Genomic DNA, 57,671 nt, shown 5'->3' with positions numbered 1-57,671 from the left:
AAAAGGTCTTGTTGGCCTGCTTTTAGCATGGCCACATAGCTTGCACTATCGTAAAGCTGAATCTTGGCCTTGATGCCAACTTCCGCAAGTTGAGCCTGAAGGACCTCTGCGAGCCTTTTTGACGTAGAGTCATTTTCAGCAGAAAGAGTAGTTTCAAAGCCCTTAGGAAATCCCGCCTCGGCAAGCAAGGCCTTCGCCCTCGCCGGATCGTACTTGTAGCCCAACTCCTCGCTTTCCTCCAGATATTCATCTTTCAGCGCCGGGGGAAGATAGCCGTACGCCGGGGTAGCGTAACCACTAAAGATGTATTTCACTATCGTTTCCCTATCGACGGCATGGTTAATTGCCCGCCTGACAAGTACGTCATCAAATGGTTTTTTATCGCAAGCATATGCAAGGTACCCCAGCCTCGTCGACTGATCGATAAACAAATTAATGTCAGGGTTTTCTTTTAGTTTGTCGGCTTGCAAAGGAGGCACATCGCGAAGCACGTGAACCCCGCCGGTGATAAGCTCCATGATGCGCGAACTTTCCTCGGGTATCGTTCGAATAACCAGCTCATCGAAAAGGGCCGGCCCCCGATTGGACATCCATTCCGGACCCCAATTGTAATCAGGGTTTTTGACGAGCACAATCCTGTCTCCACGTACCCATTGCTTAAACATGAACGGGCCCGTTCCCATCACCGTCTTAATTCCATAATATTCTCCATATTCTTCATAACAACCAGCCTTTTGTATTCCTGAGGCTGTGTTAGATAGATTAAAGAGTAAATTAGGAAAAGGATATTTTAGCTCCATTTGTACTGTGTGGTCGTCAATAATTTTGACTTCATCGATTGCCTTCAGATCACCAGCGTAAGGAGACGCGGTTTTCGGATCTTTTATGGTGTCGATGGTCCATTTTACGTCCTTCGCCGTAAAGGGAGTCCCGTCATGGAAAGTAACGCCTTTTCGCAGGTGCAAGACCCATATCAATCCATCTTCCGATACATCCCAACCTGTGGCAAGGCCAGGGCGATATCTAAAATCATAATCCCTCGATATCAGACGATCGTGCAAATAAATCAAAGCGTCGGAATACCATGCAGCTTTCATGGCGTCTAAAATATCGGGATCTCTATCCATGGCTTGGACGATCACCTTTTTTTCAGCGGCTATTAAAGGCGACTCCATAAACAACACGCCGAGAATCCCCAAAAAAACGCATAGCGCGATCATAATGTAGGCTCCAAAAACTCGTACTTTTGAAAACCCTTTAACTTCCTTCATACTCCCTGCCTCCTTCTCTTTCTAGTCAAGCATAATGACACGCCACGAAATGATTTGCCCCTTTTTTTATTAGAGCCGGCTCGTCAATTGCACATTTTTCTTTGGCCCTGAAGCACCGAGGATGAAATCTACATCCGCTCGGAGGAGATAAAGGACTTGGCACATCCCCTTCAAGGAGTTTGCGCCTTCCCTTCTTGTCCGATGATACATCCGGTATTGCCTCCAACAACGCTTCTGTATATGGGTGAAGGGAGTTTTCAAATAACACATCGGTCTCCGCAATTTCAACTATTTTCCCCAAATACATTACGGCAACCCGAGTGCTTATGTGCCTTACCACGCTCATATCGTGAGAGATGAACAAATAGGTCAAATTAAACCTTTTTTGAAGCTCCTCAAACAGGTTGATTATTTGAGCTCTAATGGATACGTCCAAGGCCGAAACGGGCTCGTCGCAAATCAAGAACTCGGGGTTAATGGCTAACGCCCTTGCAATGACCACCCGCTGTCTTTCCCCTCCGCTTAATTCGTGTGGATATCGAGTTTGATAACGCCTCGTCAAACCGACTGCATCCATCAGCCTTTCTACTTTGTCCCTTCTTTCTGATTTCGTTGCCTCCTCGTGAACAATGAGCACTTCTTCAATCGCATCCCCCACCGAAAGCCTTGGATTAAGCGAACCAAAGGGGTCCTGAAAGATCATTTGAACCTTTTTCCTATATTCTTTAAGTTGATTTTTATCAAGCGTTAGCACGTTAACTCCACGATAATAAACCTTGCTATTCTTTTGAGCATCCGCAAGCCTGACAATGACTCTGCCGAGAGTAGACTTGCCGCATCCGCTCTCTCCCACAAGGCCAAGGACCTCGCCCGCCCTCACATCAAAATCGATGCCATCGACAGCTCTTATATGTTGTTTTTTGCCAAAAAAACTACTGGGCACGGAGAAGTTAACGCTTAATTCCCGTACCTTGAGCAAATGATCGGGCATATGATCATTCCTTCCTCGTCTTATGAGACGTTATGACATCGCACAAGCCGACCATCCAGCCTCGTGATGACCGGCTCGATATGCTTGCAGTGAGCTTTTGTGCAATCACAACGAGGCGCAAACCTGCACCCCGTGGGAATATCATGTGGCGATGGCACAGTGCCTTTGATAGGTTTCAGTGGTTTTTTGGGTCCATTTATGGACGGCAAAGATGCCAAAAGCCCTTTTGTATAGGGATGAAGCGGGGCCCTGAGCACATCCTTCGTCAGGCCATATTCTACGATGCGTCCGCAGTACATTACTGCTACGCGATCGGCCACTTCGCTAATGACCCCGAGGTCGTGAGTGATAAACAACACAGCAGTGCCCGTTTTTTCTTGAAGTTCCAGTATTAGCTCAAGGATTTGAGCTTGCACCGTCACATCCAGCGCAGTTGTAGGTTCATCGGCTATCAGAAGGCTCGGATTACAGGCTAAGGCCATGGCAATCATAGCGCGCTGCCTCATGCCACCACTTAGCTCGTGTGGGTACTGACGTAAACGTTTTCTTGGAAGGGAAACCTTACAAAGGTGTAATAGGTGCTCGCTCTTTTTTAAAGCTTCCTTTTTAGACGCTCCTTGATGGAGCATTATTGCCTCAGAAATCTGAGTGCCAATGGTGAGAACCGGGTTCAATGAGGTCATTGGTTCTTGAAAAACCATGGAAATCTCATTTCCGCGAACTCGCCTCATCTCATCCTCGCCCTTGAGCAAAAGATCTTCGCCTTTAAATAATACTTTGCCGCCGACAATCTTCGCAGGAGGAGAAGGAATTAAACGCATAATCGAAAGTGCTGTCAGGCTCTTGCCGGAACCTGACTCTCCGACTATTCCCAATGTTTCACCCGCTTGAAGGACAAAGCTCACGGAATCTACCGCCGGGACGGCTGTACCTTCAGTATAGAAGTAAGTTCTCAGATCTTTAACTTCTAACAGCGGTATTCCCGCAAGTGGGCACTCTCCCGATTGTGGGTATGCATATATATCCATTGTTTTAAATGATATATTTGAATATTCCTAATGTCAATATGCAAGTGAATTAGCACCTGCCTGTAGTTTTATCCGAGAAAAGACAAAAATAGATTTCAAGAATCTAAAGAGACAGTCGTCATAAAGCCCGAGAAAGCAATAGCATCAACTAACCATTGCCACGGCTGTGTTTCTCGATTTAAACATGCTGTGACTAAATATTTTTTATTATTTTTCTGCTTCTCCTATGTTGACAAACCACAATAAGTTATATATCATTATCTTTAATTATAAAAATCTGCGGAAAGAAGGGGGCGCTAAGTGGTGATAGGTGAACGCGTTATGGCTACATCCGGACAATGCGTTAGTATTATCAGCACGTTGTGCGCCTCCATATCCGGCGGTTATTATTTTAGCGACGGCCAGTGGCGTTATTATTACGCTTCTGGCCAATTTTCTTATGGAGACCGGCCGCCGGGCGGGAGCATTTACTGTAACACCATAAAGTAAAGTATCATAGTAGCAAGTTAAATCCGGGGTTCGGTCTCAAGCCGAACCCCGGATTTTTTTTATTTTAAAAGGAGGAAAGAAAAATGCAAGCTACAAGAGCGATCATAAAGACAAAGAAAGACGAATCGGCAGGGAAGCTGCTCATGAAACTGGACCAGATGGGAGTAACGGCTCGCATCACAAAAAACGAGCCTGAGGCGATCGTGCTGGCAGAAGGACAAATCGATGAAGGCGAGATAAAAAGCATGCCCGAAGTCGCCCAACTGACCAAAGTAAAGGCACCTTTTCCCTTGGTCAGCAGGGAGTGGAGCAAAAAAGACAGCATAGTCGAGATAGCTCCCGGCATCGCAGTAGGAGGAGGAAACGTTCTTATCATAGCGGGCCCTTGCGCAGTCGAAGGGGAAGAACAGATCGTAAAGACGGCGCAGTCAATAAAAGATTCAGGTGCCACTGCCCTTCGTGGAGGTGCCTATAAGCCGAGGACCAGTCCCTACTCCTTCCAAGGCCTTGGTGCCGAAGGGCTGGCCCTGCTATCGGGGGCAAAAAAGGCCACAGGCCTTCCAATAGTGACAGAGGTAATGACGCCTGAAGACATCGACTTCATGCTGCCTCATGCAGACATCCTGCAGGTCGGTTCCCGCAACATGCAAAACTTCTCGCTTCTCAAGGCTTTAGGCAAGGTGGACAAACCCGTCTTGCTCAAACGGGGCATGATGGCCACCATAGACGAGTGGCTGCAAGCCGCCGAATACATCATGGCAGGCGGCAACTTCAACGTCATACTTTGCGAGCGTGGAATAAGGAGCTTCGAAAAAAGGACCCGCAACACCTTGGATCTAAACGCCGTACCCCTGGTCAAAAGTTTAAGCCACCTTCCCATAATCGTAGACCCCAGCCACGGGACGGGAAAGAGCGAGCTCGTCCCCAGCATGAGCCTTGCGGCTTTGGCAGCCGGTGCCGACGGCTTAATCGTCGAGGTGCATCCAAATCCCAAAGAAGCAGTAAGCGACGGAGATCAATCGCTTGATTTCGAACAATTTGGCGATCTCATGAAATCCGTAAAGAGGCTGCTTTCCATAATGCCCGGCAAATTCCTGGAGGGATCAAAGTGCAGTGTAGCAGCATAGGCATCATAGGACTGGGGCTCATAGGAGGCTCCATAGGCAAGGGCCTGCTAAAAAACGAGGCGTCTCGCAACGTGCTCGGCTGGGACGTAAATGAAGACGCGATAGACGTCGCTCTCTCTTCAGGCGCCGTCACGCATGCCTGCGAACCCGAAAAGATGGCAGGCAAAGCGGAACTGCTCATATTGGCGGTGCCCCCAAGCCAAATGAAGCTGCTAAGCGAAAAAGTAGCGCCCTTTGCCGGTAAAGGGTTAAAAGCCGTAACGGATACGGCGAGCACCAAATCTGCAATAGTAAAGCAGTTATCGGCAATCTGGAAGGAAAAGTACGTGGGGCTTCATCCGATGGCCGGCAAAGAAAAGGCAGGCATCGATAACTCTTCGGCAGATTTATTTGAGGGCGCCGCATGGGCCGTCGTCCCGAGCGCGCTTTCGAGCAAAGAAGCCGTCGAAATGGCGACAGATCTGGTTTGCGCACTGCACTCGATCCCGATCACCCTAACCCCCGAAGAACACGACGCCATCGTGGCCGTGACAAGCCATCTTCCCATGTTTTTGGCCACGGCGCTGGTGACGTTGGCCGCACAAAGAGCTTCGAGAAATCCAAAACTTTCCAAGTTCGTTGCCGGAGGCTTTAGGGATACGACCAGAGTGGCTTCGTGCCAACCCTGGCTGATATCCGAAGTATGGGAAACAAACGAAGGCTTTATAAAAGAGGTATTAAAAGACTTCATAGATATTTTATCCGAAATGTCCTCAAAGGACTCAAAAAGCCTCGCAGAGATGGCAACCGAGGCCAAAAGGGCCAGGGAATCTCTGCTTGCAGGGCGAGGTGAAGGCAAATGATTGAAATAAGACCGGTAGAGGGAATAAGGGGCGAGATAAACGTTCCAGGCGACAAATCGATATCACACAGGGCAGCAATTTTAGGTGCTCTCTCAAAAGAGGGGATAACTGTCGGCAACTTCTCGACCGGAGAAGATTGCAAGACTACGTTGACATGCCTTAAAGCATTGGGCTGTGAGATAACAAAGTCAGATTACAAATCCGGGGAGAAAGATTTAACGGATCTCGATCATCTCAGATCCGACGCGGTAGGTTTTGAAAACAAAGTAACGATAAAGGCACCCAAGGGCTTAAGGGAACCAAAAAACATACTGGATGCAGGAAATTCGGGGACCACGGCCAGGCTTTTGCTGGGACTAATATCGGGGATCCCGAATTTATTCGCCGTCATCGACGGTGATGAAAGCCTGAAGGGACGGCCCATGGGAAGGGTCACGGGGCCGTTAATTTCCATGGGAGCAAAAATAGACGGCAGAGACTTCGGAAATAGACTTCCGCTAAGTGTAAGGGGCAAAAAACTAAACGGTGGTACCCACGTGCTTCAAGTGGCGAGCGCCCAAGTAAAAACCGCGATTCTTTTAGCGGGCCTCAATGGACAAGGTCCAACCACAGCAATAGAACCTAATACTACCAGGGACCACACTGAAATAATGCTTGAACACCTTGGCGTCCCCATTTCAAAGTGTGGCCTCAAGACGACGGTCTATCCGACTTCTCTCATAAACGGTGGAAGTTGGAACATACCTGGTGATTTTTCCTCGGCTGCATTCTGGATAGTGGCGGCGGCCATAACGAGAGAAAGCGAGCTGCAAATTAAAAACGTAAACGTAAATCCCACGAGGACCGGATTGCTCAACGTGCTAAAAAGAATGGGATTAATTTACTCCATCGAGAATGAAACCCTGAGCGGCGGCGAAAAAACGGCAACGATCGTGGTCAAGTCCTCGTCACTTGAAGGAACAAAGGTGATGCCCGAAGAGATACCTTCACTGATCGACGAGCTTCCACTTTTAGCGGTGGCCGCCACTCAGGCAGAAGGGATCACCGAAGTCACGGGAGCTGAAGAATTAAGGGTCAAAGAAAGCGATAGGATTCACGCGATGGCTGTGGGCTTAAAAAAACTTGGCGCCCAAATAAAAGAAACAAAGGACGGGTGGATCATCAGAGGCAAGACCGCTCTCGCAGGCGGAAAAACAAGAAGCTGCGGAGATCACCGCGTAGCCATGGCTCTGGCCGTGGCGAGCCTTGTCGCGACAAGCCCCCTATATTTGGAGGGAGAAAGCTGCGTCCGCATATCCTACCCTGGTTTTTTCGAAACCTTGAGAAAACTGACCCAAAATACCAAAGCCAAGGAGAGGATCCAATCATGAGTATACGCCTTTTATCCAGCGGCGAATCCCATGGGAAGGGTTTCTTGATCATCATCGAGGGCATGCCTTCGGGGCTTGCGATCTCAAAAAGCGACATAGAAAGGCAATTGGCGCGGAGAAGACGCGGCTACGGCCGGGGCGACCGCATGAAGCTTGAAAAAGACGAATTTGAGTTTTACAGCGGCCTCAGAGGAGGCGTCACCACAGGAAACCCCATCGGGGTCGTCCTTCATAACAGCGAATGGGGTAAGTGGAAAGACATCATGGACGCCTTCGACTTAAATGAAGAACGTGTCGGGCAAAAGTCCATCACGCGGCCCAGGCCGGGGCACGCCGACGCATCGGGCATGGCAAAGTTTGGTTTTGAAGACGCAAGAAACGTCTTGGAAAGGGCCAGCGCCAGGTGCACTGCCGCCTGGACCATAGCCGGGACGCTTTGTCAGATGCTCTTAAATGAGCTCGGAATTACCGTAAAAAGCGCCGTCACGTCCATAGGAAAAGAAAAAGTCAATCTGCCCGAAAGCGACGAAGAATGGGCAAGGGCATGCTCTTCGGACATGGGAATCCCAAGAAAAGAAGACGAACCGCGCCTGCAAAGGGCAATAGACAGGGCAAAAGAAGAAGGCGACTCCCTTGGCGGCACCTTTGCAGTTGCCGTAAAAGGCATGCCACCCGGCATAGGATCTTACAGCGAATGGGACAGGCGATTGGACGGCCGATTAGCACAAGCTTTGATGTCCATACCCTCGGCCAAAGGCGTCGAGATAGGCGGAGGTTTTTCGCTTTCTGAAATGTGCGGGAGCGAGGTGCACGACGAATTCATCCTTTCCTCCGACCGGTGGGGGCGAAGGACAAACAATGCCGGCGGAATCGAAGGCGGCGTCACCAACGGCGAAGACATATTTGTTCATGTGGCCTTAAAGCCCATCCCAACCTTAAAGAAACCCCTTCACACCTTCGACATCGGGACAAAAAAGGAAGCGCTCGCCCATGTGGAAAGAAGCGACGTTTGTGTCGTCCCAGCTGCCTGCATCGTTGGTGAAGCCATGACGTCGCTTGTATTGGCCCAAGTCATATGCGAGCAGTTCGGCGGCGACAGAGTAGAAGACTTAAAGTGCCGCTTTGAAGAACACGTAAACAGGACGAGGAGGATGTTTCATGTCTAGTACCGTACAAACAATAAAAGAGACGAAAGAAGGAAAACTTGACACAAAGGGGCCATCTCTGAGGTTGTACCTGGGAGGTTTCATGGCGGCCGGCAAAACCTCCGTCGGAAGCAAGCTGTCCGAAATGACGGGGCTGCCCTTTCTCGACACCGATGACCTTGTGGAAGCCATGGCCGGGATGAGCGTTGCCGAAATATTCGCAAATTACGGCGAACCCCATTTTCGGCAGCTGGAGAAACGTGCCCTCGATGAAACCTTTAAACTAAAAAACGTCATAGTTGGCCTGGGCGGCGGCGTCCTGGTAAATCCCGAGCACAAGGCAAAAATTTTTGCCAACGGAACGCTGATAATGTTAGACGCGGCCGTAAAGACCATAATAGAGCGCGCATCCCGCCAACCGGGGAAAAGGCCGCTTCTTAAAGAAGACAACGTTGCAGAGCTGCTAGATAAACGACGCGAGGCTTACAAGGACGCCCACCTGCGCGTTTCGACCGACGAAATCTTCATTGATCAGGTCGCTTCAATCATCATCGATAATCTGGGCAAAGACATAATACAGCCCGAAAGGACATCTCGCGGAAACTACGAAATAGTGCGGGCCAAGACAAAGAAGGGCATCAGCTATCCCATAGTGATAGGCAGAGGCATATTAACCTCCTGCGATGATATTAACGATATCCTGGATACCATCGCAGATAAGCACAGCGGAGCACCCTTCGTGATAAGCGATCCGCTGTCATTCACTCTATTTTCGAGGCAAATCAAAAAAATATCGGGCACACACCTGCTTCCACGAGGCGAGGAAGGAAAGACCTTAGATCAAGTTTCGCTCATCTACGAAAAATTTGCCCGGCACAACATCGACAGAAAGGGGTTAATCCTGGCCATAGGCGGAGGATGCGTGGGAGATGCGGCGGGCTTTGCGGCCTCCACTTGGATGCGAGGCATAGACATCGTACAAATACCTACAACTCTGATAGCGCAAGTTGACAGCTCCATCGGCGGGAAGACAGCCGTAGACTTGCCTCAAGGTAAAAACCTGGTCGGGGCCTTTCACCAGCCCTGCTGTGTGATCGTGGACGTAAACTGTCTTCTAAGCTTGCCCGACGATGAATTCAGGCAGGGAATGGCAGAAGTCATCAAATACGGCCTGGGCGAAGACCGCGAATTTTTCCGCTGGCTTTCGGAGAACAGAAAATCGGTCCTTGAAAGAGAACCTGAAGCCCTGCTCAAAATGGTAAAACGCTGTATCGAGCTTAAGGTCTCAGTTGTGGGAGAAGATGAAAGGGAAACTTCGGGCGCGAGGACCCGCCTAAACCTAGGACACACCGTAGCTCACGGCCTGGAAGCCTGCTCTAATTACAGCGAGATAAAACACGGAGACGCCGTTGCCATCGGATTGGTCGTGGCGGCTAACCTCGCAGTCATGCTTGGAACCTGCCAGCGGGATATCTTGGCCGAGCTTAAAGATCTGCTCGAATACTTTGGCCTGCCCACCAGACCATATAAAGTCTTTGACGAGGCACTCCCCTTCATGCAAAGAGATAAAAAGTTCATAAGCGGAAAGCCCACAATGGTGCTTCCAAGGGAAGGCAAAAAGTGCGAAATGAAAGAAATCTCGATAGAGCTGCTCAAAAATGCTTACCAAGCGGCAGTGCGCTAAAGGGGCCCAAAGGCATTATCGCGACTCGGACGGGTTTGCAGGCCCTTATTTTATAAACTTTATCTGAGGGTAGGAACCCAAGACGCGCAGGCGCTCGACCCTGGATCTCATCGCCGCAAGCGCCTCCTTTACCTTTTCTTCCCCAACGTCGCCCTCGAAATCCACGAAAAAGAAATACTCGAAGGGATTTCCGGGAAGGGGGCGCGATTGGATCAAGGTAAGATTGAGCCCTGCTTTGTATAATGGCTCCAAAGCTTGAAACAAAGTCCCCGGCTTATGGGCTACGTTAAACAATATCGAGGTCTTGCACATTTCGGAAGACCTTGCGAAGGCACGACCGATGAGCCAAAACCTCGTAGCGTTATAGGGGTGATCTTCTATGCCTTCGTCTAAAATATTAAGCTCGTATAGTTCCGCTGCGAGCCTTCCGCATATGGCGGCGCTTTTCTTTTTTGTCTTTGCGATCTTTGCGGCGTAGCTTGTGCTTGAGGTGGGTATTTGCCGTGCCCAGGGCAAGTTTTTATAAAGCCAGTTTCTGCATTGACCGAAGGGCTGGGGGTGAGAGTAGACCTCCTCGATGTCAGCCGTCGTCTTTTCTTCGCTCGCCAGGGCCAACCTTATGGGCAGCTGTCCCTCGCCGATCACCGATATGCTTTGCTCGGCCGTGGCAAAGGCATCCAGGGTGGAGTAAACGGTGCCCTCTGTGGTATTTTCAACAGGCACGACCCCTATCCCGGCTTTTTCCTTCGATACATGATCAAACACTTCTGCAGGGTTTTCGACAAAAACTACATCTACGAACCTTCCCAAAAAAGAAACGACTGCTTCATGGGAAAAGGAACCCTCAGGTCCCATGCAGGCAACTTTTATCGGCTTTTGAACGGCCCTGCAAAAGGATATAATTTCTCGAAAAAGCAGGCTGACGAACTTCGGATCCAACTCTTTAGTCAAATTGCAAAGCCTCTCTATGATCTCCATCTCCCTGGAAGGATCATAAACTGAGGCATCACCTTTGACTTCGCCTACCTTCTTGGCCAAATCGACCCGTCTTTCAAGAAGGCGAAGAACTTCTTCGTCAACGGACTCGATTTGCTTTCTCAAATGGTAAATGTCTTGGCTTGACACAACTGGGTCGTCCCCTCTTTTTATAATCTCTAGCAATTATACAATATCACTAAACACAAGTTTTGGGATAAACTGACGGAAAATGCGGGCATTACAATTTTATACCGCAATGCTTTTCTAAAGACAGGAGGTAATCCCTTAATTCGCGAAAATCCTCGTAAAAAGCGGTAATCCCGTAACGTTCAAACTGATGGTAAGCGTCCTTCTCGAGTGAGCTTATTAGCCACAAAATTTGTCGTCCTACGTCTAGGGCGTAGCCCTCACCTTCATCATATTCCCAATATTCAGCCAACATATCTGCAGCGTTGAGGGAGGTCAGGCCTTCGACGAACTCGTCCAAGGTAATCTCGTCGGTATTCAGGCGATAAAGCAACTTAAGCGCCTTCTTGCCAATGCGCATGACGTTTCGAATGAAGTCATTACCGTGTTTTCCTTTACTCTCGGCCACACCTTTAGCATCTGTCATGGCACATCACTTCTCACTAAGTGAAGCTATTAACTTAGAGGCGATCTCGTCAAAAATCCGGCTGAAGGCAGAATCCGGTTTTTTGTCAACGAGAGGGGTCCCTTCGTCGATGCATTCTCCCATGTCAAGCTCAATGGGTATCCTGCCCAAAAAGGGAACTTCCATTAAGTGTGCGAGCTTTTGTCCCTCACCTTTGCCGAAGGGGAACATCTCCATCCCACAAGAGGGACATTCGAGCGAGCTCATGTTTTCCACCAAGCCCAATAAAGGCACCTCTAACTCTTTTGCGGCGCTTATGGCCCGCGAGCAAACCATGGCCGAAAGCCTTTGAGGCGTCGTTACAACAAGCATGCCGTCAAGATTGGGGATCGATCTCATCACGGTCTGGACCTCGTCGCCCGTGCCCGGGGGAAGGTCTACAAGCAGGAAATCGGCGCTTCCCCAGTTGACTGACGCAATCAACTGTCTTATGGCCCGCATCTTATGGGCACCTTTCCACATTATGGGTTGATCCTGTGTTGCCCACATGGAGGCCACTGACACAACTTTTATGCCCTTTGAGGTAACGAGTGGGTTGAAGCGAAGGTCATGGTGACCGGGGTGGTCATGGTCGCTTACTACGTCCATCCTGCCGGACAAGCCCAATGACCTGGGAACGGCGGGACCATGAAGATCGGCATCGAAAATGCAAACTTCGTAACCTCTCTTCTTTAGCGCCGCGGCCAGGTTGACGGTAACGACCGTCTTTCCGACACCACCTTTGCCGCTTAAAATAGCGATCTTGTGGCGGACGTCCTTGAGCGCTAAGGCAAGTGGACCCTTGGTCTTCAACGTCTCTTCCCTAATTTTTGCCTTCATCTCCTCAAATTGTTCTCTTCCGATGTCAACATTCATAGGGCCACCACCTTTGCATAATTTGTACTTTCAAAAATTTAAAGGCCATACACATTCACCCACGCAATCGCGAGCGAAAGCACAATTTTATCCCTTCTCAGTCGACTTGGTCAATTTTTGCAACGGCACTTCGACTGATTTGTTTATATTACACCTTGAAGACTCTAAAATCACCCTGTCCCAAGCCCTGTTTCACCGCATAAAGGATCATTTCCTTGGGATCGACGCCTGTTATATGGAATAACTTCCCCCGGCCGGGGCTTAGGGCGTCGCACTCCTCAGCGATGGAGCCGGGAAGGCCTGGAGCCTCATCTATGACGCTTAAAGTGGCACTATCCAGCGCCACAGGATCTGAGGACATTAAAATTCCCTGATCTGAAACGAAGGGAACATCTGAAAAGGGATAGCAATCCGGATATGGGCAAATGTCTATTAAGACGTTGACGTAATAAACCTTGCCTTTTAAGGCAGTATTTACAGCCATGGCGGAATCAACAACCCGCTTTTGAAAGCGCATCGTTGAGCTTCTGTCGATCACAATTGCTCCCACTGGACAGGCGGCCGTGCAATAGTAAGCACAACCAATGCAGCTTTTCTCATCCAGTTGTGGTTCATTGTTTTCTAAGCTAACCGCACCGTGAGGACAATGCCTCTCACACTCTCCGCAACCATCGCAGCGGTCCTGCAAGAAAATGGGGCGCAAGGGAGCATGTACCCTGCCTTTTCCCTTCAAGGACACGCATCCCACGCCGCAGGAAACGAGTGCCCCTGACAGTCCGGCAAAGGGATGGGCCGCAACATGAGATACCACCACAAGAGCGTGCGATTCCGCGATGGCCCTGGCGACCTCAACGCCACCCAACTCTCCTCCTTCTACGGGCACCAAGAGCTCCTCCTCACCTGTGTATCCATCGGCCAACATGGGGCTTTTGCCTAAGCTGGTCACGCTAAAGCCATGCAAAGCAGTGGCTTCAAGCCAATTGCGACCGACATCGGAGGCCTTGGTATTCATATTTAAGGTATCTAAAAGCACGGGATAACCCCCGCAGGAATAAATTGCATCAACTATTGCCTTTACAATCGGTGGCCTAACGTAACCTAAAGCGGTTTTCTCTCCAGCATCAAACTTTACCGCGACGAGATCACCCTGCGAAAAAAGATCGTGAAGCTCGCCTTTTTCCAAGGCCCCCTTAAATCGTTCAATCACGTTTGAAGAAGTATAACGCTCCCTCGCGCCCACAAAATGCACCGCAGGCATCGGCTTAGTCCTTTCCTACGGCATCCGCCCATTCCTTGACGGGGAGCTTCTTTAAGTACTCGGTACGGTCCCCCGGCTTGAAGTCCTCGTGACTGGGCTTTTCCTCGAAGGGTACCTTCTTGTAGGGTTCAGCTTCCAACACAAAATCGCGCTTCTTCCACATCTCACGTTGAATGAGCGTCGTCGGGGTGGGCCTGATCTGCCATTTCGCGATGTGCTCTTCGTTGTAAGGAGGCTTGTAGGTTATCAATTCGTATTCCATGATGCCAAGTCCGTTTTTGACTCCGGCAGTGAGCTGATAGCGCGGTGACGTGCCTTGAGTGATCGCAAACTTGTCTTGGCCCTGCTTATAACCGCCCTCCACGCTTTCCAAGGCCTTATTAGCTCCTCCGGGATATGCGGGAGCCGCGTCGATCATATCAAGTATTGCAGTATCGATAGCGACGGGGTCTTTAGAAGCAAACACCCCGATATCAGGCGCCACCGGCAGGGTCGCCCAGGGGATGCAGTCGCAGTTTGGATCAATATCGATGCAGTAAGCCATGTGGCCAACCTTTCCCGGCTCGAAGGTAAGCATAACGCCCTTTGCGGCATCGGACATGGCTATCTGAGCATAGGGGAAGTAATCCGGGATGAAGACGAGACATTCATGTCCCGTGAACATGCAAGTGATTTGACAGGAATAGCATAACCAGCATTTTTCGGCATCGAAATGATGGCCCTTCTCATCGATATGGAAGGCGCCTCTGGGACAGGAATCTTCGCACAGATTATGAAAAGGACAATCCAGGCCCAGGCACTTCTCGGGGTATCTGGCAGGCCAACCGATGAAATCCTCAGGCGTCCCCCAATGGGCAAGGTGTTCGTGGTATTTGCCCCGCTTTGACTGGCCTCCTATGCCGATGTTTTTGATGCAGCCACCGAAGGAAGCTACCGGATGTCCCTTTGCGTGTGCCAGGTTAATCATCGCGTCGGCATGAGCAATGGCGGCAGCCACATAAGCTTCTTTCAAGATAACGCCGGTTGGCACCTCGACTCTCACGTCGTCGTCGCCGGAAAAGCCATCGGCAACGACGACCGGACACCCCATGGCGCCTTCGGTAAAACCGTGTCGCGCCGCTGTCTCCAGGGCGAGGTTTCCAATAAACCTGGAGCTATAAGCATGGTAAGTCAATGTAGTAGTATCGCAGACGAAGGGCCTTCCACTACAAGCTTTGACTTCTTCGACTATGGCGGCGACCAGTTCGGGACGCAAGCACCTCGTCCTGTTCCACTCGCCAAAGTGTATCTTTATGGCAACGCTGTCACCTTTTTCAATGCATTCATTGAGCTTGGCTTCATAGAAAAGATCCTTGGCCTTTGGCACGAGAGACTCAACCCAATTTGCCGCATGCGCATCGGCAAACCACACTTTTTCCTTTTTCATCTCCAATCTCCCCCTTAGAAATGTGATGAAAAAAGTAATTTCTGTTCATTCATTCTAGCATTAATTTACATTGAGGTAAACAGGATAAACAATCAGAGGAAGAAGAAAAATCGGGCACGCAGGAGGTACACTTAAAAGGCCCTCATGGCAAGTTAATTTATTAAAAATTTTAGGAAATTTAGCATGCGAAAGATTTATGCATAAAAGGCCCCCTTTAAAGGGGGCCTTTTATGCATATCAACCTACCGATATCTTAAATTAGCCGTTGTCATTTAGCGGTCGCATTTGTGCTCAAACTCCCGAGCTCGCTCACCTCTATGGAGGTATCGGGAACATCTAAAATGTAGGGCACGACCACCGTCACAACTTCGGACTCCTCTTCGCGCTTCGTGCGGGTTTTAAAGATCTCGCCCAACAAAGGAATATCGGCCAACACCGGAACTTTGGAAACGGTATCGGTCTTTCTCCTGTCAAAAAGTCCGCCTATGACGAAGGGTTCGCCATTTCTGACTCGGACCATGGTGCTGACGTCTCGGGAGCTGGTGACGGGAACTTCTTCTCCCATACCTCCGGCCCTCCATTCGACGACTTCGCCCGTCGAAATCTCTACGTTTATGGTGACGGTGTTATCCCTGCCTACAATGGGCGTAAATTCCAGTGTCGGTCCGATCCGTTCCTCCGTATATACAGGATTTCCCGCTTCGTCACGTTCGGAGATGTACTTAATGTTCGTGGTCAGGGCAATCGACGCCTTTTGTCCGTCCACCGTGACGACCGACGGACTTGCCAAAATATCTGCCTTGTTGGATTCAACCAAGTTTCTTATGCCCACATCGAGCATCCGAAGCGTCCCGCTTGTTATATCGACGAGATCCACATCGAGGGGCGATGTAGGCCTGTCATCGTCAGGGTCAAAAGTTCCCGGTTCGCTGGAATCGACGTAACCGATAGAGCCACCGCCTGCGCCGTAGGAAAACCACCAGTGTTTGTAAACGGCATCTACGATGCTTTCAAGCTCCTTTTTGCCCGTATCCCTCACTTCGATGAGGCGCGCTTGAAGCATGACCTGGCGGCCAGGGTGATCGATCCTTTGGAGGAGCTGCTCCACGTCCCGCAAATTATCGGGCCTTCCCGTCACGTACACCGTACGAAGCCTTTCATCGACGGCCACGTTACCGATCCCCACCAGGCTTTGAAGGATAGAGGGAATCTGCTTGGGATCGGCGTAGGCTATCTTGAAGGACTTAGTCTGCTCCATCCCGAGGGATTTGGCGAGGTTTTCCGGGGTGCCAAACAAAATAGTGTTTCCCATCATGGCATAGTTTAAGTTGTTCATCCGCATTATATAGGCCAAAACTTCCCTCAAGGGTGCGTCTTTTACACTTAAGGTTATAGTTGTGGGCGGCACGGAAGGATCTATTATGACGTTTATGCCCATGAACTTGGCGAGCATCCTCAAGACATCTTTTAGCTCGGTATCCCTGAGCTCAAGTGTAACCGGCGAAGCGATGGCCATGGGGTCTTTGGGCCCCGTTTTGAGCGACAAGGGCAAGCGCTCCTCGGGCTCTTTCGCGGGTTCTTCGACAGGCTTAGAAGCAACGGGCCCTAGTTGCAGCCTGTAAAGCGGTGCCGGTTCCGTTCCCTTTATCTCCTTGACCTCAAGGAGTTCATTCGTAAAAAGGCGCAGCTCAAGGCCACCTTCAACGTTTACGACTTCGATCCCCCTCAAAAGAGGAAAGCTGTAGCTTCTGGACCACTGTTGAGCCGGCATTATGGTCTCGGCAAAAAAGAAGACCATATTTCCGGGATCGGAATGCAAAAGTTTGGGACTGGGTAATTTTGTGCCCTTTATCTCCACCAACAAAAGGGACGAACCCGCCTGGTGTACCGTTATTCCCCCGAATATAGGCATGTCTTGTACTGCTTCTTCAGCAGTCGTACTGCCGCTCGTTTGAGCCAGTGCTTTTTCGCACGAATAAACGCCAAAGACAAAGCATAAAAACATAATGACCAATATAAAACCCGCCATTCTCTTTGTGCTTCTCATAGCACATCCATCCCCAATTCCATTTTCGTTCCTGCCCATAATACCACCACCTTCGTCGGGGTAATGCTGACCACCTTGCCTTTCCCGTTGTCGAATTTATATCCCGGAGAAACGATCAGCCCGTCGCCTTCTCCCTCGATGTACATTAGAGCCATGGGCTTCCCATCCAATACCATGACGGCGCGGACCTCCATGTAGGGCGGCAAATATACTTCTTCATATGCCGGCGAAACTTCCCCTTCTCTTACCGCAGTCTTGGCTAATTCAGCCAACACCACAGGCATGGGAGGTTCGTTAAAGGGGTACCTGTCCAATGTAGAGGCGATGTAGACAAACTCCCCGCTGGTTGACCTCGCCTGAACGATTTCCTCAAACCCCTTGGCCATCTCGGCAAATTTCTTCTCCTCTTCCACGCCCCGCTTTATCGGAGGAGTTTCCAACGGAGTTATTTGCGATAAGGCTATCATCTGTCTGTAAAGATAGATCGACCATCCAATGCTCAAGACGAGCAACAGGGCTAGCAGTATACGCAAAAACCGCTGGGAGCCCCTTCCGTAAAGAAGGCCATTCCACAATGAAGCAAAAGCATCTTTCCACGTTTCGCCCACGCCCAAATCACTCCCCTTTCATGATGGTCTCTATTGACATATCGGCACTCACCGGCCCTTTTTCTTGCCCTTTAATCGACAAAGAAAATAAACGCACGGCCGGTTTATTGCCCCGCATATCGGAGATGGCCGAAAGGAAATTGAGGTAATCGCCTTCACAAGACACCAACACGGCGGTCCTCTCCGGAGTAGTCGATTTGACAGGATTAACCTTGTTGATCTTAAGTTTATTTCCCGCCATGACCTTTTCTATGGCCGCGAAAAACGCCACGTTGTCCGCCGGAAATTCAACGCGAGATTGCTCCATTTCGCTCAAGGCATCGCGGTAAACCTCGAGCAGCGCATACTTTTGCGCAATGGCGCCCTTCAAGCTCACCTCCTGTTTGGCAAGGCCCTCTATGGCATCCCTTTCCTGCAAGATGCTTGCGCTCAAAGCGTGCTGAAACCACAGAAATCCCCCCATCACAAGGCAAAAACAAAAGATTATGAGTGCTTTCTTAACGCTCAACTTCATCCTTTTCAGCTCCTTTGGCCACTTCAAAGGTCCCCAGGAAGTCTTTGATGTCGCAGGTGAAGCTGAACTTCACAAGGGTTCTTTCATATTCATCCTTGCCCTTTTTGGTTTCTTTAGACGTCACCAAAGGGCTAATGGAGCTAGTGACACTGGCGTTAAGCAGTTTTAAAGCAAAGGCGGCGACATCGTTTTCCGCGAAGGCATAACCTTCGACGTCAGCTCTGCCCGGGACCAGCCGAACTTGGGAAAGCCAGACTTCGTTGGGCAGGGATGCCATAACGGCAGAAAAAAATTCGACAGAAGGTATGTCTTCCCGCAGCAAAGACAGCGCTTTTTCGTACAAGTCAAGTTTCTCCTTGTTTTGTGCAATGTAACCATCGAGCCTTTTGCCCTCAAGCGTCAATTTTTCCACGCTCGCCTCTAAAGCCTGTCTTCTAGCCACAAGTTCCCTTAAAACAAAGATGCCGTAAACAGAAGTAAAACATGACGTAACAATAAAGACAAGGATGAGCGCTATGGCGATCACTCTCGGAAGATCGACCTTTTTCCTCTCGGCTATCTTTACACCCAGTGGCCTTAAATCTATTTTGACAGTCATGATTTATCCCTCACAGCCAGCCCTATTGCAAGTACAAAATTGCTGCCCAATTTTGTACTAAAACTACCGAGCACCAACGAAAGACGTTCCATGTTCACGATCCTATCCTATGCTATCGCGTCCTCTTCAACCGAAACCTTTGCGCTTCTCGCTATCCTGAACCCATGTGACGTAGGCATAAGCTCCAGATACCTGATCGCCCCTCCCTCTATGGAAAGACCAGCGTAGTACCGTTTCCTTCTGAACGCCCGATCACCTCCTTAGAAAAAGACCCTTTTTATGACCTTAACTTTAGAACCTTCTGCCGTAACTTCCACGCTTTTACCCTGGTAAGCCTGTGCAAACTGCCTGGGCGTCATCTCCTGGCCGTCTGCTCCGATGAAAAGCGTCTCGTCGACAGCCCACGTGAACTTCTTTAGCCCCTGCGCCTCTGCAGTGGACAGAAAAACGTATGGCGGGTCTAATTGAAGCTTAGACAGCATGCCGTAGTAAATATCCGTTTCGCAAAAACCCGGCTTTGCCAGGGGCACGACGACAAAAAGAAAGGCTGCGAAGAAAAGCAGGAAAAACTTTGACATCCTCACGGTATCCACCTCCTCCAGTATGAGGGCACCATGACGCCGCTCGGGTAGGCAGAATCCCACTCTGCCACCTCGGGCGGGACGTCGAAGGCAAGCAGGCCGTTTTGGATGACGGCAGGCTCATCTCCGACCTTCAGGTCGTCCGGAATGGTAGTCTGTACCTGCGGGTATTTTGTTACACCGGCATAAACACGTCCCTCGGAAATCACTATGCCCGAGACCTTTGCGCCCGCTAATTCCACATATTTATTATCTCCAGTCCATGCCCCCTTGCCTGTAGTTGCATTTAAGACGTAAAGACGGCTCTTTCCCACGCTGCAGGGGTCTTGCGACTTTATGTAAGTGGAAAAGAAGATGTGGCCGTTGTAGTAAACGGGGGGTGTCGTGGCGTATTCAAGCGCATCAAGCTCCATATACCATCCACTCATGCCAGCAGCGACCATTTTGTAGGTTATTTGTTCAAGGTCGTTTGTGCTTTTCGATCCTGCAGAGACGTTTGCAGCTATGATGTAATTTCTTTCATCTTCTGATCTCGTCAAGCTTTCGCAATCTCCCGCAAGGACGAAAAGCCACTTGCTGCGATTGATGTATGCGGCGTCTAACATATAGGAAATGCGGGGATGTACTATATCGTTATCAACTGTTATAGTGAAGACGTTGTTCACCGACCATTTCCCAGGTTCCGAACCGGTTAAATCTCCCTCGTGTATCGTGCCGCTGTCGCCTCCTACGTAAAAATACTTGACTTGATGATTAGAGCCGGCCCAAAGTATGGTTACGGGCGTCGCAATTTGTTTCATTGAAGGATCCTTCAGCACCTTAAGCAGCTTGCCATTTTCTATGCTTATGACGTAAATACTGGACACGGAATTATCATCACCTTCAATTCCCATCGTAAAGCCATTTCCCATAATTGCTACCCAGTGCGTCTTCAAGGGTTGGCCTTGCCCTTGATCCAACATCACATAACCAATTCCGGGCGTGCTTTGAGTAAATCGCAAGTCCTTGTAGTCCAAGTCGCTGTCATCCGATATCTCTTTCTTGCCATGGGGCTTATCCATACGTGTAACGGTACCCCCACTTCTCGCCCAATAGGATACAAAGAAATCTTTATTATTTTCGTTCGGAAGCAGTTTGTCTCCCTTGCGGTTGTATATAGCGTTTTCCACGGCCCACATAAATTGCGGGTCGCCAGGGTTGGTGACGTCTAAGGCATAAAATCCTGGCCCCGCGCAACCTAAAAGCCCGAGCAAAACAGTATGATATTCCCCGTCACTCAGCAGGACATCTTCTGCCGTTATCGCACCGTCTAGCAGATACCTCGGGTTTGATTTCGCCTTATCCAGCCATGTCACAGTGATTGTACCCCCGCTTTTCGCTAAATCCTGCTTCATGCCCGTCATTCGCCCCTCAGCCAGGACATTTGGAGGGATGAAGGCCCACTTTTCCTCTCCCGTATCGTCTACTATCTTGCCCTCTGCGTTTTTCTTACCTGCTTTGAAAGCATGAAGCATTCCGTCATTGGCCTGAACGTAGACCAGCTTTTCCCTGCCGGCATGGGTTTCCTTAAATGTCCAGTAATCCCCGTGAGGGTTGCTTCCCCTTGGGGGTCCGATCTCCACCAAGCCGCTGTGGTATATGTCTCCCAGCTTGTATCTCTCGGATCCCGTGGCTTCGTCCCATTCGTCGCTGCCCAGGGCCCATTTTATGAACTTGGAGGCCTGGTCTTGGGTAAGCCCAAGCATCGGGGCCAAAGTCGAAGCATTGCTTTCTTTGAAGTCAAGCTTCCAGTTTCCGCCTTTCCAGTTCACGGTAAACACGTTTCGAGCGCTGTAAGATTTTGTATTAAGCTTTGCAGCGGCATCCCACACCGGAAGCTCAGACATGATTCCATCCGTATCGAGTTTATATTTGTATAAATGACCAGTCCACTGCCTTTCTATGTGGGGCACGAAGTTAGGGACGTAAACCCCACCTTCCTGGCCTCCAATGGGCGGGCTCACCAGCGGAGCGCTTGCAGTCGATTTGAAGCTCTGTATTTGTTTGAATATATCCTTAAAGGCCTGCATAAGTTCATCCACATCGGTGGCAAAGTAGGCATGGCTTGAGGTGTTTTCCTTACCGTCGTCTCCCATGTCCGCCATGCGGTTCAATGTTTTTTTCAATTCCGAAACCCCTGATGCATTTGGGTTTATGAGGCCGATGACCATGGTCTTGACGGGCTGGGCTTTGTTGACATAAAAAGAAGGCCATTTATCTTGCGGATTATCTTTTGCCTTGTAAAGATTTTGTACAGCCGTTACGGGATTACCCCCTAAAGTATCCCTCCCATCTGTAAGCACAATCAGCCAGTTCTGCTGACACCAGGCGTTTATCGCCCCATCCATGAGAAAGAAGTCTCTTGCATCGCCCCTGTACGGATTATCCTTGTCAGGATGAGCATCCGCGCCGTAAATAGATGCCGCAAGAGGCGTGGCGCCGTGAGCGCGCAGCTCCGGGTTGTCGAAAGTCTCTATGCCGTCAACCCACTTTGCTATCTCCTCAATGCTTCCCGGCTCGTCGGTGGACCTGAAAAACCTCCTAAGCAATGCCCTGTCCCAACTGCTGCTGCCCTCCCATGAAAGCGCCTGTCGTGATCCATCTTCTGTAGGTAGCCATCGGTAATACACACCAACACTTGGAACTTGTGGAGATTCATATCCTTCCTGATAATACGTGGCCAGCCCCATCCGCAACCCCGAAACAAGGCCGGGGCCGTTTAAAATCTCCCACAGCACCAGTTTTAATTTGTACATTCGGCTGTCGTTGGGATATAGGTACCGATTGCCGTATTTGGCAAAGTATGCTTCGCGGTATCCTTGGCTTATGCCTGTTAAATCCGCGTCATCGATGTATGCGAGATTAGGGTGGTAATTATAGGGGCCATCAGGGTTGTTGTTCGAGCTATCGAGATCTCGCCCAAAATATCTGTATATTTTATCACCGTACTTATAAGGCTTACTCCCGTCTCCATAAGTGGATGTATCGCTTGCGCTCCTAAAGGTCATCGACCCGCTGGTGTCCAAAAGAAGCAATACATTTGGCTGGACGAATTGGGCGTAGCCTTCGGGCAAGGGCTTGTTGCAACTTGGCAGGACAGGAGCTTCGCCAGCCGCCTGAGGCAAAACGCCAAGCGGGACGAAGGCAATGACGGCCAAAGCCGCCACCATAACAAAGACGCGTTTGATAACATTAATATTTGATAAAAACTTTTTCATGAGGTTACACCCCTGTTTGCGGTTTCTAAAACCGCATGGCGACCGCCTGTTCGGCGGTGCTCGATCTGTCTTTGTAGGTAGCGGTGCATCGAATTAGGTAAACGCCTATGTCCGTGCCCGGCGCGCCTTCCCCCGTTGACCCTCCGCCCCTTCCGGCCACGGCGTAGCTTGGCCTTACAACATAGCTTCCCTCTTCAAGCTGGGGACGAATTCGTGGAGGAAAACCCTTCTCGTAGTCATCCGTCAAATCCGGGTGGGGTTCGTAGGCCGAGTCGTAAACGACGATGTCCAAACTTATTCCGTCTTCCGTGGAGGTAGTCCATTTTCCTTTAACTGGAAATGTATCACCAGTCCCGACCCTGGCAATGAGAGCCTCGTAGATTTTTGCGTCAGAATTGGGCCTGTCTGCCTCAGAAAGCATGCCGTCGCCGTTTTTATCTTTCCAGCGCGGAACCCTTCCCGATTTTATGTTTTTATATATCCACCCTTTGCCTCCCTCGACGCCGCTCGCGGCGGCGTTGTAGAGGCGAGTGTTGGTAACGGTCTGCTTGGCGCTGGAATAGTAATTTTCAGTTATGCAAAAGGCCGCCGCCACTAAAGCACCTCCAACGAGCACTATCACCAACACCAGAGGCAGTGCTATAGCCTTTCTTTTTTTTCTCATCAGTTCCTCACCCTCCAGGAGGCCGACATGGCGACAAGCCTGTAATGCCTGTCCTCATCAGAAATAGCGGCTGGCCAACCAGGTACACTAGAAGTCACCTGCCCGGGAAATCTTCGGTTTCCTCTCACGAGCAAATGGACCGTAAAAAGGTTGCTGTTCTCATTGAATGAAAAAAGCACCTGAGACACGCCCTCCATGACGGGCTGGGCGGGGCCTCGCGTAACGTCTTGAATGTAAAATTGTGGTGACGTACCGCCAGGAGAGATAACGTAAGCGCACATAGCCCGCAAGTATTGAAGCTCGGCAAAAAAGGGGATCAGGTCTCTATTCGAGGCCATTACGCCAAGCTGTTTGCGATCATTGCTAATTTCCCTTACAACAAATGGTGTCTGGCAGCCCGAAAAGGTAACCCAACCGTCGGTTGTCGACGCTGCCATTGCCACCTTTACCTGGTTATCGGGGCAAGCCGCCGATAATTTAAGCACAATGGGGTCATTGTCAGCTACCTCGTGTCCCTCCTCCAATACGCCTATGCCGGAGCCAAGGCAGTAAACGAGGCCCATTTTTTTGAAGTAAGTAGTCGTCCCGACGGTGCCGGCAACCTCGCACAAATACACGGGCTTGTTCCACCCGCTGATCACATTCCTCAAAGGCGTAAGCAAGTTAATTTGGGGTGATGTGCCCACGACGAAAACCCCTTCAAAGTCGGCAGTCCTGTTGGGCATGGAAAGCCCCGCCTGAAGGACGGCCGTCTCCAGACGGGCCAATGTCATCTCTCCCCGCTGGCGGGCAGTTGTGAGGTCGGTAGACTGCTCAAAGTGCTTTGTAAAAGCGAAAAAGAGCCCCTCGGCCGCAATGCTCACTATAGACAAGATGACCACGGCGATGAGGACTTCCACGAGCGAAAAGCCTTTACGGAATTTAAGTTGACGTCCTGTGCGCACCGGCGCTCACCTGCCTGGTAACTTCGAACTTGCTTTTTCCGTCGTTCCACGTAACGCTGACCCTTACTTCCTTTTGTTGGTCCACCGCTTCCCCGACGATCCAAACCATTTTATAACCGCCAATAGTTTGAGACCCTCCCGACAGGTCATTAAACTTCTTCGACTCGAGCTCGTCCAACTTTTGCACGGCAAGCAGCGCGGCCTGCTCTCTGGCGGCCGAGGCCATGTAAAGCCTGCTTGCGGCCACAGGAAGGGCCGCCATGGGTATGAGCGCCACTAAGAGTAGCATCAGCGCCACCAGAGCCTCTATCAGGGAGAAGCCGCGCCGCTTCACGTCAGATCACCTGCGTTATTGGATGACTATGTAAACTACTGAATCGGTATCCTTGAAATATCCTGGGTTATCGGCAGTCATATCAATATCTTTTTTCCCATACAAACCAACAGATTCAGCCTGCTTAGCCAAATTGTTCTTTACGCCGCCTCTAACTTTGGTGTATGCAGGAGGAGTTCCTGTACTATCACCTAGATCATACCCTAAGAACCAGACGGTTGCTTTTACATCTTCCGCACTCCCTTCAACGGTTTGCGTTCCTACAACTACCTTATCTTCCGTTTCAAATTTAAAGCGATGCTGGCCTGCAACCAATGGCTTATCTAGATACTTATTCAGCGGTGTCGGGTCAGTTTTTAGAGTTGTCCAGTCGGTTTTAGTCCATCCGGCTGGATTTTCGGTCAACCACATTAATGCTGCCACCTTTACGGACCTGAGGTCGCTTATTATCCTTGACGCTTCAGCAATATCCCTGCTCCTTCCAGCCACCAAAGTCATCCCACCAGCTAATATTCCAATTATTATTATGACGATTAAAACTTCAACTAACGTAAAGCCTTTTCTTGCATTTTTTGTTTGCAATCTTCCTATGATCTCATTAATCAATTGAATCATCCCTTCTTAAAAATTGTCCTGTTCATCCATATATTAGGATTTAAATTGCGACTACCAGTAAATTCCTAATTTCAGTTATAAATAGTCTTTTAATGTGCAAACAAAAACCAGCACCGCAAGATGAAGCACAAGTTCGCGGTGCTGGTTGCACAACTAGCCCCTCGATCTTTTTAGCTCTTACCATTCTAACGATGACAATTATATTTTTCCATATAAATCATTACATCTATAAGTATAAAGCGTAATACAGCAGGCAGGCTGTTTTGCATATCTTTTCTCCGCTTCTGCGGTTAAAATTCTATCAAATCATAATCCACTTAGCAAACCCTGTACGGATACAATGATTGGCGTAAATACGGCAAATACGACAAGGGCCACCACCCCGCCCACGAAGACTATTAGCACGGGCTCAAGTATGGAGGTAAGGCGTTTGATCTTTTCGTCCAGCTCAAATTCGAACCAGTCGGCCACTTTGTCCACCATCTCTTCAAGCCTGCCCGTTTGCTCTCCTATGGTGATCATGTGAGCCGCCAACGGGGGGATCACCATGATCCTTTTTGCCGTCTCGCCCAAGGAAGCTCCCCTTTTTGCCTGGTCTGACATTTGAATGAAGGCATCTTCGATTAAGGAATTTCCCGAGACGTCTGTCGTCATCTCAAGGGCAGAAAGTATGGGAACGCCCGCCTGGACAAGGGCGGCAAAGGTCCGAAATGTCCTGGCAAGGACCGACTTCTTCGATATGTCGCCGAACAAGGGAAGTTTCAGCTTCAAGGCATCGAGCCTTTTTTTGGTCCCCTTATTTTTTGACAGGGCATAAATTCCTAAAATTAACAATAAGACCAGCCCTACGGGCAAATACCAGTGGTGGCTTAACCACACGGAAACCGTGAACAAAAGCCTCGTCACCAGGGGAAGCTCTACGCCTATGTCGGTGAACACGTCTGCAAAGCGGGGCATTATCACCGTCACCAAAAGAAACACAACGAGCAGGGCAAAGCTCATGACCACGGCGGGGTAGGTCGAAGCTGACACGATCTTTTTCCTCAGTTCGTCCTGCCGCTCGAGGAAGGTGGCAAGACGGTCCAGGCTCGACTCCAAGACACCTCCTTCTTCTCCTGCCCTGGTTATTGCCACCATGAGCTTTGAAAACTCGCTTTTAGTCGCCATGGCGGCGCTCAAAGAGGTGCCCCTGTCCACCATTGTCTTTACTTCCCTTATGGCCCCGGCAAAGCGCTTGTTTTCCGTCTGTTCGGCAAGCATGTCCAGGGCACTGCCCAAGATGATGCCAGCCTCGAGCATCGTGGCCAGCTGTCTGAAGAAAACGGCCTTGTCCTTTAGCTTTATGGTGGAGACGGTTTCCAGCCTTTCCTTCAGGGACTTAGCGGCGCGCTCCTTTGTCTCCTCAACTTCTATGGGATAAAGGGACCTTTCCCGGAGCCACTGAAGGACCTGGGCGTTGGATTGCGCCTGCTGACTGCCGTAAACTATCCTGCCGTCGCTTGACCTTGCCTTGTAGCGATAAAGCATTTACCGCTCACCTCCTCCCCATGACCCCTTCGCCCGCAAAGGCAGACGTGCCCTCGCCGAAGACCATCCTGTCCAGGTCCTTAATGTCGAAGGCATAAGAGGCGGCCAGTTCGTAGGGCAGTTTGCCCTCTTTTATCAAGCGGGCCAAATCCTGGTCCATGGTGTGCATACCCTGGTCCAGCCCGGTTTGGATGATGCTTTTCAATCCGTGGATTTTTCTTTCCCTTATGCAGTTTCGCACGGCCGGCACGGCCCACATGAGCTCCGTGGCGACCATCCTGCCTCCACCGGGAAGGGGCAAGAGCTGCTGTGAACATATGCCTATCAGGACGTTTGCAAGCTGGAGCTTGACCTGGTCCTGTTGATGGGGAGGAAAGACGTCTAAGATCCGATCGATGCTTTGAGGAGCGTCGGGCGTATGAAGCGTCGCCAAAACCAGGTGTCCCGTTTCGGCCGCCGTAAGGGCAGCGCGCACCGTCTCCAAATCCCTCATCTCGCCTATCATTATCACGTCGGGGTCCTGACGAAGTACCCTTTTTAGTGCCTCGGCAAAGCTCGTGGTGTCGATGCCTATCTCGCGCTGGTGTATCATCGACCTGTCCGAGTGAAACAAATACTCTATGGGGTCTTCGATGGTGACGATGTGGCAGCTCCTCGATATATTAATTTCCTGTATTATGGCGGCCAGGGTGGTAGATTTTCCGTGGCCCGTGGGCCCCGTCACCAAAAAAAGGCCCTGACGTCTTCTTGCGACATCGTGGAGCTGTTTGGGGAGGATGAGGTGTTCTATGAGGCGTATCGTTTTAGGTATGACCCTGAATGCCATGGCCATGTTGCCCCGCTCGAAGAAACAGTTACCCCTTAAGCGAACGCTCATGCCATCGCTTGAGATGGGGTAATGTAAACTGAAGTCCAGCTCTTTTTTAGTCAGGTAACTTTCAAATTGCTCTTCCGTGAGCAGGGTAGTTATTATGTCCCTCACGTCCGCCGGATCAAGAGGGGGATGTTTAAGGGAGTGCAGTTTTTCGTCCACGCGCAGGACGGGAGGAATGCCAACCGAGATGTGAACGTCGCTGGCATTCCTTTTTACCGCCTCACCGAACAACTCCCTGAGACTGACTTGCAATGCCATAAGTTCCTCACCTCTCAGATATCAAAGCGTCACCGACAGGACTTCGTCGGCGCTGGTTATTCCCTCCGTCACCTTTTTGGCTCCCGAGACCCGAAGGGTCCTCATGCCCTGATTTATGGCCATGGTTCGAAGATCATCGGAAGTTGCTCCCGTCATCACTGCCCTTCTTAGTTCCTCGGACATGGGCATGATCTCGAAAATTGCCGTCCTCCCCCTGTAACCTGTTCCGCGGCATTTGTCACAGCCTAGGGGCTTATAAACCTTCGTAAAACCGTTCAGCCCCAGGCTTTCAGCAACGTCCAAGGGCAATTCGTAGGGCACCTTGCAGTGAGGACAAAGTTTTCTTACCAACCTCTGGGCCATCACGGCTACCACCGATGAAGACACCAGGAAGGGAGGTATCCCCATATCGATCATCCTTACGATGGAACTTGGGGCGTCGTTGGTGTGGAGGGTAGACAGCACCAAATGTCCCGTTAGGGCTGCCCTGACGGCAAGTTGGGCCGTCTCGGTATCGCGCATCTCGCCCACCAGTATTATGTCTGGATCCTGGCGCAGGATGGACCTCAAGACCGTGTCGAAGGTAAGTCCCGCCCTTTCGTTTATCTGCACCTGATTTACCCCGGCTATGGTGTACTCCACCGGGTCTTCTACAGTCGTTATGTTGACCTCGTAGGAGTTAAGGTTTTGGATGACGGAATAAAGAGTCGTCGATTTTCCGCTTCCCGTGGGCCCCGTGACCAATATGATGCCGTAAGGAACTTCTATGACTTTATCCAGGGTAGTCCTTTCGTCGGGGTCCAGTCCGAGCCTTTCCAATCCAACCATGGCGGTGGCCTGATCGAGCAAGCGCATGACCAGCTTTTCGCCGTAAATGGCGGGCAAACTCGAGACCCTTATGTCTATGCGTCTGCCGGCCACGCGAAGGAGTATCCTGCCGTCCTGGGGGTGGCGCTTTTCGGCAATGTCCATGCCTGACATTATCTTTATTCGCGATGACACGGGGGGGTGAAGGTGCTTTGGGAAGGTGAGCATGTCAAATAAGACGCCGTCGATCCTGTATCTGACGCGGGTTTCCGTCTCGAAGGGCTCAACGTGCACGTCTGAGGCGCTGCTGTCGACGGCTTGTCCCAATATGGTGTTTACGAGCTTGACAACGGGAGCGTCGTCTATGGAGACGGCCTCTTCTCCCTTTGATAAGTCAAATTCCCCTCTTTCTTCTTCCACAACCTCAACCAGCGCTTCGTCAATGGTTGACCTGATGCTGTAAAAGGTCTCTATGGCGCGTTTGATATCGGAAAGAGTGGCTATAACGATTTCCACGTCCTTGCCTGTTATCATTCTGATCTCATCAAGGGCCAAAATATTGAAGGGATCGGAGACGGCTACGGTCAGCTTATTCGAGTTTTCATTGATCGAAAGGGGCACAACCTCAAGCCTTCTGGACATATTTTCGGGGATGGCATCTATGGCTTCTTCCATGGGACGAAACATGGACAGGGACACGAAGGGCAGATTTGCCTGCTTTGAAATGGCTTCGGCCAAGTCCTTCTCGCTGATCCACCCGTTTTTGACCAGGGTTTCGCCGATGCGCAAGTTCGTTGCAGTTTGCTCCTTTAAGGCCAAATTCAGCTGTTCGGGCAGGATATAGCCCTGCTCGACGAGTATCTGGCCCAGTAGCGGCTTTCTTTCATACTGCATTTCCCTGTTATTCATACAAGACCCTCCAAAGTGGTCATTAACAAAATTCTATCAAAAACTAGACATTATGATAGGCAAAATATTCAAAATAATAAAAATTTTTCTGCCTGAAAAAATTACACGCATTTCTGCCGGAAACGCACAATCGGGTCACCTGACGCACCACCCCGGGACACGTGGTGACCCGCACCGGGACGCCTGGTGACCCAACCCGGGACACGTGGTGACCCCATAACTATATCCAATATAACTAGATCCATATAACTAGATCCAGGGGAACTATATGTGTCCACCACGTGTCCTTTATCTGTGAACATTTTATTTTAATAAAATTATTTTAATAAAACATAAAAGCGCCTGTTCCTCGGCCCGTCGAACTCACAGAAAAATATACCTTGCCACGTGCCGAGCACGAGGCGGCCTTCGTGAATGGGTATGATTTGCGAGACACCAAGCAGGCTTGATTTTATGTGGGCATCGGAATTGCCCTCCCCGTGGGAATAATTGCCGTCGCGGGGGACTAAGACTTTGAGCTGCCTCAGTACGTCTTCTTTGACGCTTGGGTCGGCATCTTCGTTTATCGTCACGGCCGCCGTGGTATGGGGAACGTAAACCACGCAAAGGCCTTCTTTTAAGCCTGACGACCTGACGTCTTCTTCTATCGTTCGCGTTATGTCCACGAACTCCTCGCGAGCCTTCGTGCGCAATTCGTGGCTTATAAACATAAACTACACCTCCCGCCAATAAGGTCGCAGAAGAGAAAGTTTACTTGAGATCAAAGACAATTTTTAAGGCTTCGTCGATTTTTAACAATACGTCTTCTTCAAGCTCCCCCCGCACCTTGACGAAGCGCTTGCCGTAATCCACGGGCCTTGTCTGCAGGCAATCGGCTACGGATTTTTTAGTCAGTCCGTTTTGGGAAGTGGGATTTATTTCGACATTTGTGATGATCCTGGCCTTTTTTTCGTTCCATGACGTTACGGGCACCACCTGAACTACCGGAACGCGCTCGTTATAAACATCGTTCGTAACGACCACACAGGGTCGTATTTTTCCAGTTTCGGAACCTTTTGTGGGATCTAGGCCTATATCGATCACCATTCCCCGCTTTAGCGCGCTCATGCCGGCCACTCGGACGTATCCGCTTCTGTCCACTCGCGGGTTTCGACGTCCTCTTCGTAAATTTGGGCATAGAGCAATGCCGACTCCCGCAGTCGCTGTTCTGTCATTTCCGTCAAATATCGTTCCAACGCAAAGCGCACCATTTCGCTTTTATCCCTGAAGCCCAGATGCTTAAACTGGGCAAGAAAATTGATGTGCGATTCGTCAAGGCCAATTTTGACCTGTTTCATAATAACCCTCCTTTAAGTCCCTATTATAGGGACCAATCAATAGTACTATTATTAGTTCCTATTATAGAGCCTAACAAGCAAAGGTCAAGCGGCCCGCTGAGTATGAGCTGCCTCATAATAGCGAAAGGATATTAACAATCATTCGTACCGCAGGGCCTCGATGGGATTTAAAAGCGACGCCTTGTATGCCGGGTACAAACCAAAGACGATGCCCACAAGGGCAGAAAAGCCGAAGGCCAACGCTATGGAACCGGGGAGCACGACCGTCTGCCATTCAAAGGCCCCGGATAAGATGCGTGACAAAATGGTGCCAAAAAGGACTCCCGCAAAACCGCCCGTCATGGAAAGCATGCCCGATTCGACCAAAAACTGAAGCATTATGTCCTTGGACGTCGCGCCAACGGCCATGCGTATGCCTATCTCCCTGGTACGCTCGGTGACCGAGACGAGCATGACGTTCATTATGCCGATGCCGCCGACGAGCAGTGAGACCGAGGCTATGGAGCCCAAGAGCAGGGACATCACCTTGGTGGACTGTTGGGCCGCCTCCATGGCCTGGGCCATGTTCCTAACGGTAAAATCGTCGTCTTGAAAAGAAGTTATCTTATGCCGCTGCCTCAAAAGCAGGGTTACCTCTTCCTGCGCCACGGCCATGAGGTCTTCGGACTTGACCTTTACCGTTATGGATGAAACCATGTTGGGCCTGGGCATGCCAAATAGCCTCTTTTGCGCAGTGGTGACGGGTACCATGACTATGTCGTCCTGATCCCTCCCCCAGCTTGATTCCCCCTTTGATTCCAATACCCCTATCACCTGAAAGGGAATCTTTTTTATCCTGATTATCTCCCCAACCGGATCGGAATAACCGAAGAGCTCGCGCGCCACGGTAGATCCCAATATGGCCACCTTGGTGGCGCTTCTCATGTCCTGATCCGTAAAGGGACGTCCCGACGTCAACTTCCAATCGTTCACCACGAAAACGCCTACCGTCACGCCCGCAACTTGAGTGGACCAGTTTTGATTTCCGTAAACGATTTGAGCCGACCCGTTAAATTGCGCCAGGACCTCCTCGACCGACGGACATTCCGCCTTTATGGCCTTGGCGTCATCTAAGGTCAAAGAAGGTACGCTTCCGGCGCCAATGCGGATGCCGCCCGAAGTAACCGTGCCGGGGCGTATGACGAGCAAATTGCTTCCCATGCTTGACATGACGCTTTTTATCTGCACAGTGGCCCCGGCGCCAAGGGCAAGCATCGCTATCACGGCGCCGACGCCTATGACAATGCCGAGCATGGCAAGCCCTGAGCGCATTTTATTGGAAACTATAGCCCTAAAGGATACTCGACAGGTCTCCGTAAAAGATATCATCGAATGGTCACCTGCTCTTCGGGCGTGTCGCTTGAGATCATGCCGTCAAGCACCCGTACGATCCTCTTGCCGTATCGGGCAATGCCGCTGTCGTGGGTCACAAGCACTATGGTTATTCCCCGATTTTCATTTAAAACCTTGAGCGTTTCCATTACTTGGACTCCCGTCTTTGAGTCAAGGTTTCCCGTGGGTTCATCGGCCAAAAGAAGGGGGGCATCGTTGACCAGAGCGCGGGCTATGGCAACTCTCTGCTGCTGTCCTCCTGACAGCTGATTAGGCCTGTGGTCGGCCCATTCAAGCAATCCGACCAAATCCAAAGCCTGGCGGGCCTTGGCCCTTCGCTCACCGGCGGGCAAGCCCGCGTAAAGCATGGGCAGTTCCACGTTTTCCAGGGCGCTCATCCTGGGAAGGAGGTTAAAGCCCTGGAAGATAAAACCTATATTTTTGTTCCTCACTCGGGCAAGCTCGTCTTTGGTCATGCTGGTGATATCTTTGCCGTTTAAGATGTATTTGCCGGAGGTAGGAACGTCAAGGGCGCCCAGTATGTGCATGAGAGTTGACTTCCCCGATCCCGAGGGGCCCATGATTATGACGAACTCCTCTTTTTCCACCGTGAAGGAAACGCCCCTCAAGGCTTCAAATTCTACGCCGTCCATCTTATAGACCTTTCGCACGTTTTCCACTTCTATTAATGGCATTTTTCGCCGCCCCCTACTAGAAGGGCGTCCTCCTGTTGGCCTTGGATTTCTTAGCGGAATTTGCTTCCTCGCCAATTACGACGAGCTGACCTTCGTTCAAATCGCCTTGGAGTATCTCCACGTAAGCACCGTCCGTTATGCCAAGCTTTACCTCTTTTGGCAGGGGCTTCCCGTCCTCTAAAACCCAAATGACCTTGCCCCGCAGGGTATCTCCCGAATAATCAGAAGGCCTGTATCGCAGTGCGGCGCTCGGTACGGCAAGGACGCCTTCCTTTTTATCGGTGATTATGGTCACGTTTGCAGTCATCCCCGGTTTTAACATCAGGTCAGGGTTGGCAACGTCTATTATCACCGGATAGGTCACGACGTTTTCGACCACGCTTGAAGCTATCCTAACTTGTTTTATGGTGCCCGAAAATACGGCCTCAGGATAGGCATCGACGGTAAAGGTCACACTGAGGCCTTCTTTGACTTCCCCTATGTCTGCCTCATCGACGTTTGTTTCGATCTGCATTTTGGTGAGGTCTTGGGCTATCGTAAAAAGCGTGGGCGTTTGAAAGCTTGCGGCCACCGTCTGTCCTGCGTCCACGTCGCGGGAAACCACGATGCCATCCACGGGAGAGTAAATCCTGGTATAGCCAAGGTCCGTCTCCGCCTTCTTTAAAGCGGCCTGCGCCTGATAAACGTTGGCTTCGGCTTCGCTAACCCCCGCAAGGGCGAGGTCGTAGTTGGTCTGTGCCGCGTCCAGCTCGCTCCTTGCTATAAGATCTCTGTCCCAAAGCAACTTTTGACGGTTTAAATTCCTCTGTGCGTCCTCAAGCGTGGCCTTGGCCTTCTGCAAAGCCGCCTTGGCATGCATCAGGTTGGCCTTTGCCTGTTCGACTTGGGCCTCAAAGGTGGTGGGATCTATGAGGGCTATCATCTGTCCCTTTTTTACGGTGGAGTTATAATCGACGTAGATTTCTTTAATCGTCCCCGAAACTTGGGTCCCTACGTCCACGGTCGTCACTGCCGAGACAGTGCCGATGGCAGTCACGTAAGAGGATATATCGCGCCGCTCGATCTGCGCCGTCTCGTAGATCATGCTTTCTTTGCTGCCAAACATGCTTTTACCAAAAAGGGCGAACAATACAACGCCTATGATGAGTACGATCACGATCTTTTTCTTCACGGCATACTCTCTCCCATCGCGCTTTTAAGCACCATGCTGGCCATTCTGTAATCGTAAAGGGCCTGAATGTAATTTCTCCTTGCATCGTTTAAGGCCACCGTCGCATCGGTGACCTCGATCGGACTCCCCACGCCGGCTTCATACCTTCCAAGGGCCAATTCCAGGTTTTCTTCGGCCTGCTTGACCGTCAACTCAGAGACTCCCACCCTCTCCTCGGATTCTATTAAGGACAAATACCCCTGCTCCACCTCGAGAATTATATCGTTTTTCATGGACTCGGTAGCCAGGTTAACTTCTTCGAGGTTGGCCGCGGCCTCCTTCGTCTTATATTCGACGAGATGTCCGTCGAAAACGGGTACGCTCAAAGACAGGCCGTAATTCCAACCTTCATCGAGGGGGAAGTCCCTGCCCTCAAAATTATAGGCCGCATAGGCCGAAAGAGTTGGAGATTGCCCTTTGGCCGCAAGCCTCAAAGATTTTTGTGCCGAGACCGCGGTGTGTTCCTGAGCCTTAAGGTCCGGCCTGTTTGCCATCGCCCTTTCTAGGGCTTCCTCTTTTGTTATCTCGTAGACTTTGAAATCCATGTCGTCAGCTATGTCGTAGGAAGGCGCATCCATAAAGCCCATGGCGTTGTTAAGAGTTTTCCACGCTATTTCAAGGGATGACCGGGCCTTAATGAGGTCAAGGCGGGCGGTGCTTAAATCCACCTGGGCTTTTGTGACGTCGAATCTAGGAGCGGTGCCTGCCTCGTAAAAACCTTGGGCTTGCCTCAGGTGCTCCTCAAATTGTCCTACAGTTTGCTCGGCCACAGCCACATTTCTTTTGGCGGCAAGCACGCCGTAGTAGGCTTCAGACACGCCGTAAGCGATGTTTCTTTGCCTATCGTTGGCCTGAAACTCAGTCACCGTCACGTTTTCCTTCTGGATGTCAATTTGCGTCTCCCTTTGACCGAAATCCGTTACGAGCTGAGAGAGCGAGACATCGCTTGAGTAGTTGGAGTGGACGCTTCCGCCGGCAGGGGAACTTCTGGCGTAATTGGTCGAGGCCGAAAGGGTCGGGTAATTTTGAGAGGACGCCTGGCCGACCCTGCTTTCCTGGGCTTCTACTTTTTTTTGGGCACCCACTACGTCCGGGTGGACTTGAAGTGCTATTTTTATGCATTGTGCCAGGGTCAACACGTCTTCTTCTATGAAAATGTCCTGTGCCGATGAAATCAAAGGCAGCGAGCAAAAAAACGCGGAAGATACTATCATAACCAATGAACCTTTAATCCAGGCCCTCAACATTTCATGCTCCTTTCTGTTCTATCTTTTTCTGTAATTTTATTTTAATATCAATATGGTGTAATCCGCACTTCGACTTACGTCTATCTTAGCGGTTAAAGCGTAATGTCGCAGTCAATCTCTTAAAAAGGAGTGGAGTCAAATTGGATGTCATGTCAATGCTGGGGAAAAGGGTCACTGAAAGGATCACTCCATCCGCGATCACGGAAATGATGATACTCGTCAAAGAGCACAACGCAATTTCGCTCACGGCGGGGGAACCGTCGAGCGATGTTTACCCCGTGGAAATGGTAAGGGAATCCGCAAAAAAGGCCTTGGCGGACCCCGACCTGCTGGGCTACTATCCGCTATCTACGGGTATCGTTGAGCTCCGCGAGTGGATCGCCGAATGGATGAAAAAAGACGGGCTTTTGCCAAAGGATTTTAGCGGAAAAAACGTAATACTCACCAACGGGTCTCAAGACGGCCTGAACCTGGTATCGGAGGCCTTTGTAGAGCCGGGCGACGTCGTTTTGGTTGAAAACCCGACCTACCCGGAGGCCTTGCTCGCTTTCGGCAAGGAAGGCGCAAGGTTTGTAAGCGTCCCCGTGGACAAAGACGGCCCGATAATAGAGGAGATGGAAAAGGTCCTGGCCAAAAACAAAGTAAAGTTATTTTACACCGTAGTCAACTTCCAAAACCCGTCGGGCTGTGTAACCACGGACGAGCGAAAGGAACAAATTTTGGAACTTGCCGAGCGATACAGCTTTTTGATAATAGAAGATGACCCCTACAGATATTTGAGGTACGAAGGAAAACACGAGGGAAGTTACATCAACTTGGCCGAAGACGAGGACGCGGTCCTATACTTGGGCAGTTTTTCCAAGATCATCGCCCCGGGCATCAGGTGCGGATTCATGGTAATACCTTCAAAAATCACGTCGCACATGAGTGAATTGGCGCTTGCTACAAAGTTATCGCTTTCGGCTTTCCTGCAAAGAACCGTTTACGAGCTTTTATGTTCCCTTGACATGGAAGCACACCTGTCGAATTTAAAGTCAACATATATGATGAGGCGAAACGCCTTAGACGCGTCTTTGGGGGAAAATGCCGCGCCTTACGGCATGACTTATGACCTTCCTCAGGGAGGATTTTTCATATGGGCTCGCGTGCCTTGGATGAAGGACTGCTACGACTTCGCTAAATTTGCCGTGCTCGAAGAAAAAGTGGGGGTAGTTCCCGGGGCAGCCTTTTACCCCGATGCTTTAAGCGCTGACAACTCAACGCTTCGACTGTCCTTCGCAAAGACTCCGCCCGAAGTGGCCGAAGAGGCAGGAAGGCGGCTCGGCAGAGCCTTAGCTAAATATAAGAACATGTCATAAAGAATCTTCATATATTCCGGACTGTGCCCAAGTTTTTTCCAACTCTTGCAGCTTTTTCGTCGCCAAATCACCCAAATTATCCGCCACTTTTAAGAGGATTGCATTTATCAAGCCTATGGGTATGACGAAGGAATCGATAAAGGAAATATGAGAACAGGGAGCGTAGACGAGAAAATCGGCGTAAGGCGCTAAGGGACTTAAGGGAGAGTTCGTTATTGCAGCCGTTTTTCTTCCAAGTTCATGTGCTAGCGCCAGGCATTCAACCGTTTGTTTAGTATAGCGGGGAAAACTAATGCCTATGAAAAAGCTGTTTTCTCGGGAATTTATCACATGTTCAAGGAACATATCGGCTTCCAAGACATGAACTTCAGGGAGGAACCATGAAAGGTAGGCACCGAAGTAGATAGCTAGGCCTTTGGCGCTTCTAAGGCCAATTAAGTTTATGGAAGATGAATCGCAAAGAACTCGGGCGAATTCCTCCAGGGGCGCGTCATCCAGCATAGATAGAATGCTCATCCCCTTTTGCAGGTCTTGGCGAAGCACGCTTTGAAGGAAGTTGTCTCCCTCTCCAATCGTTTGATAGAGTCGATGTCTTTCTAGTGCTTTTAGTTGATCGAGCAACGATTCCTGCAATGCATCTTTGAACTCGGGGTAACCCGGAAAGCCCAGGGAAGTAGCAAACCTTATGACTGTGGCTTCGCTGACCCCCACGAGTTCGCCCAACTCTGCGGCCGTGAGGTTCATCACTTCACTCGAATGTTCCAGGACGTATTGAGCCACTGCCCTTTGACCCCTGGGCAATTGATCTATTTTTCTTTGAATTAAATCTCTCAAGGGCATCTGTACACCTTCTCCCAAACCGTTAAAAAAGCGGGGCAAAACATGCTCTTTTGTGCATTATACCCCGCTTTTCTTTTCTCCACCAAATCGAGCGATCTGCAGTTGGCTACATCTTATTTTTTATTTCAAGCGTCGAACCACTATCGCGACTCCTTGACCTCCGCCAATGCAAGCACTGGCAATTCCCAATTCCTTATCGTAGTTTTGCAAAGCATAAAGTAGGGTGGTTAAAATCTTTGCACCGCTGGCACCTATCGGGTGGCCCAGCGCTATGGCTCCGCCGTGTACGTTTAGTTTTTCCATATCGAAAGGCATAACACGATGACAGGCTATAACCTGTGCTGCAAAGGCCTCGTTTATCTCAATTAAATCCATATCCTCCAAGGACAAACCGGCCTTTTCGAGGGCTTTCGGCATTGCCAGCGTCGGCGATAAGCCAAAACGTTCTGCTTCAAGCGCAACTGCCGCATATCCCAGGATTTCAGCCATGGGCTTCAGTCCGTTAGCCGTGGCCCAATCCCCGTCTGCGACGACAAGGGCGCTTCCGGCATCGCACAGAGCCGAACTGGAACCTGCCGTGATGGTCCCTCCTTCTTTAAACACCGGAGAGAGCCTGCTCAAAGCTTCCATGCTGGTGTCCGGACGCGGTATTTCGTCCTTATCGATTACTATTTCGCCTTTTTTTCTGTCCCTGTATGACATTGGGATGATTTCGTCCTTGAAAAACCCTTCGTCCGTCGCTTTACAAGCTTTTCTGTGGCTGTTTAGCGAAAATTCGTCTTGTTCTTCTCGCGTTATGTTAAATTCTTCTACCAATTTCTCGGTGGCTTCACCCATCAACATTCCTGCAAGAGGACATAAAAACCCGTCTTTTTGAAGCACGTCAAGGGCATTTTTGTCACCCATCCTCATGCCCCATCTTGCTTCGGGCAAAATGTAGGGAACGTTAGAGGCGCTTTCCATCCCACCGGCTGCCATGACCTTGATGTCGCCCAGACGTATCTTGTCGGCCCCAAGCATGACCGATCTTATGCCCGAACCACAGCGAATGTTCACGGTAAAGGCAGGTATGCTCTGGGGTAATCCGGCCTTATACATGGCTATCCTTGCGGGATTTGCTCCTACTCCGGCTTGCCAGCCGTTGCCCATGATGACTTCCTCGATGGCTTCATCCTGGACCCCACTGCGCTTTACGGCTTCTCTTATAGCCGCGGCTCCAAGATCTGATGCCTCAAACCGGGACAAACCGCCACCAAACCTGCCTCCTGCCGTTCTGCAGGCGCTAAGTATGACTACTTTTTTCATTCCTCTTCTTCCTCCTCCTCTACTCCCTGCATAGAGATAAGCGGTTCTGCCACAGTAAAGTCCGCATCGGTCATTGCTTTTATATCCTCCAGGGTAACTTCGGGGGCTATCTCGAGTAATTTCATTTGTCCTTTCTCGATGGAAAATACTGCAAATTCAGTTACTATGAGTTTTACAACGCCCTTGGCCGTCAAGGGCAGTGTGCACTTTCTTACTATTTTGGGTTCTCCCCTCTTTGTGGTGTGCGTCGTAGCGATTATGACCCTTCGAGCCCCAACGACCAGGTCCATGGCTCCTCCCATGCCGGGCACCATCTTGCCCGGAACCATCCAATTTGCCAGATCGCCGTCCTGGCTAACCTGCAAAGCACCCAATACCGTTGCGTCTAAATGGCCTCCCCGTATTAATCCAAAGCTGAGGTCGCTTGCCACAAAGCAACCTCCAGGCATTATGACAAAGGGCCTTCCCCCTGCTCCTATGAACCTGAGATCCGGCACCTCGGGGGCGGGACCGGCACCAATCGCGCCATTTTCCGTTTGGAAAATGATGCGAACGTCCTCGGGGATATAATCTGAGACGAGCGTGGGAATTCCAATTCCCAGGTTCACCACATCCCCGTCATGAAATTCCTTCGCGATACGCCGCGCTATCCTGTGTCTTGTTCTTTCTTCGCTAAGTTCTATTGGCATAATAGTTATCCCCCTTTACAACCAGTGCATCTATCAAAATACCCGGGGTCACGACTTCGTTTGGATCCAACTCCCCTATAGGGACTACGCTATCTACTTCGGCTACTACATAATCCGCTGCCGTCGCCATTATCGGGTTGAAATTTCTATTTGTCCCAAAATAGGTCAAGTTGCCCATCCTATCTGCTTTATACGCCCTAATGAAGGCGACATCGGCCCTGAGCGGTAAATCGAGAAGATAGTCTTGCCCGTTTATTTTTATGACCTGTTTACCCTCCTCGACCACGGTGCCCACTCCCGTCGGCGTAAGTACTCCGCCTAACCCAAATCCCGCCGCGCGAATGCACTCCACAAACGTCCCCTGCGGATAAAGCACCAGCTCCAGCTTGCCTTCCATGAAAAACTGTCCAGTTTTTTTGTTCAGACCTACGTGAGAAGCTATGACTTTTTTTACTTGCCCCTTTGCAACCAGTTTCCCATGCCCCACATCTTCATAGGCGGTATCATTTGATATGAGCGTTAAATCTCCCGTTCCTGCTTCCACTAAAGCCTCGACCAACGTATAGGGGATGCCTCCGTAATTGAACCCTCCTATCATGATGCTCATTCCGGGCCTAACGTATTTCGCAGCCTCTGCCGCGGATACGACAGGCTTAATCACTTTTTTAGCCAAAATGCTACACCTCCTAGCCCTTTAGGCGAATAATAATCTATTGTGTTTATAGGACATATTGCCTCAAGCGAACCTTCTGGAGCAGGAAAACTGCGATGACTATCATCACGGCCAAGAAATTGGCCAATAAAGAAGGATATATTATTCCGAAGGGAAGTATCATAAAAGCAAGTCTTTCGATAATGTTGAGCTTCGAAAGGAAATAGCCCTGTATTCCGGCGGATAAGGCTACGACTGCTACAACGGCCGTTACGCACCCCAAGATAATGTGAATTATGTCGCCCCTAAGAAGCAGATAAGGGTTATAAACGAACATGTAGGGAACCAAAAACCCCGCCGCGGCCGTGGCCAAAGCAATGAAACCGGACTTCATGGGATTTGATTTAGCGATGCCGGAAGCAGCATAGGTGGCAAGTGCTACCGGTGGGGTGACGTCTGCCAAAACACCGAAATAGAGGCAGAACAAATGAGCCGAAAACAAGGGAACGCCCAATTGTGCTAATGCAGGGGCTGCAAGCGTAGATGTAATGACGTATTGAGCTGTCGTTGGCACGCCCATGCCAAGGATAATTGAACCTATCATGGTCAAGATCAATGCTAAAGGAAGAATGCCATGAGAGAGGCTTAAGACGAAGGAAGAAAAGGCAAGCCCTACTCCCGTAATGCCAATGACTCCTATGATTATCCCGGAGCAGGCGCAAGCTGCCGCAACTTCTATGGCGCCAATAGCCCCGTTGATCAAGGCATCCAAAATGCGCTTTGGCGTCATGCGGTATTCCTTTTTACCTACCCACGATACCACGACTAAAAGCACTAAGGACCAAAATACAGCCTTTACAGGCGAGTAGCCTAATGCCAAAAATATGACGAGAGTGATGATTGGTAAGAGCAAATGCCAGCCTTCCCTTAAAACGGTCGTCAGCTTTGGCATATCCTCAATGCTAAATTCCTTCAATTTTATTTTGCCCGAACGAAAATGAACCATAAACCATATGGAGGCAAAATATAAAGTAGCGGGCACAGCGGCCGCTACCACTATCTCCCAATAAGAAACTCCCAAAAATTGCGCCATAATAAAGGCTGCTGCCCCCATGACGGGAGGCATGACTTGTCCTCCTGTAGATGCAGCTGCAACGACTGCCGCGGCAAACTCATTTTTATAACCCGACTCTTTCATCAAGGGAATGGTAAAGGCGCCCGTCGTCACTGCATTTGCAACAGAACTGCCGGAAACTGTTCCCATTAAGCCACTTGCCACAACTGCCGCCTTTCCTGGACCTCCCTGGCTTTGCCCGGTTAAGGCGATGGCTAAGTCGATGAAAAATTTGCCGGCTCCCGACGAGCTTAAAAAAGCACCGAACAATACGAACAAAAATATGAATGAGGCGGAAACTCCCAGCGGCACTCCAAAGATGCCGTCTGTACGAAGATATTCAAATGGAGCAAGCTCCTTGAATGGGAATCCGCCATGAGCGAGAAGTCCCGGAAAATAGGGTCCAAAAAGAGCGTAAAGAAGGGCCACGATGGAAACTATGGGGAGGGGCCAACCCATGGACCGCCTTGCGCCTTCAATTACCAAGATTATCATCATTATTCCGAGGTAAATATCAGAAGCCGTAGGCATGCCCTCACGATCTGAAATAGCATTCCAGTTTAGGAGGATATTTAAGCATCCTATCACTAAAAGAATCGCAAAGCCCCAGTCCCATATATCTATTTTGTCCTTTGGTCGCTTTTCGGAAATCGGGTATAGCAAATAAAGGAGGACGCCCATCAGCATCCAATGGATACTTCTTTGATACATGGCCGGCAACAGTCCATATAAAGCGGTGTACAGGTGAAAAGCCGACGCGGAAATTGCAATACCCGCAACTATCCACCATTGCCATCCATGCAAATCACGTCTTTTCGTTTCAATTTTTTTTACGTCAATATCCTCTACATCAACGACGGGTTCGCGAGATTGCTCTTGATTTGCAGATGCTTGAGTATTATTAGTACGTTCGTCATCCGCCATTTAAAGATGCCCCCTTTACTCCTGGGAAGATCGGTCCGACCAATGAAAACATTGGTCGGACCCAATTTACCCTCTACTCTACAGGTACCTCTATGCCATGCTCCTTGAAGTACCTTGCAGCGCCCGGGTGAACCGGGATAATAGCCACGCTAGCTTCTTCCGGAACGAAGTGTGCAGCTTGAGGAATGGATTGCATAATTTCTTCTCGATGCTCGATGGTGGTCTTAACGAGCTTATAGGCAAGGTCTTCATCCATGTCCTTGTTGACTACAAGAAAATTACCATCAGCGACTGTAAGGACATCTTCATTTTGCTTTGGATATGTACCTTTTGGAATCTTATAGGGGAACATGAAGGGATATTTCTTTACGACCTTTTCCACGATATCCTCCGGAATGGGGATGAGCACGACCTCGCGAACGGCAGCTACTTCTAACACGGCAGACCCCGGAGTGGCAAAGTTCCAGAACACGACATCCACATTACCGTCCTTAAGGGCCATTACGCCCTCCGGTTGGGTTAGCTGCTGTCTTTTGATGTCCTTTTCGGGGTTTATCCCCGCTGCATCAAGTATCATGTTGGTCAGCACCTGATCTCCTCCGCCAGGGGCACCAACTGAAACCCTTTTGCCCAAGATGTCTTCAAACTTTGTGATTCCCGTGCCCTTTACAGTAACTATGTGATGTGGTGCGGGGTACATGTGCATGAGTATCTTAAGCGGCAAAGCGCCATCTTCTTCAAAGGCTTCAGTACCGGTATATGCTTGATAAAGAGTGGAACCCATCGACATCCCGACATCTGCCCTTCCGGAGGCCACTAACCTGCAATTTTCCCTCGACGCAGAAGTGGCCCGTGAAGTAGCTTTGACATCGATTCCCGCTTTATTGTAGACTTCTGCTAAAACACCACCTAAGGGGTAGTAAGTGCCACCTAAACCGCCGGAAACTATCGTAATGTAAGTAACGGCGTAAGCTGTGCCGACGAATGCAACCAAACACACCAATGCAACTGCTAACAGCACCTTCTTCTTCATGGCTTGCTCTCCTCCCTCTTACTAATTAATTGCTATTGCAAATTTAGTAAATCACTCTACGCTGCCTAACAACTTTTTTGCCGCCTCAGCCAAGCCCTCTTCAAGCTTGGCCAGTAATTCGTCCACTTGCTCGGAAGTTATGACTAGAGGAGGACCGATCAAGAAGTTATCTCCGTCGATTCCATCGACCATTCCGCCGCCCGGGTAAATGACAAGGCCCCTTTCAAGGCACTCTTTTGTGGCCAACCCGGCAGCGCCTTTGCCCTTCGGAAATGGCCTGCGGCTTTCTTTGTCCATGACAAGCTCCACGCCCCACATCAAGCCTTTTCCTCGGACTTCCCCAACGATGGGGTTGGATGCCTCTATCTCTTTGAGTCCTTTGCCAAGTTTTTCGCCCTGAATGCGGGCATTTGCAACTAAGTCGTGTTCTTTCATATAACGCAAGACAGCTGTCGTTGCTGCTCCGCTGACGGGATTACCGTTATAGGTGTAGCCATGAACAAAGGCACCGCTGCCGCCTCTTATTGTCTCGGCGATCTCGTTTCGAACAATTATTCCGCCGGTCGGGACATAGCCTGCCGCCATGCCCTTCGCCGTAGCAATAATGTCCGGGACCACATCCCAGTGGTTTACGCAAAAGTTTGCGCCAGTTCTGCCAAAACCGGTCATCACTTCGTCAGCAATGAGCAAAATGTCGTAACGATCGCATATTTCGCGAATTATCGGCCAGTATTCGTCGGGAGGAGTTAAAGCTCCAACAGTGGAGCCCACTATCGGTTCAGCTATGAAGGCCGAAATGTATTGCGATCCGATGTTTTTAATGAGATCCTCGAGCTGATGAGCGCAGGCAACGCCGCACCCGGGGTATTTTTTGTCAAAGGGACAACGATAACAATAGTGTGCTACGATTTTGGGAAATTCTTTAAAAAGAGGGGAATAAATACGACGCCTGGGGATGCTGCCCCCCAAAGCCATGGTCCCTATGGTACTTCCGTGATATGAGTTCCATCGAGCTATGACAAGGGCTTTAGACGTATGCATGCCGTCTCTTTCTATGAAATATTGGCGTGCAAGTTTTACGGCGGATTCCACGGCCTCACTCCCACCGCTTACAAACCACACATAATCCATTCCCTCCGGAGCAATGCTGGCGATTTCGTCGGCCGCTTCCTCAGCTGCCTTATTGCGCCATCGGGAAGTGTGGGCAAACTCTATTTTTTTCAGTTGCTCGGTTATCGCCTCGATGACTTCTGGGACGCAATGCCCTATATTAGATATCAAAGCTCCGCTGCAACCATCCAAATAGCGCTTACCCTCCTCGTCATAAAGATATATTCCTTCACCTCTAGCAACCAATGACATTGTTGCTTTAAAATTGCGTTGAAAAACTTTACCCCCCATATCCCTCGCCTCCAAGATTCGACTTAAAAACTTAACGTTAAATTAAATGACGTATACAATGATGCATAGGCTACGAAGTTATATATTTTTGAAGGATATCCTTCAAAAAAGAATGCTACACTCTACGTAGCTAATTGTCAAGAGCAAATAATGATATTGCTGAGGCGCTAATGTGACAATAAAGAAAGCTGCAACCGCTGTAAGAAGGGGCAAAGGGCCCTCATGGCCGAAGCAAGAAGTGTTTTTTGATATGATTGCACTTTTGACTAAGCTGCTTTTTATATTGCTACAAAAGCTGGTGTTTGATCAACTTTAACATTTGTGCAACTTAGTGTAAGATAATTGGCGTAAGCCTTTTTTAGAAAGGGACGATGTTTTTTTGCGTCTTGATCACAAAATAAAAGGGGGAGAGAATGTTGAGAGTAACCCTTACAGCGGTCAAGGCCGATATAGGAAGCATCGGAGGACACATTCGCCCGAGCGTATCGCTTCTTGATGAAGTAGAAAAGTCCTTAAAACCTCACTTGGGCAAAGACATAATCGACTTTCGCCTTTCCTTCACCGGAGATGACATAGCAATCCTCATGACCCACACCAATGGCACTGATAACCCGCTCATACATCAAATGGCCTGGGATGCTTTCAAGGCTGCCGCTGATGTAGCCAAAGAGGAGGGATTGTACGGAGCCGGACAAGACCTGCTCAAGGATGCCTTTTCGGGCAACATAAGGGGACTGGGACCCGGCATCGCCGAAATGGAATTCGAGGAAAGAAAAAGCGAGCCCTTTCTGCTTTTTGCCGCCGACAAGACCGATCCAGGCGCCTTCAATTTGCCTTTGTATTTGGCATTTTGCGATCCCATGTACAACAGCGGACTGCTTTTGTCGCCAAATTTGTTCAAAGGTTTTAAGTTCGAGATCATGGACGTAAACCACACTGAAGGCGATAAGGTCATAACGCTGGTGGCCCCTGAAGACCTTTACGACATGGCAGCGCTTTTAAGGGACCCCGAGCGCTACGTGATCAAAGCCATTTACTCGAGGACCACGGATGAAATAGCGGCCGTTGCAAGCACAACCAGGCTTCACAACATCGCGGGCAGATATGTGGGCAAAGACGATCCCATTCTTTTGGTTAGGGTCCAGGGAGTTTTTCCGGCTACGGGTGAAATATTGCAACCCTACGCCATGGTTCCCTACGTAGGAGGTTTCATGAGGGGAAGTCACAATGGTCCTCTAATGCCCGTAAAGCGAAACAGCACGGTGTCCTTCTTTGACGGCCCGCCCATCATAAGCTGCACCGCTTACTGCGTTAAGAAAGGAAAGTTATCAGAGGAAGCGGACGCCTTTGATCATCCTTTCTGGGATTACGTAAGAGAATTGGCCTCTAAGAAAGCCATAGAACTGCGGAGACAGGGTTTTTACGGAAACGCCATGCTGCCCTACGGAGAGCTCGAATATGGAGGTATAGTCGAAAGGCTAGAAAACCTGGAGGACAAATTCGAGATCAGGCATTAAAATTAAGATGGGAGGTTCTCCTCCCATCTTAATTTATTAAAGTGCTGTGTTTTAATAAGCGTGAAACTTTCCAAGAAATGCAGACACGCTCAAATCGTGCCAGAACCCGCCTTAATTTATCACGACCTTCCGCTGAATTGTAACGGTTGTAATGTGAATGTAGTCTTGGTCTTCTTAAATAAGTTATTTAATAAATTATATAAGCGGAGGAGGATCAGTATGGCAAAAAAGACTCGTTTGGACCTCATGAGAATGAAAGAATCTGGCGAAAAGGTGGCTTGGGTGACGGCTTACGACTTTCCTACGGCGTCCTTTGCCGAGCAGGCCGGCATGGACATGATCTTGGTGGGTGATAGCTTGGGCATGATCGTGCTCGGTTACCAGGGGACGATACCGGTGACCATGGAAGAATGCATCACCTGCTGTAATGCCGTTCGTCGCGGTGCTCCAAACACATTCTGCATAGGGGATATGCCCTTCATGTCCTACCAGATTTCAGACGAAGACGCCGTCTACAACGCAGGAAGGTTTTTAAAGGAAGCCGACATGGACGCGGTGAAACTTGAAGGAGGAAGGAGGGTGATAACGAGGATAAAGGCCATTGCGGACGCGGGCATGTTGGTCATGGGTCACATTGGCTTAACCCCTCAAAGCTCGGGGGTCCTTGGAGGATTTAAAGCCCAGGGAAGGGATCCCAAGAGCGCGCGAGACCTCATACTGGATGCCCGGGCCATTGAAGAAGCCGGAGCTTTCTCGCTGCTGCTTGAAGCAGTGCCTCCCGAATTGACGGAATTCATAACAAATGACCTTTCCATCCCCGTTTATTCCATCGGAGCAGGCATCCCTTGCGATGGGCAGCTTCTCATATGCGGCGACATGCTGGGACTGTTTGAGGCCTTTACCCCGAAGTTCGTAAAAAAATATGCCAACGTCGCTGAAATTGAGATAAAAGCCTTCAAAGAATACGTAGAAGACGTGAAGAAGGGAAGGTTCCCCACGGACGAACATTGCTACCACATATTGCCGGAGACGGCGGATGAGTATCAAAAGATGTTGGATGAGCTGAGAAGGTAGGCTTAAAAAGCAAAGGGCCTTTGGGTTGCAAGCCCACGAAAGGTGAAAATGAGCTTGGCAGTAATTTGAGAGCAAAGGAGGTTTTTCATCGTGAGTTGCGGAGAAATTTTGTGCCAGGATGCTTTAAAATCCCTGAATTGCTATTTGGCAGATCCAAAGAGCAAGCTTATCAGGGATATTGCAAATGTAATCAAAAAATACGGCTCCCCATCTGAGATAAACGAAAGGGCACGCGAAGCCAGGAAGGTTTCAAATCTGCTGCAGCGCTTGGGCAAGATTGACTCGCCCTACCTCAAGGACTTGGAATGGCTGATGGAACAAAAAGAAAAGAGGGCTTTCATCCCCATAAGCGAGTTCAGAAGGAAAGTCCTCGGAGATGAAGCCGATTTGATGCAGTTTGACGAATCAACCGCCGTTACGCTTGAAATCAGCGCCCTTCAATATTTCCCTTGGTTTATAACCGAAGCCAAAAGGGCGATCGAAAAGGGCGAAGTTATGCCGGGCCGTTTCATCAGGGTCAGGAACATGAAAGAACAAGAACGCGACAAAGGCGACATAATGGCCGTCGCCGCAGCGACTCAAATCGTGGGCGCAAGCTTGGTAGAGACTTTGGACACCAAGGGGACGGACGGCTCCAATATCCACTTGGGAGGACCTGAAACTTTGACCGGCTATTTCACCGGCGTGGGACAGCCAAACGACCACCCCGTACAGTGGGTCGACGAATATCTATATTACGCCATAAACTACGGCGTTCAGGAGGTATTAAACGTCAATCCCGGCTCGGTATTGGCAGGGCTCATTCTTTACAGGCTGGGCGTGGACATCAAATTCAAGATCTCTGTGTTCATGGGCACCGACAACTTATATTATCTATTCATTCTATTCGCCTTAGCGAAGATGCTGGCGCGAGAGGATGGTTCAACCTCTTTGTCCGGGATAAACATATCTAACTCCGTAAACGCCAAGACACTGCTTGCCATGGCACAGATGCGCAGAGACCTGGGCTTGGAGGACAAGGTCAGGATAGAACATCACATAACGGAGGCTTACAAGAGCATCGTCATACAGCCTTATTGCCGTAGAGGCGACTTGCTTGTAGCCCTAGAGCATGGCGTGCCCAACATCTCGGCCAAGCACGAAGGCGGCGACCCCGAAGACGAAGTAAAACTCGACCATCCTTCCGATATACTTGACTACTTCAGGGCTAAAGCGGAGATCGAAGAAGCCGGAGACTTCGAAAAGCTTGAGCAAAACTTCATTTATAAGCACATAGCGTTAAACCGCACGGCGGAAGAACTCACAAAAAGAGGGTTTTCCTTCATTGCGGCGACGGGGCTGCATTCACGATAATGGCGGAGGATGCAAGGTAACCGGATCATGTTGCCTTGTTTCTCACACAACTTGTGTATATGACATTAAAAAACAAAAGTTTCCCCTTTGAAAAATGTGTTAAACTCCTCTTTAAGCATGATAAGGCAGGACTCACATTCTATGATTACGGGTCCTGCCTTGTTACTATTCACGTTATCACGTAAATATTGAAGCACTCAATGCGCTGTTTCACAGATGACGATTTAGGTATACTTTTATCAGCGAATCTTTTGGAATTTACCGAGCGCTTCTCAAGGTCTGAAATAAATCAAGTTCTGACTTCGGATTGCTGAAGGATATAATTAGTTTTAACAATAAATTAATGACGGGGAGTGAAGTTATGACAAAAAAATATATCATTGACGAAGATCCGAGGTACAAGCAGACCAATAAAGAGACGTTATCGATGGTCATATTGCTAATTGCAAATATAGCCTGGTGGTTCATATTCGCCTATGGCTTGGGATCGAGCCCTCCGGAAAGTTATACCTACATTATGGGCTTCCCTGCCTGGTTTTTCTGGAGCTGTATCATGAGTTTTGTGCTCTTTAGCGTATTGGTATGGCTCGTAATATCATTGGTGTTTAAAGATATACCTTTAGATTAGAACTGATTACGGCGAAGAAAGCGAGGGAAGAAGATGAATTCAGCAAATCAGCATTTACCTCAAATATGGATTCCTGTGGCAATATATCTTATAGCAATGCTCTATATAGGTTATTACAGCAATAAGATTGTAAGCGCTTCAAGTAAAGACAAATTTTTAAGCGAATACTTTCTGGGCAGCAGGAGTTTTGGCGGCTATGTGGTGGCAATGACATTGGTAGCCACTTACGTAAGTGCATCCAGCTTCCTCGGGGGTCCGGGTGCTGCGTATACTCAAGGCCTTGGTTGGGTACTGCTTGCAATGACTCAGTTACCGACAGCTTATCTTACCTTGGGCATTTTGGGCAAAAGATTTGCCATAGTATCGAGAAAGGTCAAGGCAGTGACCATCATCGATGTCATCCGCGAGAGGTATGAGGACAACTCGTGGGTGGTTTGGCTTGCATCTATTGGGGCAATTATATTTTTAATTGTTGCAGTTGTGGGACAGTTCGTCGGCGGCGCCAAGCTTTTTCAAAGCATAACGGGGCTTCCTTATATGTGGGGACTTTTCTTATTTGGAGGAATCGCGTTGATTTATACCGCCATCGGGGGCTTTAGGGCAGTCGCGCTGAGCGACGCTATTCAGGGCACCGTAATGTTGTTTGGAACGATATTAATATTAGTCGTCACAATAATAGCAGGCGGAGGCGTGTCTAATATACTCCGTACCTTAAATTCTATTAATCCCGATTTGCTCACCCCCTATGGGGTAGATAACTTCATAGCTGTTCCGTGGATATCTTCCTATTGGGTGCTCGTTTGCATAGGAATTCTCGGTTTGCCCCAAAACGCCATTAGAGCTATGGCGTACAAAGACAGCAAGTCCATGCACAGGGCCATTGTCATCGGAACTGTAGTATCCGGTATTTTGATGTTGGGGCTTCATTTAACGGGCGCGCTTTCAAGGGGGATTATCGAGAAGATACCGGAAGGGCTAACGGTTGATCACATCATGCCTGTGCTTGCCATAAAACTACTGCCTCCGTGGTTGGTTGGCATATTTTTAGCCGCACCATTAGCGGCCATCATGTCCACGGTGGATTCACAGCTCATACTGATGTCAAGCACTATAGTAAAAGATTTATATCTAAACTATATAAATCCAAGAGCGAGCGAAGACCAGAAAAGACTGACTAATTTGAGCATGATATGCACAGCAATATTGGGGCTAATCATAATAATAGCGTCCATAAAACCCCCATCGCTCATTATATGGATTAATCTATATGCCTTTGGAGGATTGGAAGCCACATTTTTTTGGATGCTCATACTTGGCCTTTACTGGAAGAGGGCAAATGCATATGGAGCCATTGCATCCATGATAACCGGAATTGTGGGGTTTATCACTATAAGCAAGTTTTGGCCCAGACCCTTTGGGACTCATCCAATCGTCCTCACCTTGGTATTGGGATTGATCGCATTCGTGATTGCAACTTACGTAACCACTCCGCCAAAGGAAGAAACCATAAGGAAGTTTTGGGGCGCATAGCTCATATTAAGGGACTTGTATTAAAAGGAGCCGATTTTGTTGAACGTTGATGTTTTAAGTTTTATTGATGAAAAAGGACTTCTGTCTTTTACGAGGGAATTGATAAAAATTCCAAGCGTCCATGACCAGGAAGATGAAAGCGGGAACGAAGAAAGAGTGGCTATGTTCATAAAAGAAAAACTGGAAGAAATGGGGCTTGAGGTGTATTGCGAGGAGGTATCGCCCCACAGGCCCAACATAATAGCCATTCTTAGGGGCAATCGTCCCGGTAAGACGATATTACTGGAAGCACATTCCGATGTCGTAACTCCTGGAGATCCGGATTCTTGGGAACACGATCCTTTTGGTGCCGAGGTGGTTGACGGCAAAATTTACGGTCGTGGCGCATGCGATACAAAAGGCAACCTGGCATCCGCTGTAATTGCCGTCAATGCCATAAAAGACTCCGGCATCGACTTACCGGGCAAAATAATTCTTTGTATTCCTGTCGACGAAGAGGGAATGATGACGGGCATAAAGCACTTTATCAACCACGGGTGGGCCGATGATGTCGATGCAGCAATTATATGCGAGCCCGAAAATAATGAAATTTGTATTCAAATGAAGGGTGCCATAAGGATCGCAATAAGGGTAAAGGGAAAGATGGCCCACGGAGCCATGCCCTTTTCGGGGATAAATCCAAATTTGAGAATGGCCAGGCTCATAATAAAACTTCATGAACTGGAAAAAAGAGAGATTGACAGGCTGGGGTTCAATGAATATCTCGGATATCCAAGCATAACACCCACAGTAGTCATGTCGCCTTCCAGCGGCAAGGGACAGCTAAACGTGATTCCGGAAGATAGTTTGATTTATCTCGATATACGTACTGTGCCAGGCCAAGATGACGCAATGATCACGGACCAGATTGAGAATATATTCAAAGAGCTGAAAGCCTGCGACCAACAATTTGATGCCGAAATGAAGATCATCGAAAGAAGACCCTGCGCCTATACCGATAAAAACGAGCCAATTGTCAGGGCCATGGACAAGGCATATAGGGAAATTACGGGCAAAGATCCGATTTACAGCGGCGTGCCGGGCGCTACAGATGGGACCTTTTTATGGGCGTGGAAGAACATTCCCTTTGTCGTTACGGGTGCGGGTAAAAAAGATATCCCACATCAAAAAGATGAATACGTCGAGATAAGTCAGCTCATTGAAACAACAAAGCTTTATGCCAAAGCAGTAATTAACTACCTCTATGATGAATCGTAATACGCTGCTCTTTTCCGCCCAAAATATTGGGGTGTTCCGGGTGAACCCACGGAGCGATCAATATACAAACCTGCTTTTGCAAGCCCGGTGTGTCTTTTAGCTCAGGATGAATAATGTCAAAGCAGCTAAAGGACCTATTGTTAGATTGTCAAGCCTCCTCGGGGTAACTACTTCAACTAATGCAGTGACGAAAGAGGCCGCGATCATTACAAGAAAGGACAAGGGAAAGACCAACAGTTTGCTCAGTACGAGGCAGGATAACAGACAAACCACAAAACACCCGAGGCTCCCTTCCAGGGTCTTTCCTCTAATCAAGGGAGTCCTTCCAAATTTTAATCCGCACAAGGCTGCCCAGGCGTCACCTAAAATTAACATGACTAGGGCAAACACTCCAAAGGGATCGGAAAAGAAAGAGGCAAGGGCGCAACCGCACAAAAACATGGTGGTCGAGGAAATGTGCTCCGCCTCCTCCGCCCTCCCAACTGGAGCGAAAAGTTTTTTTACGCCTTCGTTGAACTTGGCCGAGCGATGTCGCAAAAACTCGATGACAATGGCAATCCCTGCGGATACAAGAAGCACCCTGCGAAGGACCAAATAGCCAAATAAGGGGTACACGAGTGCGGGAAAAACAAGCGCGGTATATCTGTAAAGTTTGCGCCTGACCAAGTGTTGGCCCAGGGCTTTTACAAAACAATCAAAATCATCGCGCAACCTACTCCACCCAACGACGAGCACCCAAACGACCAAGAAGGCCACAGTGCAGGCCGTTTTAAAGTCGATGGTTTCCCTGGCAAGGGAGATCAAGATCGGAAAGGGCCACATTAAGGCGAGCGAGGAAAGCAAACAACCTCCGAAGGTAAGCAGGGCTGTCGCAATCAGCAAGCCCGTCGCCATTGCTTCCCAGGGCATCATAACAACGAAGACACCTGCAGTAGCGGATGCACCGCGGCCACCTCTAAAATTTAAAAATATCGACCAGGTATGACCTATCACCGCCATCCAACCGCATAGAGGCCAAAAAAAGCTTGGAAGACCTGCAAGTTTGGCGACCAAAACGGCAAGGCCGCCCTTGACGGCATCTCCCACAGCGGCAATACAACCCGCAATGGGGCCCGCCAAGTACCATACATTGGTCGCCCCCACATTTTTAGTCCCCTCTTCGGCGAGATCGATCGGGGCCCTCATAAAAAGCTTGGCCACGATCGTACTCCAGGGGATGCTGCCTATGAGATAACATAAAAGCGAGACGCTTACGTACTTTAACATATACATCATCCCCCGATTAGCAAGTAACCCCTTGTTATTCCAATAGCTCCTCGATGGCGTGCATGCTCCTTTCCGCTGCCTTTCTACCTTCAGCGATTGCTACTGATGCTTTATCAAATTCCAACATGCGGATGTTCCGTACCCTGGGTGATATCAGGATATCGGGCGGATCGGCTGCCAAGCGATGCCTCGTCAGTCTCGTCTGAATAATCTGGCTTGAAACGGCAAGTATTTCCAAAAGATGTGGCATCTTCGCCTCATCTTCCTCGAGCGAATTGGCCTCATTGGTTTTGGGTAAACCCCAATGGGGCCCAAAGTATCTTCCAACTCTTTCTGCGTTTAAATCCACTGCAATGACGATGTCCCCGCCCAAAGCTCTACATAGCGATACGGGAACGGGATTTGCCAAAGCTCCGTCTCCCAGCAGCAAACCATTTTTTTGAAAGGGCATCAACATGCCGGGAGCAGATATGCTAGCCATGATCGCCTCGACGAGATCACCGGACGTCATCCATATCTCCATGCCGGTAGAAAGGTCTACCGACACGGCGCCAAACTTAACGGGCAATTCCTCTATCTTTACGTCACCTAAAACGTCTTGTAGCCACTGCATAATTCCCTTGTTATCGAAAAAACCGCCGCGAAAAATAAGGCGACCCATCATCCTCAACATGCCCATTTTGCTCAACGAATGAGAAGCTTCTTCCAAGTCATCAAGCTTCAAGGCTGCATAAAATCCCCCAACCAGAGCGCCCATGGAGCACCCACAAACTATTTCGGGATGTATGCCCTTATCGGCAAGTGCTCTTAGTATGCCTATATGAGCCCATCCTCTAGCCGCTCCGCTTCCCAAGGTCAGCCCGATCGTTGGACTGCCGTTTTTTGGATTCATGACCTTTCGTCCTCCTCTATCACCTTAAAGGTATGCCATTTTTTAGGCCCCATGGAATATAGGTCGTTGCCCTCGGAATCTATTACAACCAACAAAGGAAAATCCTCTACTAATATCTCATAAATGGCCTCCGGCCCCAGCTCTTCGTAGGCTATTACCTTGGAGGATTTTACTTTCATAGCCAACAAAGCTGCTGCTCCTCCAGTTGCGCCAAAGTACACCGCCTTATGAGATTTTATTGCAGCAATCACCGGTTCGCTCCTTTTTCCTTTGCCGATCATGCCCTTTAAACCCATTTCAATGAGCACTGGTGCATATCTATCCATGCGTCCACTCGTGGTCGGCCCAATGGATCCAACGGGTGTGCCCGGCTTTGCTGGAGCAGGACCTGCGTAATAGATAACCTGGCCTCGAAGGTCAAATGGAGGGGGATCGCCCTGTCTTAATGCCTTCAGCATCCTTTCGTGCGCTGCATCTCGAGCTGTATAAACAAAACCGGATAATAATACCCTATCCCCCATGTGCAAGCTTTCCACGATCTTATCGTTCAAGGGCGTTTTTATTCTTTTTGTCTTTATATTCATACAAGGTCTCCTGATCAATTCAAATTAGCGCTTCCTTAAAAGTAAAGCCTCAAGACTTTACATCCGGAAACATTAACCCTAGCTTTATTATTTAAATAACATAAGCCCTCAAAGAAGGCAACAAGCTTTTTTCTTTTAAAGACATCCTAAGCAGGCATTCCTAAAAACAGCCTACAGATGACCGCTTGCATGCCGAAGGGCGTTACAGCAAACGTTTACGGCCACGGGCAAACCTGCGATGTGAGTGGGCATAAACTCAACGTGAACATCAAGGGCTGTAACTCTTCCTCCATATCCTCCAGGACCTAAGCCCAAACCGTTAATCTCTTCAAGTAGTTTTTCCTCCAGCTGCGAGTAACGATCATCTGTATTTCTGCTGCCTACTGGCCTGAGTAACGATCGTTTAGCTAAAATGGGTGCGCTTTCAAAATTGCCTCCGATGCCAACGCCCACAATAAGTGGAGGGCAAGCGTTTTGTCCTTTTTGTGCCACGGTACTTTTCACAAAATTGATGACTCCCTCTTGACCATCGGCGGGCGATAACATGGCTAAAGCTGAAGCATTTTCGCTTCCCATGCCCTTGGGAACTACGGTAAATTTGGCTTCATTTCCGCCAACTAACCTGCAATGCACTATTGCAGGTGTATTATCGCCCGTGTTTTTTCTTTCGTATAGAGGATCGTTGACCACGGATCTTCTCAAATAATTTTCGAGATAAGCCTTTCTTACGCCTTCATCGATAGATTCCTGCAGAGAGCTGCCGACTAAAAGAACCTCTTGTCCCCAATCAACGAAGACAACCACCATCCCGCAATCTTGGCAAAGAGGCATCCTCTCTTTCCGCGCCAATTCAATGTTTTCAAGCAGGTCTTCTAAAACGGCTTGCCCGTAGTAGCTATCCTCATGAGCCTTCGCCAGGATTATGCCCTCCATGACATCCTCAGGAGCACATATGTTTGCCTTGATACATAAACTTTCTATTAAATTAGCAACTTCAACTGAATTTATCTCTTTCAAGGGAGTCTCTCCTTTTTTACAAAACACCCGGAAAGAATGCATTCTTTCCGGGTGTTTTGGCGTAAAAATATTTTCGCAGAAGTTTCTTTTAAAGGGAAACTTACTTTGCCGCTAACCGCAAATTCGGTTCGCTGCTTAAGAAAGCAATGTAATCATGACTCCGGCGGCAACAGCGGTTCCGATGACGCCGGCGACGTTGGGTCCCATGGCATGCATCAATAAGAAGTTCCCCGGGTCTTCTTTTTGAGAGACACGCTGGACGACCCTGGCGGCCATGGGAACGGCCGAAACACCAGCTGCACCGATCATAGGGTTGATCTTGCCGCCAGACAGCACCTTCATTACTTGACCAAAAAGCACCCCTCCGGCCGTGCTGAAAGCAAAGGCAATTAGTCCCAAAAGTACTATTTTTATCGTTGCTGGCGTTAAAAACACCGCTGCATCCATCGTGGCTCCCACGCTTATGCCCAAAAAGATGGTGGTGGCGTTAAGGATCTCGTTTTGAGCAGCCAATGAAAGCCTATCGGTAACGCCGCATTCTCTAAGCAAATTGCCAAACATTAACATGCCAATGATCGGAACAGAAGCGGGCAGAATTAATCCAGCTAACAGAGTCGATATGATCGGGAACAAGACACGCTCTCTTTTGGAAACGGGCCTCAGCTGTTCCATTCGAATTCGCCTATCCTGCTTAGTGGTCAGCAAACGGATGATGGGCGGTTGTATGATTGGGACCAAGGACATGTAGCTATAAGCTGCAACGGCAGTAGCGCCCAGCAAATGCGGCGCCAGCTTAGCGGCAACGTATATCGTAGTTGGGCCATCCGCTCCACCAATGATACCTATGGGACTGGCTTCTTTGACCGTGAAACCCAATGCCACAGCACCTAAAAGCGCGACGAAGACGCCTAACTGGGCCGCAGCGCCAAGTAAAAACGTTACCGGGTTTGCCAAGAGAGGGCCAAAATCGGTAAGAGCGCCTATCCCCATAAATATTATTATCGGAAATATCTCGTGCTCGATCCCGAAGGAGATGTACTTCAAAAATCCTCCTTCATCCATTATCCCAGACAGGGGCAAGTTGACCAATAGGCACCCAATCGATATAGGAACCAACAATAAGGGCTCGAAGCCCTTGCCTATGGCAAGGTACAAAAGGATTGCCGAAATAACTATCATCACGACGTTTCCCCACGTCAACCCAACAAAACCGGATTGTTCGAGAACGCCGGACAGAGCTCTGAGGTATACTTGCATTTTACAGACCCTCCTTAAGGGCTAAGCAATTATTACCATGGGATCGCCGGTATTTACATTGTCACCTTCTTTAACCTTTACATCCCTCACTACGCCATCGGAAGGAGCTAAAATTTCGTTTTCCATTTTCATGGCTTCCAAAATTAACATATTCTGTCCTTTTTTAATCTGCATGCCAGGCTGAACCAACACTTTGAGGATTTTACCAGGCATAGGCGCCGATATTGTGGCACCCCCACTGGGAGGCGCAGGTGCTACAGGCGCCGTTGGTGTCGGTTTGGGAGCAGGCGGGCTAACTGGAACGCTTGGAGCAGGCGGAGCTGCTGAAACATTAGTTGGCGCTGGCGGCTGGGTCGTGGCTTGGACTGACGGAGCCTGTGGCGCCACGGGTGAAGCTTGAGCATAATTTGACGTCGCGGCCCCAAGTTCCTCGACTGCAACTTCGTATTCTCTACCGTTTATGACTA

Annotated in this window: 54 protein-coding genes (1 of these 54 running past the window's edge); 13 read left to right on the top strand and 41 right to left on the bottom strand. The window is 49.5% G+C overall.

What is annotated here, in order from left to right; genetic code table 11:
* The 3 genes in view from Q7P41_RS02975 to Q7P41_RS02965 are tightly spaced (at most 25 nt apart) and all read right to left on the bottom strand, a layout consistent with a single transcriptional unit that may run on beyond the window.
* Positions 1–1,271, bottom strand: partial view of an ABC transporter substrate-binding protein gene (locus Q7P41_RS02975; protein ID WP_303882005.1) — the 5' portion only. It extends 316 nt beyond the left edge of the window; the window shows 1,271 of its 1,587 coding nt (coding positions 1–1,271); the start codon lies at positions 1,269–1,271; its stop codon lies beyond the left edge, outside the window.
* A 25-nt stretch (positions 1,272–1,296) separates the two neighbouring features.
* On the bottom strand, positions 1,297–2,262 hold the full coding sequence (locus tag Q7P41_RS02970; RefSeq protein ID WP_303882003.1) for an ABC transporter ATP-binding protein: 966 nt from the start codon (positions 2,260–2,262) through the stop codon (positions 1,297–1,299).
* Positions 2,263–2,282: 20 nt separating this feature from the next.
* A complete protein-coding gene (locus Q7P41_RS02965; protein WP_303882001.1) occupies positions 2,283–3,290 on the bottom strand; it encodes an ABC transporter ATP-binding protein in 1,008 nt (335 codons plus the stop codon).
* A 303-nt stretch (positions 3,291–3,593) separates the two neighbouring features.
* Here Q7P41_RS02965 and Q7P41_RS02960 point away from each other — a divergent pair, with 303 nt between their 5' ends.
* From Q7P41_RS02960 to aroB, 6 genes are all read left to right on the top strand, one after another.
* Positions 3,594–3,779 carry a hypothetical protein gene (locus tag Q7P41_RS02960; RefSeq protein WP_303881999.1) on the top strand — a complete coding sequence of 62 codons (186 nt, stop codon included), beginning with the start codon at positions 3,594–3,596 and terminating at the stop codon, positions 3,777–3,779.
* Between the two features lie 83 nt (positions 3,780–3,862).
* Complete coding sequence (gene aroF, locus Q7P41_RS02955; protein ID WP_303881997.1) at positions 3,863–4,906, top strand: 3-deoxy-7-phosphoheptulonate synthase; 1,044 nt, start codon at positions 3,863–3,865, stop codon at positions 4,904–4,906.
* A complete protein-coding gene (locus Q7P41_RS02950; protein ID WP_303881995.1) occupies positions 4,888–5,748 on the top strand; it encodes a prephenate dehydrogenase/arogenate dehydrogenase family protein in 861 nt (286 codons plus the stop codon). The genes aroF and Q7P41_RS02950 overlap by 19 nt, the downstream gene beginning before the upstream one ends.
* Positions 5,745–7,118: a 3-phosphoshikimate 1-carboxyvinyltransferase gene (gene aroA / locus Q7P41_RS02945; RefSeq protein WP_303881994.1), complete on the top strand. Its 1,374-nt coding sequence runs from the start codon at positions 5,745–5,747 to the stop codon at positions 7,116–7,118. The genes Q7P41_RS02950 and aroA overlap by 4 nt, the downstream gene beginning before the upstream one ends.
* Positions 7,115–8,284: a chorismate synthase gene (gene aroC / locus Q7P41_RS02940; protein WP_303881993.1), complete on the top strand. Its 1,170-nt coding sequence runs from the start codon at positions 7,115–7,117 to the stop codon at positions 8,282–8,284. Before aroA ends, aroC begins: the two co-directional genes overlap by 4 nt.
* Complete coding sequence (gene aroB, locus Q7P41_RS02935) at positions 8,277–9,947, top strand: 3-dehydroquinate synthase (protein WP_303881992.1); 1,671 nt, start codon at positions 8,277–8,279, stop codon at positions 9,945–9,947. The genes aroC and aroB overlap by 8 nt, the downstream gene beginning before the upstream one ends.
* A gap of 45 nt (positions 9,948–9,992) precedes the next feature.
* On the opposite strand, the gene pheA is transcribed toward aroB, so the two are convergent.
* The 25 genes from pheA to Q7P41_RS02810 all read right to left on the bottom strand — a co-directional run bounded on the left by pheA (position 9,993) and on the right by Q7P41_RS02810 (position 35,513).
* Positions 9,993–11,072, bottom strand: coding sequence for a prephenate dehydratase (pheA, locus tag Q7P41_RS02930; protein WP_303881991.1), 1,080 nt, complete (start codon positions 11,070–11,072; stop codon positions 9,993–9,995).
* A gap of 91 nt (positions 11,073–11,163) precedes the next feature.
* Positions 11,164–11,538, bottom strand: a complete 375-nt coding sequence (locus Q7P41_RS02925) for a hypothetical protein (RefSeq protein ID WP_303881990.1) — start codon at positions 11,536–11,538, stop codon at positions 11,164–11,166.
* 6 nt (positions 11,539–11,544) lie between these two features.
* Entirely contained in the window at positions 11,545–12,432 is an 888-nt protein-coding gene (locus tag Q7P41_RS02920; protein ID WP_303881988.1) for an Mrp/NBP35 family ATP-binding protein, read from the bottom strand.
* A 148-nt stretch (positions 12,433–12,580) separates the two neighbouring features.
* Positions 12,581–13,690, bottom strand: a complete 1,110-nt coding sequence (locus Q7P41_RS02915) for a DUF362 domain-containing protein (RefSeq protein WP_303881987.1) — start codon at positions 13,688–13,690, stop codon at positions 12,581–12,583.
* Positions 13,691–13,694: 4 nt separating this feature from the next.
* Positions 13,695–15,116, bottom strand: coding sequence for a DUF362 domain-containing protein (locus Q7P41_RS02910; RefSeq protein ID WP_303881985.1), 1,422 nt, complete (start codon positions 15,114–15,116; stop codon positions 13,695–13,697).
* A 268-nt stretch (positions 15,117–15,384) separates the two neighbouring features.
* The gene (locus Q7P41_RS02905; protein ID WP_303881983.1) at positions 15,385–17,202 is read right to left on the bottom strand and encodes a secretin N-terminal domain-containing protein; all 1,818 of its coding nucleotides are present in this window, start codon (positions 17,200–17,202) and stop codon (positions 15,385–15,387) included.
* A complete protein-coding gene (locus Q7P41_RS02900) occupies positions 17,160–17,771 on the bottom strand; it encodes a hypothetical protein (protein WP_303881982.1) in 612 nt (203 codons plus the stop codon). The genes Q7P41_RS02905 and Q7P41_RS02900 overlap by 43 nt, the downstream gene beginning before the upstream one ends.
* 7 nt (positions 17,772–17,778) lie before the next feature.
* Complete coding sequence (locus Q7P41_RS02895; RefSeq protein ID WP_303881981.1) at positions 17,779–18,285, bottom strand: hypothetical protein; 507 nt, start codon at positions 18,283–18,285, stop codon at positions 17,779–17,781.
* A complete protein-coding gene (locus Q7P41_RS02890) occupies positions 18,269–18,883 on the bottom strand; it encodes a PilN domain-containing protein (protein ID WP_303881979.1) in 615 nt (204 codons plus the stop codon). The genes Q7P41_RS02895 and Q7P41_RS02890 overlap by 17 nt, the downstream gene beginning before the upstream one ends.
* A gap of 260 nt (positions 18,884–19,143) precedes the next feature.
* Entirely contained in the window at positions 19,144–19,461 is a 318-nt protein-coding gene (locus Q7P41_RS02885; RefSeq protein WP_303882009.1) for a hypothetical protein, read from the bottom strand.
* 2 nt (positions 19,462–19,463) lie between these two features.
* Positions 19,464–22,721: a pilus assembly protein gene (locus Q7P41_RS02880; RefSeq protein WP_303881978.1), complete on the bottom strand. Its 3,258-nt coding sequence runs from the start codon at positions 22,719–22,721 to the stop codon at positions 19,464–19,466.
* Positions 22,722–22,746: 25 nt separating this feature from the next.
* Positions 22,747–23,385, bottom strand: a complete 639-nt coding sequence (locus Q7P41_RS02875; protein ID WP_303881977.1) for a hypothetical protein — start codon at positions 23,383–23,385, stop codon at positions 22,747–22,749.
* Positions 23,385–24,329 carry a PilW family protein gene (locus Q7P41_RS02870; protein ID WP_303881976.1) on the bottom strand — a complete coding sequence of 315 codons (945 nt, stop codon included), beginning with the start codon at positions 24,327–24,329 and terminating at the stop codon, positions 23,385–23,387. Before Q7P41_RS02870 ends, Q7P41_RS02875 begins: the two co-directional genes overlap by 1 nt.
* Positions 24,307–24,663 (bottom strand): prepilin-type N-terminal cleavage/methylation domain-containing protein, encoded by a 357-nt coding sequence (locus tag Q7P41_RS02865; RefSeq protein ID WP_303881975.1) that lies wholly within the window; start codon positions 24,661–24,663, stop codon positions 24,307–24,309. The genes Q7P41_RS02870 and Q7P41_RS02865 overlap by 23 nt, the downstream gene beginning before the upstream one ends.
* Positions 24,664–24,678: 15 nt before the next feature.
* Positions 24,679–25,269 (bottom strand): prepilin-type N-terminal cleavage/methylation domain-containing protein, encoded by a 591-nt coding sequence (locus tag Q7P41_RS02860; RefSeq protein WP_303881974.1) that lies wholly within the window; start codon positions 25,267–25,269, stop codon positions 24,679–24,681.
* A 315-nt stretch (positions 25,270–25,584) separates the two neighbouring features.
* On the bottom strand, positions 25,585–26,805 hold the full coding sequence (locus Q7P41_RS02855) for a type II secretion system F family protein (protein WP_303881973.1): 1,221 nt from the start codon (positions 26,803–26,805) through the stop codon (positions 25,585–25,587).
* 7 nt (positions 26,806–26,812) lie between these two features.
* Complete coding sequence (locus tag Q7P41_RS02850) at positions 26,813–27,937, bottom strand: type IV pilus twitching motility protein PilT (protein ID WP_303881972.1); 1,125 nt, start codon at positions 27,935–27,937, stop codon at positions 26,813–26,815.
* A gap of 21 nt (positions 27,938–27,958) precedes the next feature.
* Complete coding sequence (locus Q7P41_RS02845) at positions 27,959–29,653, bottom strand: GspE/PulE family protein (RefSeq protein WP_303881970.1); 1,695 nt, start codon at positions 29,651–29,653, stop codon at positions 27,959–27,961.
* Positions 29,654–29,970: 317 nt separating this feature from the next.
* The gene (locus Q7P41_RS02840) at positions 29,971–30,363 is read right to left on the bottom strand and encodes a secondary thiamine-phosphate synthase enzyme YjbQ (RefSeq protein WP_303881968.1); all 393 of its coding nucleotides are present in this window, start codon (positions 30,361–30,363) and stop codon (positions 29,971–29,973) included.
* A 40-nt stretch (positions 30,364–30,403) separates the two neighbouring features.
* A complete protein-coding gene (locus Q7P41_RS02835) occupies positions 30,404–30,793 on the bottom strand; it encodes a type II toxin-antitoxin system PemK/MazF family toxin (RefSeq protein ID WP_303881967.1) in 390 nt (129 codons plus the stop codon).
* Positions 30,757–30,990 (bottom strand): hypothetical protein, encoded by a 234-nt coding sequence (locus Q7P41_RS02830; protein ID WP_303881965.1) that lies wholly within the window; start codon positions 30,988–30,990, stop codon positions 30,757–30,759. The genes Q7P41_RS02835 and Q7P41_RS02830 overlap by 37 nt, the downstream gene beginning before the upstream one ends.
* Before the next feature lie 138 nt (positions 30,991–31,128).
* A complete protein-coding gene (locus tag Q7P41_RS02825; protein WP_303881964.1) occupies positions 31,129–32,358 on the bottom strand; it encodes an ABC transporter permease in 1,230 nt (409 codons plus the stop codon).
* On the bottom strand, positions 32,355–33,056 hold the full coding sequence (locus Q7P41_RS02820) for an ABC transporter ATP-binding protein (protein WP_303881963.1): 702 nt from the start codon (positions 33,054–33,056) through the stop codon (positions 32,355–32,357). The genes Q7P41_RS02825 and Q7P41_RS02820 overlap by 4 nt, the downstream gene beginning before the upstream one ends.
* Positions 33,057–33,072: 16 nt before the next feature.
* Positions 33,073–34,227, bottom strand: coding sequence for an efflux RND transporter periplasmic adaptor subunit (locus Q7P41_RS02815; RefSeq protein ID WP_303881962.1), 1,155 nt, complete (start codon positions 34,225–34,227; stop codon positions 33,073–33,075).
* The gene (locus Q7P41_RS02810) at positions 34,224–35,513 is read right to left on the bottom strand and encodes a TolC family protein (RefSeq protein WP_303881961.1); all 1,290 of its coding nucleotides are present in this window, start codon (positions 35,511–35,513) and stop codon (positions 34,224–34,226) included. The genes Q7P41_RS02815 and Q7P41_RS02810 overlap by 4 nt, the downstream gene beginning before the upstream one ends.
* Positions 35,514–35,662: 149 nt before the next feature.
* On the opposite strand from Q7P41_RS02810, the gene Q7P41_RS02805 reads away from it, so the two are divergent.
* Entirely contained in the window at positions 35,663–36,871 is a 1,209-nt protein-coding gene (locus Q7P41_RS02805) for a PLP-dependent aminotransferase family protein (RefSeq protein WP_303882008.1), read from the top strand.
* Here Q7P41_RS02805 and Q7P41_RS02800 read toward each other — a convergent pair.
* The 7 genes from Q7P41_RS02800 to Q7P41_RS02770 all read right to left on the bottom strand — a co-directional run bounded on the left by Q7P41_RS02800 (position 36,866) and on the right by Q7P41_RS02770 (position 44,829).
* Positions 36,866–37,711 (bottom strand): MurR/RpiR family transcriptional regulator, encoded by an 846-nt coding sequence (locus Q7P41_RS02800; RefSeq protein ID WP_303881960.1) that lies wholly within the window; start codon positions 37,709–37,711, stop codon positions 36,866–36,868. The genes Q7P41_RS02805 and Q7P41_RS02800 overlap by 6 nt on opposite strands.
* Positions 37,712–37,831: 120 nt before the next feature.
* Positions 37,832–39,016, bottom strand: a complete 1,185-nt coding sequence (locus tag Q7P41_RS02795; protein WP_303881959.1) for a thiolase family protein — start codon at positions 39,014–39,016, stop codon at positions 37,832–37,834.
* Positions 39,013–39,705, bottom strand: coding sequence for a 3-oxoacid CoA-transferase subunit B (locus tag Q7P41_RS02790; RefSeq protein ID WP_303881958.1), 693 nt, complete (start codon positions 39,703–39,705; stop codon positions 39,013–39,015). The genes Q7P41_RS02795 and Q7P41_RS02790 overlap by 4 nt, the downstream gene beginning before the upstream one ends.
* The gene (locus Q7P41_RS02785; protein WP_303881956.1) at positions 39,689–40,378 is read right to left on the bottom strand and encodes a CoA transferase subunit A; all 690 of its coding nucleotides are present in this window, start codon (positions 40,376–40,378) and stop codon (positions 39,689–39,691) included. Before Q7P41_RS02785 ends, Q7P41_RS02790 begins: the two co-directional genes overlap by 17 nt.
* A gap of 46 nt (positions 40,379–40,424) precedes the next feature.
* Positions 40,425–42,395, bottom strand: a complete 1,971-nt coding sequence (locus tag Q7P41_RS02780) for a TRAP transporter permease (RefSeq protein ID WP_303881954.1) — start codon at positions 42,393–42,395, stop codon at positions 40,425–40,427.
* A gap of 73 nt (positions 42,396–42,468) precedes the next feature.
* Entirely contained in the window at positions 42,469–43,428 is a 960-nt protein-coding gene (locus tag Q7P41_RS02775; protein WP_303881953.1) for a TAXI family TRAP transporter solute-binding subunit, read from the bottom strand.
* Positions 43,429–43,479: 51 nt separating this feature from the next.
* Positions 43,480–44,829, bottom strand: a complete 1,350-nt coding sequence (locus tag Q7P41_RS02770) for an aspartate aminotransferase family protein (RefSeq protein WP_303881952.1) — start codon at positions 44,827–44,829, stop codon at positions 43,480–43,482.
* A 413-nt stretch (positions 44,830–45,242) separates the two neighbouring features.
* On the opposite strand from Q7P41_RS02770, the gene fbp reads away from it, so the two are divergent.
* The 6 genes from fbp (at position 45,243) to Q7P41_RS02740 (ending at position 52,188) form a co-directional block, all read left to right on the top strand.
* Positions 45,243–46,346 (top strand): fructose-1,6-bisphosphate aldolase/phosphatase, encoded by a 1,104-nt coding sequence (gene fbp / locus Q7P41_RS02765; protein ID WP_303881951.1) that lies wholly within the window; start codon positions 45,243–45,245, stop codon positions 46,344–46,346.
* A gap of 219 nt (positions 46,347–46,565) precedes the next feature.
* Positions 46,566–47,420 carry a 3-methyl-2-oxobutanoate hydroxymethyltransferase gene (gene panB / locus Q7P41_RS02760; RefSeq protein ID WP_303881950.1) on the top strand — a complete coding sequence of 285 codons (855 nt, stop codon included), beginning with the start codon at positions 46,566–46,568 and terminating at the stop codon, positions 47,418–47,420.
* 90 nt (positions 47,421–47,510) lie between these two features.
* Positions 47,511–48,773 carry a hypothetical protein gene (locus Q7P41_RS02755; protein ID WP_303881949.1) on the top strand — a complete coding sequence of 421 codons (1,263 nt, stop codon included), beginning with the start codon at positions 47,511–47,513 and terminating at the stop codon, positions 48,771–48,773.
* A gap of 361 nt (positions 48,774–49,134) precedes the next feature.
* Positions 49,135–49,401 carry a YhdT family protein gene (locus tag Q7P41_RS02750; protein WP_303881948.1) on the top strand — a complete coding sequence of 89 codons (267 nt, stop codon included), beginning with the start codon at positions 49,135–49,137 and terminating at the stop codon, positions 49,399–49,401.
* Between the two features lie 33 nt (positions 49,402–49,434).
* A complete protein-coding gene (panF, locus tag Q7P41_RS02745) occupies positions 49,435–50,931 on the top strand; it encodes a sodium/pantothenate symporter (RefSeq protein ID WP_303881947.1) in 1,497 nt (498 codons plus the stop codon).
* Positions 50,932–50,970: 39 nt separating this feature from the next.
* The gene (locus tag Q7P41_RS02740) at positions 50,971–52,188 is read left to right on the top strand and encodes a M20 family metallopeptidase (RefSeq protein ID WP_303881946.1); all 1,218 of its coding nucleotides are present in this window, start codon (positions 50,971–50,973) and stop codon (positions 52,186–52,188) included.
* 96 nt (positions 52,189–52,284) lie between these two features.
* Here the strand turns inward: Q7P41_RS02740 and Q7P41_RS02735 are convergent, their stop codons facing one another.
* From Q7P41_RS02735 to Q7P41_RS02710, 6 genes are all read right to left on the bottom strand, one after another.
* Positions 52,285–53,454, bottom strand: a complete 1,170-nt coding sequence (locus Q7P41_RS02735; protein ID WP_303881944.1) for a glycerol-3-phosphate acyltransferase — start codon at positions 53,452–53,454, stop codon at positions 52,285–52,287.
* Between the two features lie 34 nt (positions 53,455–53,488).
* Positions 53,489–54,346 (bottom strand): patatin-like phospholipase family protein, encoded by an 858-nt coding sequence (locus tag Q7P41_RS02730; RefSeq protein WP_303881942.1) that lies wholly within the window; start codon positions 54,344–54,346, stop codon positions 53,489–53,491.
* Positions 54,343–54,930: a Fe-S-containing hydro-lyase gene (locus Q7P41_RS02725; protein WP_303881940.1), complete on the bottom strand. Its 588-nt coding sequence runs from the start codon at positions 54,928–54,930 to the stop codon at positions 54,343–54,345. The genes Q7P41_RS02730 and Q7P41_RS02725 overlap by 4 nt, the downstream gene beginning before the upstream one ends.
* A gap of 171 nt (positions 54,931–55,101) precedes the next feature.
* Positions 55,102–55,947, bottom strand: coding sequence for a fumarate hydratase (locus Q7P41_RS02720; RefSeq protein ID WP_303881939.1), 846 nt, complete (start codon positions 55,945–55,947; stop codon positions 55,102–55,104).
* A 135-nt stretch (positions 55,948–56,082) separates the two neighbouring features.
* Positions 56,083–57,204: a sodium ion-translocating decarboxylase subunit beta gene (locus tag Q7P41_RS02715; RefSeq protein ID WP_303881937.1), complete on the bottom strand. Its 1,122-nt coding sequence runs from the start codon at positions 57,202–57,204 to the stop codon at positions 56,083–56,085.
* Positions 57,205–57,225: 21 nt separating this feature from the next.
* A partial coding sequence (locus Q7P41_RS02710) for a biotin/lipoyl-containing protein (protein WP_369693130.1) occupies positions 57,226–57,671 on the bottom strand: 446 nt, incomplete at its 5' end.

This window comes from Acetomicrobium mobile, from assembly GCF_937920065.1.
The sequence above is the reverse complement of the archived record's forward strand: the minus strand, read 5'-3'. Positions and strand labels throughout refer to the sequence as shown.

Excerpts from the sequence above, each read along its gene's own strand:
- Q7P41_RS02775 (WP_303881953.1), bottom strand. The coding sequence starts at position 43,428 with ATGAAGAAGAAGGTGCTGTTAGCAGTTGCATTGGTGTGTTTGGTTGCA.
- Q7P41_RS02730 (WP_303881942.1), bottom strand. The coding sequence starts at position 54,346 with ATGAATCCAAAAAACGGCAGTCCAACGATCGGGCTGACCTTGGGAAGC.
- Q7P41_RS02915 (WP_303881987.1), bottom strand. The coding sequence starts at position 13,690 with ATGCCTGCGGTGCATTTTGTGGGCGCGAGGGAGCGTTATACTTCTTCA.
- panF (WP_303881947.1), top strand. The coding sequence starts at position 49,435 with ATGAATTCAGCAAATCAGCATTTACCTCAAATATGGATTCCTGTGGCA.
- Q7P41_RS02920 (WP_303881988.1), bottom strand. The coding sequence starts at position 12,432 with ATGAATGTTGACATCGGAAGAGAACAATTTGAGGAGATGAAGGCAAAA.
- Q7P41_RS02885 (WP_303882009.1), bottom strand. The coding sequence starts at position 19,461 with ATGTCAAAGTTTTTCCTGCTTTTCTTCGCAGCCTTTCTTTTTGTCGTC.
- Q7P41_RS02725 (WP_303881940.1), bottom strand. The coding sequence starts at position 54,930 with ATGAATATAAAGACAAAAAGAATAAAAACGCCCTTGAACGATAAGATC.
- aroF (WP_303881997.1), top strand. The coding sequence starts at position 3,863 with ATGCAAGCTACAAGAGCGATCATAAAGACAAAGAAAGACGAATCGGCA.
- Q7P41_RS02795 (WP_303881959.1), bottom strand. The coding sequence starts at position 39,016 with ATGAAAAAAGTAGTCATACTTAGCGCCTGCAGAACGGCAGGAGGCAGG.
- Q7P41_RS02790 (WP_303881958.1), bottom strand. The coding sequence starts at position 39,705 with ATGCCAATAGAACTTAGCGAAGAAAGAACAAGACACAGGATAGCGCGG.
- Q7P41_RS02925 (WP_303881990.1), bottom strand. The coding sequence starts at position 11,538 with ATGACAGATGCTAAAGGTGTGGCCGAGAGTAAAGGAAAACACGGTAAT.
- Q7P41_RS02965 (WP_303882001.1), bottom strand. The coding sequence starts at position 3,290 with ATGGATATATATGCATACCCACAATCGGGAGAGTGCCCACTTGCGGGA.
- Q7P41_RS02845 (WP_303881970.1), bottom strand. The coding sequence starts at position 29,653 with ATGAATAACAGGGAAATGCAGTATGAAAGAAAGCCGCTACTGGGCCAG.
- Q7P41_RS02780 (WP_303881954.1), bottom strand. The coding sequence starts at position 42,395 with ATGGCGGATGACGAACGTACTAATAATACTCAAGCATCTGCAAATCAA.
- Q7P41_RS02850 (WP_303881972.1), bottom strand. The coding sequence starts at position 27,937 with ATGGCATTGCAAGTCAGTCTCAGGGAGTTGTTCGGTGAGGCGGTAAAA.
- Q7P41_RS02735 (WP_303881944.1), bottom strand. The coding sequence starts at position 53,454 with ATGTTAAAGTACGTAAGCGTCTCGCTTTTATGTTATCTCATAGGCAGC.
- Q7P41_RS02890 (WP_303881979.1), bottom strand. The coding sequence starts at position 18,883 with ATGACTGTCAAAATAGATTTAAGGCCACTGGGTGTAAAGATAGCCGAG.
- Q7P41_RS02970 (WP_303882003.1), bottom strand. The coding sequence starts at position 2,262 with ATGCCCGATCATTTGCTCAAGGTACGGGAATTAAGCGTTAACTTCTCC.
- Q7P41_RS02805 (WP_303882008.1), top strand. The coding sequence starts at position 35,663 with ATGTCAATGCTGGGGAAAAGGGTCACTGAAAGGATCACTCCATCCGCG.
- Q7P41_RS02820 (WP_303881963.1), bottom strand. The coding sequence starts at position 33,056 with ATGCCATTAATAGAAGTGGAAAACGTGCGAAAGGTCTATAAGATGGAC.
- aroA (WP_303881994.1), top strand. The coding sequence starts at position 5,745 with ATGATTGAAATAAGACCGGTAGAGGGAATAAGGGGCGAGATAAACGTT.
- Q7P41_RS02840 (WP_303881968.1), bottom strand. The coding sequence starts at position 30,363 with ATGTTTATAAGCCACGAATTGCGCACGAAGGCTCGCGAGGAGTTCGTG.
- Q7P41_RS02880 (WP_303881978.1), bottom strand. The coding sequence starts at position 22,721 with ATGAAAAAGTTTTTATCAAATATTAATGTTATCAAACGCGTCTTTGTT.
- Q7P41_RS02855 (WP_303881973.1), bottom strand. The coding sequence starts at position 26,805 with ATGCTTTATCGCTACAAGGCAAGGTCAAGCGACGGCAGGATAGTTTAC.
- Q7P41_RS02830 (WP_303881965.1), bottom strand. The coding sequence starts at position 30,990 with ATGAAACAGGTCAAAATTGGCCTTGACGAATCGCACATCAATTTTCTT.
- Q7P41_RS02750 (WP_303881948.1), top strand. The coding sequence starts at position 49,135 with ATGACAAAAAAATATATCATTGACGAAGATCCGAGGTACAAGCAGACC.
- Q7P41_RS02810 (WP_303881961.1), bottom strand. The coding sequence starts at position 35,513 with ATGTTGAGGGCCTGGATTAAAGGTTCATTGGTTATGATAGTATCTTCC.
- Q7P41_RS02910 (WP_303881985.1), bottom strand. The coding sequence starts at position 15,116 with ATGAAAAAGGAAAAAGTGTGGTTTGCCGATGCGCATGCGGCAAATTGG.
- Q7P41_RS02905 (WP_303881983.1), bottom strand. The coding sequence starts at position 17,202 with ATGGGCAGGAACGAAAATGGAATTGGGGATGGATGTGCTATGAGAAGC.
- aroB (WP_303881992.1), top strand. The coding sequence starts at position 8,277 with ATGTCTAGTACCGTACAAACAATAAAAGAGACGAAAGAAGGAAAACTT.
- Q7P41_RS02715 (WP_303881937.1), bottom strand. The coding sequence starts at position 57,204 with ATGCAAGTATACCTCAGAGCTCTGTCCGGCGTTCTCGAACAATCCGGT.
- aroC (WP_303881993.1), top strand. The coding sequence starts at position 7,115 with ATGAGTATACGCCTTTTATCCAGCGGCGAATCCCATGGGAAGGGTTTC.
- Q7P41_RS02875 (WP_303881977.1), bottom strand. The coding sequence starts at position 23,385 with ATGAGAAAAAAAAGAAAGGCTATAGCACTGCCTCTGGTGTTGGTGATA.
- Q7P41_RS02825 (WP_303881964.1), bottom strand. The coding sequence starts at position 32,358 with ATGATATCTTTTACGGAGACCTGTCGAGTATCCTTTAGGGCTATAGTT.
- Q7P41_RS02895 (WP_303881981.1), bottom strand. The coding sequence starts at position 18,285 with ATGAAGTTGAGCGTTAAGAAAGCACTCATAATCTTTTGTTTTTGCCTT.
- Q7P41_RS02800 (WP_303881960.1), bottom strand. The coding sequence starts at position 37,711 with ATGCCCTTGAGAGATTTAATTCAAAGAAAAATAGATCAATTGCCCAGG.
- Q7P41_RS02770 (WP_303881952.1), bottom strand. The coding sequence starts at position 44,829 with ATGGGGGGTAAAGTTTTTCAACGCAATTTTAAAGCAACAATGTCATTG.
- panB (WP_303881950.1), top strand. The coding sequence starts at position 46,566 with ATGGCAAAAAAGACTCGTTTGGACCTCATGAGAATGAAAGAATCTGGC.
- fbp (WP_303881951.1), top strand. The coding sequence starts at position 45,243 with ATGTTGAGAGTAACCCTTACAGCGGTCAAGGCCGATATAGGAAGCATC.